Origin of the sequence: Streptomyces sp. NPDC101237 (genome assembly GCF_044767465.1) — a bacterium.
GTDB lineage: Bacteria > Actinomycetota > Actinomycetes > Streptomycetales > Streptomycetaceae > Streptomyces > Streptomyces gramineus.
Genome location: NZ_JBIWNY010000005.1, coordinates 282,933 through 340,466 on the forward strand (window position 1 = coordinate 282,933; position 57,534 = coordinate 340,466).

Here is a 57,534-nt window from a genome sequence, read left to right on the forward strand (position 1 = left end):
ATCTCGGACGTTCGCCTGGGTCAACAGCGCCTTCCACTCAGCCCAATCCCTGCGATGGGACGGGCTACGGCCGTACTCATCCGGGAAGACCAGGCCCTTGTCCTGCCAGCGTTTCCCTGCGCTCGTTCGTTCCGCTCCCTGCGCCTTGAGGTGCGCACGGAGTAGGTCAACGAGCTGATCGGGGAGACCGACCGCACGACGGCCGGCGCGCGACTTGGTGGTGGACAACTCGGGGTTCGTTCGTCGCCTCTGGGGGCAGTACCCGGCGGCCTTGCGTCCGCAGGGCTCCGCACACCCGTGGGCGTATTGCGGGCGGTGGCGACTACGGCGGACAACGAGGAGTCCGCCCTCAAGGTCCACGTCGTCCCACGTCAACCCCAGTACCTCCCCTTGACGCAGTCCGAGGGCGAGCGCGACGGCCCATCGTGCGGAGTTGCGATGCTGGTCAGCGGCCTTCAACAGTCGCTGTACCTCTTGGACGCTGTAGGGCTCCACCTCGTAATCCCCCGTCTTCGGTGCCTTGGCTAACAGGACGGGGTTCTTGCCGAGATGGCCGCGCCGCACGGCCTCATTAAGAGCGGTGCGCAGGGTTCGGTGCACCTGGTGTGCGGTGGCGGGCTTGCTGCCGTTGGCCTGCATCTTGGCATAGAACGTCTCGATGTGCTCAGGTTTGAGCCGGTCGAGCCGGTGGGCGCCCAAGCCGGGGATGAGGTGCTTACGGACCGCAACGCCGTACCCGACCATCGTGTTGTCGTTGACGGCGAGGGGCGCGACGTTCTCAACCCAGTGCGTCAGCCACGCCTTGACCGTCCACGCCTTGCCGGGCTTCTTCACGGTCTTGGCATCGCGCTGTTTCTCCAGCTCTCGAACAGCGTCAGCTACTTCGGTCTTGGTTTTGCGCTCGACATGGCGACGGTCCGGCGTGCCGTCGTCGCGCACGCCGACGGTGACGCGGCCGTGCCATTTGCCGTCCTTGCCGAAGTAGATCGAGCTGCGGCCGTTGGGCTGGCGGGTGCGCGTCTTGTCTTCCGCCACGGGCGGACTCCTTCGGGGTGGGTGGAAACAGCCGGAGCGCCACCCGTGGTGGGCGGCGCTCCGATGAGGGGAAGGTCAGGCCGCGCGCTGTTCTGCGCGTCGGCGGGCGAGGTAGGCCGCGGGGGCGTCGGCGGGAACGCGCCGGAGCCCACCGACCAACAGGGACTCCAGCTCTCCGGTACGGATGAGACCGAAGCACGTGGTCCGGCCTATGCGGAGGCAGTAGGCGGCCTCTTCGACTGTCAGGAGAACGGGTGCCGGGGCGCCGGCGTCAACGCGCCGGAGGGTGTCCACACTGGCGATGCTCACGCGGGATCTCCTAGGGGCAAGGGGATGTGGGCCGGGGCGTGGTTGCTTCGAGGGGCATCTCAGGAGCCTGCGCCTGTCCGAGGTGGGGATTTCTGCGTCACCTGCGTCACCTGCGTCATGCAAGCTTCTGACCTGCGAGTTTGGGGTGACGCAGAGGCATTGGCTTGCGTCACCGGTGACGCAGGCTCTCCGTCATCGGTGACGCAGGTGACGCAGGTGTGACGCAGGATTCGCCGTCTGCGTCACCGCCGTCCGCGCAGCTCAGGGCGCGTTTTCCGGGGTCGGGTGACGCAGGTGACGCAGACCTTCCCTACTTAGGAAAAAGAGGGGGGTGTCTGTAGTGGTCTGGCGCGGCTCAGAGCGTGAATGACGGGCCGCTGCGCGGCGCGACCTTGGGGCGGCGCGAGCGCCGAACAGCAAGAGGAGCACGCCCGGCCGGGGGTGCTCCTCTTGCTTGAACAGCGACAGCGGTCAGAACGCCTGCTGCTCGTGCGGCGGCACGGCCATTGCGCGGGTCATCTCGATGTACCGGCCCGTATTCGTGCGACCGGAGTCAATGAACACGCCGCGGGCCGCGAGGGTGGGCTGTAGCCGCTTGAGCCGGTCGGAGAGCACCTTTCCCGTGGTCGGCCACCCTTTGGGCAGGGCACGGAAGTCGTCGCTGGTGTAGACGCGGCTGAGGCAGTGCAGCCACTCCGTGGACGTCATCCGCTGCTCCGTCCCCGGTTCGATTTCAGCCGCGTGCTGCAGCACGGTCTGTGCCAACAGGTCGCCCTCAATGACATCGTCATTCAGGTCATCCAGGCTGGCCCGGTACGCGGCGAGTGCCCCGAGACCGGTCGCGGCGTCGAGCTGGGCGCACAGGTGGGCGAAATCCGCCATGCGCAGGTCGGTCGGCGTTTCCGCGTCCACCCCCCTGACCTTCACGGTCAGGTCCAGGAGGGATCCGAGGACCACGGGCAGCACTTCGGCGTACTCGGTCCACAGCTCGTGCTCGGTGCGCCGCACCCGTGGCCGCTCCAGCCTGAGCGGCAGCAGCCGCTCCGCCAGGTCGGGCCGGATCACGCCGACGTCGATGCCGGTGAGGAGCAGGGGGCGGCGGTAGCCGAGACGGAAGACGTCCCCGTCAGTGAACAGCGCACGCTTGACGCTCTCGGCTCCGGTGACGATGCAGCACATCGCGTCCGAGAGTTCCGGGGTCATGTGGGAGAGGTTGTCGAGCGCGGTCACCCAGCCAGCCGCCACGGCGGTGATCAGGTTCTCTTCATCCTTGGGTGCGCGGCGCAGGTCACCGGTCATGCCTTCGATGATCCGCACGAGCATCCGCCCGCCGGTCGACTTCCCCGCGCCCTGCGGGCCGGTGAGGAACGGCGCCGGCGCCGGCACGGACGGACCGAGGCAGCCGACCAGCCACGCGATGGCCAGGCACTCGGTCTCGGCGGTGGCGAAGTTGCACAGCCTCAGCAGCAGGTCGATGCCCTTGCCGTCGGTGTTCTTGGCCGGCATCGGGAGTTCGCCGGTGAGCTGGGTGCGCCGCCAGCACACCTCGCGCGGGTCCGGGACGGCAATGTCCCAGCCGTTGGCGTGGATGCGCACGGACTGTCCATCGGCCCGCCCCAGGTCCAACCAGGTGGCTCCGTCGAAACCGGGCGCGACGCGGATGTGCACGGCCTTAGTCTCCTCGGTCAGCGCGAGGGCTTCGATCAGGTCCAACGCCTCCTTCATAGCGGTCCCGTTGAAGATGCCGACCCCGTCCCTGAACAGCCCGACCATGAGTTCCTGGCGGTGACTGCCGGTCGTTCCCTGGGAGCGGATCGGCCGGGCGACGGGGTGGCCGTTGCGCTGCGCGTACACGGTGCCGTCCACGGTGCGGAAGTACCGGAAGTGCGCCTGCGCGTAGTCGGTGATGACCTTGCGGGCGGGTGTCTGCTCGTCGTCGGACATGGCTACATCCCCAGTGCGGTGCGGGCGTTGGTCCACGCGTCGGTGCAGTGCCGGGCGGTTTCGCCTTTGGCCTGCGCCGCGGTGAACAGCGCGACCGACGTGGGTGTCGGTGAGGCAGCCGCACCGGCCGTGCGTCGACAGCACCGCGAGGAACGTCCGGTACACCGTCGCGTGCACGGCGCTGCGGGCCTCGCTGATCCGCTGCACAGCCATCGAGACACCACGGTCCAAGTAGGTCGGCGTACGGTGCGGGCACACGCCCCCACAGCCTCCCAGGGGCCCTGTGAGACTCTGTGGCGCCCTGCGGGGTGCGGGCGGTTCCTTTGCTGCCAGGGCGCGCACGGAGTCCGGCAGAGGCGTCGTGGCGCCCGGGCCCTCTGTGAGCCAACGGGCATATGCAGCAAGGGACTTGATGTCGACGCCGGGCCGTACGGCGTTGGCGGACGGCATGGTGCCCCGGTAGATCCAGTGCTCGCCGCGCGTCGTCGTGACGGTGCGGGTGGCGGGCAGCGTTGTGCGGGCCCACTCGATGGCCGTTGCGTCGTCCAGGTCGACCACGGTGAGGCCGGCGCCGCCGGGGTGGTATGCGACCGCCGCCGCCTGCCGCCACGCCGGCGCCCACGCGGGCGAGGCGATGACGGCGGGGTCGGTGGTCGCGGCGGCCCACGCGTGGCACGGCGCCGGGCACCCGCAGATGCCTGCCGCCTTCATGTTCGGCCGGCCGCCGCACGCGTTCCGGGCGCAGGCTGGGCAGTTCCCGAACGGCAGCTTCCCCCGGCGCAGCGGCCCAAGACGGTTCACCCAATCTTGGCGACAAGGCGCCGGCGTCATACTCAATACGGCATCCTTGAAGAAAAAACCTAAGAAGACGCACCGGGGTCGTAATCTGGTTCGTCCATCAAGTCTTCGACATCTACTTCATCAATCAACGCCCACGCTTTACGCAACGCAGCATGAAGGCTGGAATCGACACGGAATCCGTCTACCCAACCAAATCCGGCTTTCATCTCTGCATACACGGGATCGAGCAGATCGCGATCAAACCGACTCAGATCCCGATCCGCCGCAACCTCCAGCGATATCCGCGTTACGGGGCGCGTGAAGCCTTTCAGCATTCTTTCCGGTCCGTAGCCACCAATCTCATAAATCTCCTCGCGGCTCACATAACCGCCGTTCTCAACAGCGCGAGCGATAGTGGCTTCCTGTACCGGTGCTTGCAAACGAAGCTTCCGAAGAACCGGCATGAGGGACGCATAACTCCAACTCCCAACCGACTCATCAGGGGAGGTGGATTGAGCATCAACCAATTCGACGTTCTGAACAGAGTCCTCACTGACCGAAACCTTGAGGAAATCACGAGCAAGAACCAGCAAGCGATCCGGCTTCAGCATGTAAAGATGCACGCCCGCTTCACGCAAGAGTTCTTCAGACAACTCATTGCGGGGCCCCAAGGTCATACGGTTTCGGAGGCGCCACCAATCTTCCTTAGTGTCTCCAGTGACGAGGAGGACATCAGTGGACCGATTCTTAGCCTCTTGCATCACCTGAAACCACACAAGGTAATCTCCTACTTCGGAGTCGTCCCCGCGCGCCTCTTTCTTTTTATCCTTATACCCAGGAGGCACTTGCTCGTCAAGTCGACGCTTACCATCAGCTACGCATTTCGAATGAATCCCAGGATCAAGTGGCGCCCCTACCTTGCCATCAAGCAACACCGTCAGCGCAGATAGAACCTTATCCTTAGTGGTGTCGTGCTCCATTCCAAGCCCACTGCTATCAACAACACGCTCCATGGAGCCAATTACTTCATCGAAAGCATTGTCGAGGGTTCCCTCAAGCTGCAAAGCAGCCGACCGATCCAGGGACACTCGGTTGATCCAACTACGCAGATCGGCGGTAGCCTTCTCCAAATCGGACCGCAGTGCGGAAATGGATTGCTGCAACTGCCTCTCTGGATCTTCAAGTGCGTTTTCACGATTGCGCCAGAATTCGACCATCACCTGGTTCGGCACCCACAGGCGCACGCCGAGCTTTTCCAGAGCATCGAGGAGAGATGCACGAGCATCCTGGTTGTACCGATAAAGATTCAGCAGTACGTTCGTATCCACAACGACCATGCCGTTGCTCAACACGTTCTGCCAGTCTTCCATGGTGGGTGTCACGTACCCAGAGAATCCGTCGAAGATCCCCCGGGTCTCGGACCGCTCAGTCGCTGGCGTGCCAGGTACGTCTGCATGCGTCACCGGGCCAGCATATCGGTGTGATCAATGGCGCGGCCCCGTCTCGCCTAACTCACTTTGCGTGGTGATCCATTGGTCGCCGGCCCGACCGCCCTCGCGCCACCCCCGCCGAGCCCACCATGGGGCACCAACTCCGTGTGGGCATCCCCGTCTCAGTTTCCGTCTCGTTCATCGCTGTGCACCGTCGTCCAGAGCCGTTCACTCAGCCTTGGCGAGTGCGGTGTCAGTACAGGAGTGAACGCCGCTGAACGTACCCGGACCGCCCCCTGACCAGCACCGACAAACCTGCAAAGCGAGTTACGTGGGTTCGAATCCCGCCATGGCCTCCGGTTGCGTGACCTGGCAAGAGGAAAGGGCGGCATCCCCGCGGGGGTGCCGTCCTTTTTTGCGCTCGCGTGGACGGCGGCCGCCCACGCCACCACTCCCCCGGCGCGTTGTCCCCCGTGCGAGCTACGTGCGGGTGTCCACCCCGAGGTGACGATTCCGGCGGGGTGGATCCGTAGCGTTCGGGCCAGTTCCGCGGTGGTCGGTCCGCGGGTTCTGGGAGGAGTCGTCATGAGGCTGGTCTGGCAGTTGGTGGCGGTGGGCGCGGTCGCCTTCGTGGGCGGGCAGGCGGTCGCCGCGGTCGAGGGGAACTGGTTCCTCACGCTGGTGCTGGGGCTGCTGACGTCCGTCGCCGCGGTGGCCGTCTACGGGTGGGTGGTGCGGCGGACCGAGCACCGGCCGAGCACCGAGGTGGGGCGGGACGGCGCCCGGGCCGCGTTCGGGCGGGGTGCGCTGATCGGTGTGGCGACGTTCGCGTGTGTGATCGCGAACATCGCCCTCCTCGGCGACTACACGGTGCACGGCGCGGGTTCGGTGACGGGCGCGGTGGGGCTGGTGGGCTTCATGGCCGCCGCGGCCGCGACCGAGGAACTGCTCTTCCGCGGTGTCCTGTTCCGGATCGTCGAGGAACGCACCGGGACCTGGATCGCGCTCACGTCGACCGGTGTGGTGTTCGGGATGATGCATCTGCTCAACAAGGACGCGACGCTGTGGGGCGCCCTCGCCATCGCGATCGAGGCCGGCGGCATGCTCGGCGCCGCCTACGCCGCCACCCGCACGCTCTGGCTGCCGATCGGACTGCACTTCGGCTGGAACTGGGCCGAGTCGGCGCTCTTCGGCACCGAGGTCTCCGGCAGCGGCGCGCAGCGGGGCCTGCTGGACGCCTCCACCTCCGGGTCGCAGCTGATCACCGGCGGGGAGTTCGGGCCGGAGGCGAGCCTCTACTCGGTCCTGCTCGGCATCCTGGTGACGCTCGCTTTCCTGCGGCTGGCCCGCCGGCGGGGGCACTTGGTGCCGCGCCGGGGCCGGGGCACGGCGGCCGGCTCCGTCGCTACACTGCCCCGGTGATCGGTCCTCGGCGGCTGTCCGGCTGGTGGCACCGGCTCGACGTGACGGTCCGGGATCTGCCGCTCGGGCTGCTGATCCTGGCCGGTTCCTTCCTGCCGGCGCTGCACGGCAACGGAACCCGGGTCGGTGACCTGCCCACCCGCCCCTTCGACGCGCTGACCGCGCTGGCGCTCGGCCTGGAGTGCCTGCCGCTGGCCCTGCGCCGACGGTGGCCGGCGCTCTGCCTCGCCCTCGTGTCGCTCGGTTTCGCCGTCGACCAGGTCCGCGCCTACCACTCGGTCGCGGGGGTCGCGCTGCCGCTGGCCCTGCTGAGCACCGGCGCCCATCTGGGCCGGCACCGGCGGGCCGCCGCGCTCCTGTTCTCCGCGGCCTACGTGCCGTTGGCGGTCGTCCTGCACCGGCTGGGGTCGGGAGGCGAGACGGCGAGCGAGTTCGTGACGTTCTACCTGGCGCTGGTGCTGGCGTGGGGTGCCGGGGCGTGGCTGCGGTCCACCCGGGCCGCGGAGGCCGAGCACCGGCGGCGGGTCGCCGAGGACACCCGGACCGCCGAACGCGCCCGGATCGCCCGGGAGTTGCACGACGTGGTGACCCACCACGTGACGGCGATGGTCGTGCAGGCCGAGGCGGCCCGGTATCTGACCGCCGCGCCGGACCGGCTCGACCAGACCCTGACGGCCGTCACGGACACCGGCAGGCTGGCCATCGCAGACCTCCGCCATCTGCTCGACCTGCTCAACCCCGACCACGGCACCGGCACCGGCACCGACGGCGGTGTCAGGGCGCCGTCCGCCGGGCGGCTGCTCACGCTGGTGGAGCAGACGCGGCGGGCCGGGCAGCCGGTGGAGTTCGCCGAGGAGGGCATGCCTGCGCGATCATCGGGCAGCGCCGACCTGGTGGCCTACCGGGTGGTGCAGGAGGCCCTGACGAACGCCCTCAAGTACGCCCACGGCAGCCGCACCTCGGTCCGCGTGCGGCACGGCGCGAAGGAGATCACCGTGGAGGTCGGCACGGACGGGTCCGGCTCGGCCGCCGTGCCGGTCGGCGGGAGCGGACGGGGCCTGGCCGGGCTCAGGGAGCGCGTGGACGTGCTGGGCGGCGAGTTCAGCGCGGAGCACGCGCCCGGCGGCGGCTTCGTCGTACGCGCCCGGATACCCGCCGGGAACCCGTCGTGACCGCCGCGGGCGAGGCGGCGCCGATCCGGGTCCTGGTCTGCGACGACCAGGTCCTGATCCGCACCGGGCTGGCGACGATCATCGACGCGCAGCCCGATCTGGCGGTGGCCGGTGAGTGCGGGGACGGACGGGCGGCGGTCGACCTGGCCGGCCGGCTGCGCCCGGACGTGGTCGTCATGGACGTACGGATGCCGGTGCTCGACGGCATCGAGGCCACCCGGCTGCTGGCCGGGGCCGGGGTGGCGCACCCCGTGAAGGTGCTCGTGGTGACCACGTTCAACCTGGACGAGTACGTGTACGAGGCGCTGCGGGCGGGAGCGAGCGGCTTCCTGCTGAAGGACGCGCCGCCGGACCGGCTGCTGCACGGCATCCGGACCGTGGCCACCGGCGCGGCCCTGCTGGACCCCGACGTGACGCGCCGGCTGGTGGGCCGGTACGCCGCCCGGATCCGCCCGGCCGACGGCGGCACCCCCGACGACATCCCGCTGACACCGCGCGAACTGGAGGTCCTGCGGCTGATCGCGGACGGCCTCTCCAACGGCGAGATCGCCGCGACCCTCCAGATCAGCCCGGAGACCGTGAAGACCTTCGTCTCCCGCATCCTCACCAAACTCGACCTGCGCGACCGGGTCCAGGCGGTCGTCTACGCCTACCGGCGGGGCCTGGTGGTCTGACCGGGCGGTCGGCTCAGAGCACCCCGCCCGCCTCGTCCTGGAACAGCTCCGTCCAGTAGTGCCATTCGGCGTCCATGGTGGTGGGCGTCGGGTCGATCGTCGCGAGCGTGTGGAGCATGGTCGCGGCGAGCTGGTCGTAGGCCTCCGTGGTGAGTTCGTGGCCCAGGTGCTCGTCGATGGTGCGCTCGTGGTGCAGGAGCCAGAGGGTGAAGGCGAGCGTGGAGATGTCGGTGTTGAGCGGGTAGAGGGTGGCCTCGGGTTCGGAGAAGTTGAGGATCGCGCCCGTGGTGCCGTCCACGACCAGGCTGTTCTCCTCGACCAGGTAGCCCAGGCGTATGAGCCGGTCGGCGTGGGCCGGCAGCGCCTCCGGCGGGAAGTCGCCGGTGTGGAGGTCCGTGTAGTACTCCCGCAGGGTGGGGAGCGGGGCGTCCGGGTCGAGGTGGAAGAGGACCGCGTCCTCCGGGAGTCCGGTCTCGCGCAGGAAGCGGCGGGTCGGCTCGTGGGTGAGCGTGGGCGGGAAGTCGACCTCCTCGAAGCGGGCCACCCGGCCCTGCCCGAACTCCTGGTCCAGCAGCCGGACCGGCAGGTCGACGGCGAGCCCGGAGTCGGTGCCGGGGCCCGCGACGAGGCTGAGGGGACGGATCAGCGCCGTCGCCTTCCAGTACGGCGGCACCTGTCCCGCCGTGCCCTCCTCGAAGAGCTCCAGCAGCGTGCGGGAGGCCTCGGTGGCCGCCTTGGTCCCGTGGGTGCCGGCGAGGGAGGCGAAACGGCCGCGCAGACCGGTCAGTTCCTCGGTGACCGAGGCGAAGCGCAGCAGCGTCTCCAGCGAGGGTGCCAGCGGGCGCGGGTCGGCCGGGTCGACGAGGTAGGCGGTGCTGATCTCGCCGGTGCCGCCGTCGAGGAGGATCGACTCCGTGTCCAGGCCCGCCGGGGCCAGCAGTTCGCCGATCACCAGCCGGTCCCGGAGTTCCTCCGCGAGCCGGGAAGGACCGGATGCGGCGTCGGTGACGTCGGCGAGCCTGCGCAGGCCGGCGGTGCGCAGCGGTTCGAAGGTCAGCAGGCCGCCGGTGTCGGGGAGTCCGGGTCCGGTGAGCCACATGCGGGTCGGTTCGTGCGTGATGTATCGGTCCAGTTCCGCCTCGGTCAGCGTGATCGCCGCCGCACCGCTGCCGGTCGTGCTGGTCGTGCTCATCGCTGCCCCCGCGATCAAAGAGTTCAGACATGCAAGTGGGTCGGAGTGGTGTGCCGCAGGCCGTCCTGAGCAGGGCATGGCCCACCGTCCGGGCTTCCCCTCCGAAACGGCCGTCCCCCACTGCCAGAACACTACGCCGCACCACTGACAACGCCCCGTGGAGAACAGACGCAGGGCGGCGCCGGAACGTTCCGTCCCGGAGCACGTCACCGCCACCGCCCGTCCCACGGCCGCGGACGGGACCCCAGGGCCGCGGCGGGAGCGGAGTCAGCGGCGAGCGGGCGAGCGGCGGGACCGGCGGCGGAGGCCGGTCGGCCGGCTCACTGGCCGGTGACCACCGCCGCCTGCGGGCGGATCGGGAGGCGGTTGACCGGGCGGCCGGTGGCCGCGCGGACGGCGGAGGCGATGGCCGCCGGGGACGTCACGACCGGGACCGCGCTGACCGACTTGGCGCCGAAGGGCGCGACCACGTCCCGTTCCTCGACGAGCTTGACGATCCGGATGTCCGGCGCGTCCAGCGCGGTCGGCAGGGCGTAGCCGGTGAGGTCGGGGTGGCGGATCAGCCCGCGCGGGGTGCGCAGGTTCTCGGTGAGCGCGATGCCGAGGCCCTGGGTGACACCGGCCTCGATCCGCGCGTTGAGCTGCGCCGGGTTGAGGACCCGGCCCACGTCCTGGGCGACGGCCAGCTCCACGACCCGCACCGAACCCAGTTCGATGTCGACGTCGACGACCGCGCGGATCGCGCAGAAGGCGAGGCCCACGAAGGCGTCGCCCTGGCCTTCCGCGTTCAGCGGCTCGGTGGGGTGCGGACGGCACTGCGCCGTGGCCCACAGCTCCTTGCCGTCCATCGCCTCGGTGACGGTGGTCGACAGGACGCCGTCGTACGACGTGATCTTGCCGTCGGTGATCTGGAGCAGTTCGGTGGACATGCCGAACTTGTGGGCGAGGGGCTGCAGGAGCTGGGTGCGGACCATCTTGGCGGCGCGTTCGACGGCGCCGCCGGACACCCAGGTGTGACGGCCCCGGCAGCCGGCGCCGGCCGGCGGCTGGTCGGTGTCGACCGGGGCCACGTGGACCTCGTCGATGCCGAGGGTCTCCTGGACGATCTGGCGGGCCAGGGTGGTGAAGCCCTGGCCGGTCTCCACGGCCGCGCAGAGCACGGTCGCGATGCCGTCGTGGACCTTGACGGTGGCCGTCGAGACCTCGTCGGCGCCCTCGATGCCGAGCATGTGGACCATGCCGAGTCCGTAGCCGACGCCCCGGCGCACCGCGCCCGGCTCGCCCGCGCCCTCGGGGCCGCCGGGCAGCAGCCATTCGTCCTCGGGGGTGTCCTTGGGCAGCGTGGGCAGCGGGAAGTCCCGTACCGCCTGGAGCAGTTCGGCGACGGGGGCCGGGCAGGTCACCGTCTGGCCGATGGGCAGCACGTCGCCGGTGGCGAGCGCGTTGCGCAGGCGGATCTCGGCCGGGTCGAGGCCGAGCTTCTTCGCCAGCTTGTCCATCTGCGCCTCGTAGGCGGCGCACACCTGCATGGCGCCCTCGCCGCGGACGTGGCCGGAGGGCGGGTTGTTGGTGCGCACGGCCCAGCCCTCGATGAAGGCGTTCGGGACGACGTAGGGGCCGCAGGCGAAGGAGACCGCGGCGGCCAGGGACTCGGCGGAGGTGTCGGCGTAGGCGCCCGCGTCGAGCAGGATCTGTGCCTCGACCTTGACGAGCTTGCCCTCGGCGTCGGCGTGATGCCGGTAACGGAGCAGGGTGGGGTGGCGGTGGGCGTGGCCGAGGAAGGACTCCTCGCGCGTGGCCGTGAGCTTGACCGGGCAGCCGGTCTTCAGGGCGAGCAGGCCGAGCGGCAGTTGGAAGCCCTGGTCCTCGCGGTCGGCGGTGGCGCCCGGCACGCCGGTGACGACGATCTTCACTTGTTCCAGCGACAGGCCGAAGCAGGCGGCCGCCGTGTTGCGGTCGGTGTGCGGGTCGGTGGAGGCCAGGTACAGCTCGACCCCGCCGTCGGGGCGGGGCACGGCGAGTCCGGCCTCGGCGCCGATCGGGGCCGGGTCGGCGCGGCCGATGCGGTACTGGCCCTCGACGACGATCTCGCCGGCCGCTTCCGGGTCGCCGTGGTGCAGCGGGATGTGCCGGATCAGGTTGCCGTCGGGGTGCAGCGGTTCGGCCTCGAAGGCCTGCTCGGGGTCGATGACCGGGTCGAGCACCTCGTACTCGACGATGACGGCGGCGGCGGCCATCCGGGCGGTGTCGGGGTGGTCGGCGGCGACGGCGGCGATGGGCTCGCCGTGGTGCCGTACGACCTCGGCGGCGAACACCGGGCGGTCGGGGGTGCCGCGGCCGTGCAGCGGGGTGCCGGGCACGTCCTCGTGGGTGACGACGGCCCGTACGCCGGGCATCTCGCGCGCGTGGGTGGTGTCGATCGACACGATGCGCGCGTGCGGGTGCGGGGAGCGCAGGACGGCCGCCCACAGCAGGCCCTCGGCCCACAGGTCGGCCGCGTACGGGAAGGTGCCCTCGGTCTTGGCCCGCGCGTCGGCGGGCGGCAGCGACACGCCGAGGCCGTGCGGGGGCGGCTCGGGGCCGGGGTCGGCGCTGTCCGCGGCGGTGGTCGTGGTGACGGTCTCGTTGGTCACGCCTGGCCTCCGTCCGAGCCGTAGGGCTGGTCGCCGTAGCTCTGGCTCTGGTCGCCGAACGTCCGGTCCCCGCCGAACGTCTGGTCGCCGAACGTCCGGTCCCCGGCGAACGTCTGGTCGCCGCCGAACGTCTGGTCCCCGGCGAACGTCTGGTCGTACGACTGCTCGTGCCGGGCGTCGTAGGACGACTGCTCGCGCTGGGCGGGCGTCGCGAAGGTGCCCGGGGAGTCGAAGGCCGACGCGTTGACGCCACCGGCGCCCGGTCCCGCCTGGTGCGGGATGCGGGCCTCGTCGCCGTCCGTCTCTGCGTCGGCGGCGGCGTGCGCCTCGCGTTCGGCGACGACCTCCTGGACCGCGTCCAGCACGCCCCGGTAGCCCGAGCAGCGGCAGAGGTTGCCGCACAGCGCCTGGCGGGTCTCCATCTCGGTCGGGGCCGGGTTGCCTTCGAGCAGGTCGTGGACGGTCATCGCCATGCCGGGGACGCAGAAGCCGCACTGGACGGCGCCGCGCAGGGCGAGCGCGCGCTGGACGTCGGAGGGCCGGCCGTCCTGGGCGAGGCCCTCGACCGTGCGGACCTCGCTGCCGGCCGCGGTGACGGCCGGCACCAGGCAGGAGGCGACGAGGCGGCCGTCGACCTGGACGTTGCAGGCGCCGCACTCGCCCTGGGAGCAGCCGTCCTTGGCGCCGGCCAGGCCGAGGCGTTCGCGGAGCACGTAGAGGAGCGACTCGCCGATCCAGGCGTCGGTGACGGGGCGGTCGGTGCTGTTGACGCGCAGGACGTAGGAGGCGAGGGGGTGCTCGTCGATCGCCTCGGGTGCGGGCTCGGCGGATTCCGCCGCGGCCTCGGCGGGCGCGGGAGCCTCGCCGTCCGGCGCGGGCGGGGGCGTGTCGCCGTCGGCGGCCGGCGGGCCGGGGTGGCGGGCGGGCGTGGCGTGGGGATCGTCCGCCTCGCCGGTTGCGGCCGGGGCGCCGTCCTGGTGCTCGGCCGCCGCGCCGGGCGTGTCACGGGCGGGCGGGGCGGTCGGCTCGCCGAGCCCGTGGAATTCGCCCGTATCGCCCTGCTCGTCGCGTTCGTCGCGTTCGTTCGCCGCGGTCACGCCGGGCGCAGGCGCCGCGTCGGCGGCCTCGGGCGGGGCGTCCGGGGTCCGTGTGCCCCCGTGGTCCATCGGGGCGCCTGAGGGGCCCCCAGGGGCCTCCGCGGGGTGTTCCCAGGCCGGGAGCTCGGACGCCCACGGTGCGGCGGCGCCGCCGGGCAGGGTCGCCGGGGGTGTGCCGCCCCACTGCTCCATGAGCGCGGATGTGGTGAACTCGCCCGATTCGTCCGGAACATCGCCGCTCGCGACCGGGATCGACCACTGTCCGGTCACGTCGTGGCCCGGCGCGGGCGGCGGCTCCTCGTAGGTCCACTGCTGGGTCGCGGCGGGCTGGTAGGTGAACCGGTCGTCGACGGGCCGCTCCTGCGGGACCGTGTTCGGGTCCGGCCACTGCGCGCCGTCGCCCTGCCCGCCCCAGGTCTCGGTGCCGGGTGCCACCGTTATCTGCGGCGGCACGTACCCGTGCCCGGGTGCGGCCAGGGGGCTGTGGCCGGACAGCAGGGCCTCGATGCCGCCCTCGGGGAGCTTCACGAAGGCTGTCGCGCCGTCGTCGTAGTCGCCCTGCGGCAGCGGGTCCCAGCGGCCGCCGCCCGAGGGCGCGCCCTCTTCGTGCTGGTCGTCGGTCATGACAGCGCCCTCCCCAGTGCTCGTCGGGCCAGCGCGGCGACGGTGCGCCGCAGGTGCAGTACGGCAGGCGGAAGCGGCGGCACCGAGCCGTCCGGCTCGGGCGCCGGGTCGGGGATGCAGGCGGCGGCGACGTACTCGCCGAAGGCGTGCAGCGCCTCCGGGACGAGCGCGCGGTCGTTGTCCCAGTCGATCAGCCGCGCCACCCACTGCTCGGCCTCCAGCGGCCGCAGCGGCATCGGCGCTATGGCTCCGACGGCACATCTGACCCCGCGCCGCGCGGGGTCGAGGACGAGCGCCACGGAGGCCACCGAGCGGCCGGGCCCGGTACGGCCGGTGGCCTTCAGGAAGACCTGCGGGGCGTGCAGCAGCGGCACCCGGACGAAGGCGATCAACTCGCCCGCGCGCAGCATCTCGACGCCGGCCAGCAGGTGCGAGACCGGGATCTCCCGGCGGGACCCGCCCGGCCCGGCGATGATCAGCGTCGCCTCCAGGGCGGCGAGCACCGGGAGCGCGTCGCCGGTGGGCGCGGCCGTGGCGATGTTGCCGCCCAGGGTGCCCGCGTTGCGGATGTGCGGCGGACCGGCGGACCGTGCGGCCGCGGCGAGCGCCGGGATCAGAGCGGCGAAGTCGGGGCGGCCCATGCGCGCGTGCGTGAGTCCGGCGCCGAGCAGCGCGTTGCCGTCCTGGTACTGCCAGCCGCGGATCTCGCTGATCCGGCCGAGACCGACCAGGGCGGCGGGCCGCAGCTGGCCGGAGTTCACGGCGGCCATCAGGTCGGTGCCACCGGCCACGGGAACGGCGGCGGGCATCGCGGTGAGGGCCGCCACGGCCTCGTTCAGTGTCGTGGGCAGCGTGACGGACTGCCCCGCCTGCGGTGCGTGCGTGGTCAAAACCGGCTGCCCCTTCCCGCTGCCCCCACCTGGTCCCACCTGTGTGGCCGTACGGTACGTGCTCACAGGGCGGACGTGGCAACTCTGGCACATCTTCGCAAGCCTCGAACGCACGGGTCCGCTAGGAGGCATTCGCCCACCTCACCGGCTGCTTGGCCCGATTTCGTACGCCATCGCCGATGGATGCCGATTGACACTCTTCGGTGACCCTTGAGGTCTTTTTCCATGACGCGTTCGGGACGGGAAGGTGTCGCGGAGGCGGCTACCGGATCGGCGGCGGGCCGTCGATCGGGCGGCCGGGCACGCCGGGGCGGCGCTGCCAGGGCAGCGGGCCGGCCGGTGGGCGGTAGCCGACTCCCAGGGCGTCGAGCCGCCGGTAATGGGCCGCCATCCGGCGTTCGAAGGCGGCGAAGTCCCGTTCCGCCGGGGCCGGCAGGGCGCTCCAGGCGACCTCGGCGAAGGCGGCGAGCCGGGGAAAGGCCTGGTAGTCGACGCGCGCGGGGTCCTCCATCACCTCGGTCCAGAGGTTGGCCTGGGTCCCCAGGACCCGGTGCGTCAGGGATGCGTCGAGTCCCGGTGGAACGGGCTCGAACCGGTACACGTCCTCAAGGGTGCGCACATATCCGATCGGTACGGGCTCGTCCGCGCCGTCCGCCTGCCGGTGGTCCAGGTACACGTGCTGCTCGGGGCACATGACGACGTCGTGACCGGCCCGCGCGGCCGCGATCCCGCCGCCGAACCCGCGCCAGGACGCCACGGCCGCGCCCTCGGCGATGCCGCCCTCCAGGATCTCGTCCCAGCCGATCAGCCGGCGGCCGCGCGCGGAGAGCCACGTCGCGAAGTGGCCGACGAACCACGCCTGCAACGCGTCCTCGTCGGCCAGCCCGAGTTCCTTGATGCGGGCCTGCGCGGCGGGGGACGCGCGCCACTGGTCCTTGAGGCATTCGTCACCGCCGACGTGAATGAACTCCGAGGGAAAGAGTTCGAGCACTTCCTCGAACACCTCCTCGTAGAAGCGCAGGGTGTTGTCGGTGGGGGCGAGTACGTTCGGGGAGATCCCCCAGGAGTCCCAGACGGTCAGCGAGGCGGTGTCGACGACATCGGTGTTGCCGAGTTCCGGATACGCGGTGATGGCGGCCTGCGAGTGGCCGGGGACATCGATTTCGGGGACGACGGTGATATGCCGCTCGGCCGCGTAGGCGACGATCTCCCGGATGTCGTCCTGCGTGTAGAAGCCGCCGTGCGGCTTCTCCTCCCACAGCGGTGAGGCCCGGTGGCCGAATTTCGTGCGGGTGCGCCAGGAGCCGACGTCGGTGAGCCGGGGGTGGCGTTCGATCCGGATGCGCCAGCCCTGGTCGTCCGTCAGATGGAAGTGGAAGACGTTGAGTTTGTGCGCCGCCATGAGATCCAGGTAGCGCAGGACGCCGTCCTTGGGCATGAAGTGCCGGGCGACGTCGAGCATGAGGCCGCGCCAGCGGAATCGCGGTGAGTCCTGGATGCGGCACAGCGGCAGCCGCCAGGCGCGGCCGGGCAACGGGGCGCGCCGGAAGGCGTCCGGCCCGAGCAGCTGGCGCAGCGTCTGGGCGCCCCAGAAGAGTCCGGCGGGGCCGCCGCCCGCGAGGTGCGCACCGGCGGGCGTGACCGCGAGGCGGTAGCCCTCGGCACCGAGGTCCTCGGTGACCGCCGGGTCGAGGGACAGCCGTACGGCGTTGTCGCCGGTGTCCGGCCGCGACGGCAGCGGCAGGCCGCAGGCGGCCCCCAGGGTGTCGCGCAGCCAGCGGGCGGTCCGCTCCGTGCCCACCTGCGCCACCAGCGCGGTGTCCGCGTCCGGTTCGAAGAATCCGTCCCCGTGGGAGGCCATGCTCCGGGGCTCGGGAATCACGTCCGCCATGTCAGTCCTTAACCGCTCCGCCCGGTCCGGAGACCAGCCGTCGCTGAACGAGTACGAAGAACACCAGCACCGGAATCGTCATCACCGTGGAGGCCGCCATGCCCCCGCCCCAGTCCGGGTCGTCGGGCTCGAAGAACGCCGGCAGCGCCATCGGCAGGGTCGACCGCGAAGTGTCGCTGATGATGCAGGACTTGGCGAAGAGGAAGTCGTTCCGGGCGGAGATGAAGGAAAACACGCTCGTGCCACCAGGCCCGGCGGCACGAGCGGGAAAAGGGTCTGCCGGAGATAGCGCGACCGGCTCGCCCCGTCGATGTGGGCGGCCTCCTCCAGCGCCCGCGGCGCCCCTTTCGCGCCCCCGCAGCATCCAGCTCGCGAAGGGCGGTGAGAAGGCGATGTGCGGCAGGATCAGCGAGCCCAGCGTGTTCAGCGGACCGAAGTCCCGCAGTGGGAAGAACAGGGGAACGGCGAGGGCCTCCACGGGCACCGTCCGGGCCACCGGAAACATGGTCAGCGGGGTGGTCCGGAAGCGGAACCGGAATCGTGTCACGGCGGTCGCGGCGGGAAAGGCGATCGGCCCCGAGACGACGACCACCGTGCCCGCGGCGACGAGACTGTTGACGAAGTGGCGGCCGAATTCCCGCTGTCCGAAGACCCGCCGGAAGGAGTCCGCCGACGGCGCGAGCGTCCACGGCCGGGGCCGTTCCGACTCGGTCTTGGTGACGTCGAGCAGTCCGCCGTCCCGTACGTGACCGGCGGTGTCGGTGTTGCCGTACTCCATGACGGGAACGGGGAGCTTCATGGAGTGACCCTCCGGGGCGCGCTGAAGCGTACGTGTTCGAGGCAGCCGCACACACTCCACTCGTTGCACCATCCGCAACGGCGGTTTCGCTCTGCACAACACCACGGAGGGTAGGGACAACCCGAACCTGCCGACAAGAGGTCTCGACCACTCTGTGACCGGCTGCCGCACTCCGTACGACGCGCGGACACGACAAAGGCCCCGCAGCGCGCCTTGGCGCGCCCGGGGCCTGTGGGGATCCCGCGGTGCTACTTGTCCTTGCCGCCCTCGCCGTCGCCGCCGCTGCCCATGGAGTCGTAGATCTCCTTGCACATGGGGCAGACGGGGTACTTCTTCGGGTCGCGGCCCGGCACCCACACCTTGCCGCACAGCGCCACGACGGGCGTGCCGTCGAGGGCGCTCGCCATGATCTTGTCCTTCTGGACGTAGTGGGCGAAGCGCTCGTGGTCGCCGTCGCCGTGGGACACCTGCGGCGTCGGCTCTACGAGGGTCCCCGTACCAGTCCCGCGCTCGGGCTCAAGAGTGCTCATAAGTGCCAAGGGTACTGAAGCCCCGGGACTACGGTCCGGAGAAGGTGCGCCCTCAGTTGAGCGAGGCGTCGTCCGGGTAGGTGGCGACCATCGCCAGCTCGTTGCGCTGGCGGCGCAGCACCTCGCGCCAGAGTCTCTCCGGCGCCGGCGAGGAGACGTCGCCGGGTTCCGACTCGACGACGTACCAGGCGCCCTCGACCAGTTCGTCCTCCAGCTGGCCCGGGCCCCAGCCGGCGTACCCGGCGAAGATCCGCAGCGAACCGAGGGCCGAGGCGAGCAGTTCCGGCGGGGCCTCCAGGTCGACCAGGCCGATCGCGCCGTGCACCCGGCGCCAGCCGAGCGGGGCGCGGTCGCCGTTGCCGCCGCCCGGGATGACCGCGACGCCGAGCGCCGAGTCCAGCGACACCGGGCCGCCCTGGAAGACCACGCCCGGCTCGCCGGCGAGCGCGGCCCAGCCCTCCAGGATGTCCCGGACGTCCACCGGGGTGGGGCGGTTGAGGACGACACCGAGGGAGCCCTCCTCGTCGTGGTCGAGGAGAAGCACCACCGCGCGGTCGAAGTTCGGGTCCGCCAGGGCGGGCGTGGCCACGAGCAGCCGCCCTGTGAGCGAGGACACCTCGGTCATGCCTGACATGATCCCGCATCTTCCGCCCGCATGGGGAGCCAATGCGGGTGTGCGAGTGAATGCGGCCACGCCGGGGAGGGGTCTCCTGGTGGGGCGTCGTACGAGGGTGGCGGGGGTGGACGGGAGTGCGGCGGAAGGCGGTCCGGGCGCCCGGTGACGGACGGTGACCCCGTGTGGCCGGTGGGGAACCGTTCGTGTTGTGACACAGCTATGACGTAGCCGGGTGGTCGTTGGGCTTACGGCAGGGGGCCGATGGGCGATTACTCTGTGACTCCGGCCCTGCCCCACTCCACGGAACGCGAGATTCATGACCGTCAACGGCTCTGACGACGTACTGCTTGTCCACGGCGGCACCCCGCTGGAGGGCGAGATCCGGGTCCGCGGTGCGAAGAACCTCGTACCGAAGGCCATGGTGGCCGCGCTGCTGGGCAGTGCGCCAAGTCGGCTGCGCAACGTTCCGGACATCCGTGACGTGCGCGTCGTACGCGGCCTGCTCCAACTGCACGGGGTGACGGTCCGTCCGGGTGAGGAGCCCGGTGAACTGGTGCTGGATCCGACGTACGTGGAGAGCGCCAACGTCGCCGACATCGATGCCCACGCGGGCTCCAGCCGCATCCCGATCCTGTTCTGCGGCCCGTTGCTGCACCGGCTCGGCCATGCCTTCATCCCGGGCCTGGGCGGCTGCGACATCGGCGGCCGGCCCATCGACTTCCACTTCGACGTGCTGCGGCAGTTCGGCGCGACCATCGAGAAGCGCGCGGACGGCCAGTACCTGGAGGCCCCCAAGGGGCTGCGCGGCACCAAGATCCGGCTGCCCTACCCGTCCGTCGGCGCGACCGAGCAGGTGCTACTGACGGCCGTACTCGCCGAGGGCGTCACGGAGTTGTCCAACGCGGCCGTCGAGCCGGAGATCGAGGACCTCATCTGCGTGCTGCAGAAGATGGGCGCGATCATCGCGATGGACACCGACCGGACGATCCGCATCACCGGTGTGGACAAGCTCGGCGGCTACACCCACCGCGCCCTGTCGGACCGTCTGGAGGCCGCCTCCTGGGCGTCGGCGGCGCTGGCGACCGAGGGCAACATCTACGTCCGGGGCGCCCAGCAGCGTTCGATGATGACGTTCCTGAACACCTACCGCAAGGTGGGCGGCGCCTTCGAGATCGACGACGAGGGCATCCGCTTCTGGCACCCCGGCGGCCAGCTGAAGTCGATCGCGCTGGAGACCGACGTGCACCCCGGCTTCCAGACCGACTGGCAGCAGCCGCTGGTGGTGGCCCTGACCCAGGCGACGGGCCTGTCGATCGTGCACGAGACGGTGTACGAGTCGCGGCTCGGCTTCACCTCCGCGCTGAACCAGATGGGTGCGCACATCCAGCTCTACCGCGAGTGCCTGGGCGGCTCGGCCTGCCGGTTCGGCCAGCGCAACTTCCTGCACTCGGCGGTCGTCTCGGGCCCCACCAAGCTCCAGGGCGCCGACCTCGTCATCCCCGACCTGCGCGGCGGCTTCTCGTACCTGATCGCGGCCCTGGCCGCCCAGGGCACGTCCCGCGTGCACGGCATCGACCTCATCAACCGCGGCTACGAGAACTTCATGGAGAAGCTCATGGAGCTGGGCGCGAAGGTGGAGCTGCCGGGCAAGGCGCTCGGATAGGTCCGCGTACGACGATGGGGCGGCCCCTGGTGGAGGGGCCGCCCCATCGTCGTGTCACACGCCGTACGCCGTCGTCCCAAGGCCTACGGACGGCAAGGTCACTTGCCCTTGGCGGATTCCTTCAGCTTCGAGCCCGCGGAGACCTTCACGCTGAAACCGGCGGGGATGTTGATCGGCTCGCCGGTCTGCGGGTTGCGCGCGGTGCGAGCGGCACGGTGGGTGCGCTCGAAGGTCAGGAAGCCGGGGATGGTGACCTTCTCGTCGCCCTTGGAGACGATGTCGCCGACGACGTCGGCGAACGCGGCCAGCACGGCGTCGGCGTCCTTGCGAGTCACCTCGGCACGGTCGGCCAGCGCGGCCACCAGCTCACTGCGGTTCATGTTGTTACTCCCGTGTTCTTCTTGCCATTGAGGCGTGCCACGCGGCTGAGCCGCATGTTGGGCCGGGACGCATCCTGCCCCCACCTGCGGCGGGAACGCCAATCCGTTGCCGCCCATACCCTACGGGGGGCCCGAAGGGGTGGTTTCACGACGCGCCGATTGGATGGCGTGGCAAGTTTCACAGACGTTTACTGGGGTCGCCGGTCCCGGACCACCGCGAAGTCGGGCGCGTCGTCTTCCGTGCGCCGGCCCGGCGGGGGTCGCTCGCGCGCCCCCCGCGTCCCTGCGCACGGTCCGGGACGGGGCGCTGTCAGGCGCCCTTCGCGGCCTCGCGGACCGCTCCCGCGACCGCTCCGGCGACCTTCTCGTTGAAGACGCTCGGGACGATGTAGTTCGGGTTCAGCTCGTCCTGGCTGACCACGCCGGCGAGGGCCTTCGCGGCAGCGAGCATCATCTCGGTGTTCACGGTGCGGGACTGGGCGTCCAGGAGGCCGCGGAAGACGCCCGGGAAGACCAGCACGTTGTTGATCTGGTTGGGGAAGTCGGAGCGGCCGGTGGCCACGACGGCGGCCGTCTGGCGGGCGATCGCCGGGTCGACCTCCGGATCCGGATTCGCGAGTGCGAACACGATCGCGTCCTCGGCCATGGCGGCCACGTCGTCGCCGTCGAGGACGTTCGGGGCCGAGACGCCGATGAAGACGTCCGCGCCGCGCACGGCCTCCTTCAGCGTGCCGGTGAGGCTCTCGGGGTTGGTGTTGTCGGCGATCCAGCGCAGCGGCGAGTCGGCCGGGGCCGCCACCAGGTCCTCGCGGGCGGAGTGCACGACACCGAGGATGTCGGCGACGACGGCGTTCTTCACGCCGGCCGCCAGGAGCAGCTTGAGGATGGCCGTACCGGCGGCGCCGGCGCCGGACATGACGACCCGGATGTTCTCGATCGCCTTGCCGGTGCAGCGAAGGGCGTTGGTCAGGGCGGCGAGGACGACGATCGCGGTGCCGTGCTGGTCGTCGTGGAAGACGGGGATGTCCAGGGCCTCGCGCAGGCGGGCCTCGATCTCGAAGCAGCGCGGCGCGGAGATGTCCTCCAGGTTGATGCCGGCGAAGCCCGGGGCGATCGCCTTGACGATCTCGACGATCGCGTCGGTGTCCTGGGTGTCCAGGCACAGCGGCCAGGCGTCGATGCCCGCGAACCGCTTGAAGAGGGCGGCCTTGCCCTCCATGACCGGCAGGGCGGCCTTCGGGCCGATGTTGCCGAGGCCCAGCACCGCGGAGCCGTCCGTCACGACCGCAACGGAGTTGCGCTTGATGGTGAGGCGGCGCGCGTCCTCGGGGTTCTCCGCGATCGCCATGCACACGCGGGCCACGCCCGGGGTGTAGATCATGGAGAGGTCGTCACGGTTGCGGATGGGGTGCTTGGACTGCATCTCGATCTTGCCGCCGAGGTGCATGAGGAACGTACGGTCGGAGACCTTGCCGAGGACGACGCCCTCGATGGTGCGCAGCTGCTGGACGATCTGGTCGGCGTGGGCGGTCGAGCTGGCCGCGATGGTGACGTCGATACGGAGCTTCTCGTGGCCCGACGCGGTGACGTCGAGGCCGGTCACCGAGCCTCCGGAGGACTCCACGGCGGTGGTGAGCTGCGAGACGGCGGTTCCGCTCGCGGGCACCTCCAGCCGGATGGTCATCGAGTAGGAGACGCTGGGCGCCGTTGCCATGGCCGACTTCCTTCGTTTCACCGTGTCGCGTGTAGTGCGGTCCGATCGTCGCACCTACCCTCGGGTAGGCGTTAGCCGGGCCTGGTTTCGTACGTATTGGTCGCGCAAAAAAGAGGCCCACATCACAGGGTGATGTGGGCCTCTCCTTCGTTCACGACACCGGCCCGCCATGCTCGCCTCGCGGCAAGTGGTCGCTCGTGGCGACGAAGGTTGGGCCCGGGGGCTTGGATCGAGCCGGTGTCACGACAAGGCTAACAAACAGATCCCGCACAGCCATTCCCGTCGGCGGACTTCACAGGAAACCTCCAGCCGAACGGCCCCGTGCTCACTCCCTGAGCAGGTCCGGAATCCCGGCCGCGTCGGGCTCGTCGCGTTCTCCGGAGATCACCGTCAGCTGTTGGGTCGCCCGGGTGAGGGCCACGTAGAGCACGCGCAACCCGGCCGGGGACTCGTCGGCGATCTCCGCGGGCGACACGACGACCGTCGCGTCGTACTCCAGGCCCTTGGCCTCCAGGCTGCCGAGCGCCACCACCCGGTCGCCGAGCCCGGCGAGCCAGCGGGCGGCCTCGGCGCGCCGGTCCATGGCGACGACCACGCCGACCGTGCCGTCGACCAGGCCGAGCAGGCGCTCGGCCTCCGCCCGCACGGTCTTCGCCGGCGAGTCCCGGACCACCGAGAAGCGCGGTTCGATGCCGGTGGAGCGGACCGCCGAGGGCGACTTGGAGCCGGGCATGGCCAGGGCCAGCACCTTGGCCGCCAGCTCGGCGATCTCTGCCGGGTTGCGGTAGTTCACGGTGAGCTCGAAGCGGCGGCGCGGGCGGCTGCCGAGCGCCTCGTCACGGGCCTCGGCCGCCTCGTCCGGGTCGGACCAGGAGGACTGGGCGGGGTCGCCCACGACCGTCCAGGTGGCGTGCCGGCCGCGGCGGCCCACCATCCGCCACTGCATGGGCGTGAGGTCCTGCGCCTCGTCGACGATGACGTGGGCGTACTCGACGCGTTCCTGGGCGAGCCGTTCGGCGCGCTCGCGCTGGGACTCCTCGCGCGTCGGCATCAGCTCCTCCAGCCCGGTGAGCTGGTCCAGCGGGTCCAGTTCGCGCTTCTTGCGGGGGCGGACCGGGGCGCCGAGGATCGCCTGGAGTTCGTCGAGCAGGGCGGTGTCGTGCACCGAGCGGCCGTCCCGGCGCAGCGAGCGGGCGACCCTGCGGACCTCGCCCGGGTTGAGGATCCGGCGCGCCCAGCGGCCCAGGCGGCGCTCGTCGGCCATCGCGGCGAGGACGGCCGGCGGGGTCAGCTCGGGCCACCAGGCGTCGAGGAACTCGATGAAGGAGTCCTCCGTGAGGATGTCCTCGTCGAAGGAGGAACGCAGTTCGGCGGCGAGTTCCGGGTCGCTGTGCCGGCCGGCCGCTCCGGAGCGGGCCCACAGGGCGTCCAGCAGGAGCTTGCGGGCGCGGGGCCGCAGCAGGTTGACGGGGGCCGTGCCGCCGAGCGCGTTGTGTCTGACGCGGTCGAGTTCCTCGGCCTCCAGTTCCAGACGGCGGCCGAAGGCGACGACCCGGAGCCGGTTCGGCGCGTCGTGGCGCTCCAGGGCGCCGCGGGCCGCCTTGCGCAGCACCCGCAGCATCCGGGAGGAGCCCTTGGCGCGGGCGGTGCCCGGCGTGTCGTAGAGGGTGGCCTCGGCGCCGTCGACGAGGGAGCCGATGGCGCGGATGGCGACCTGGCCCTCCTCACCGAGGGACGGCAGGACGCCCTCGGTGTAGGCGACCAGCAGCGGGGTCGGCGAGACGATCAGGATGCCGCCCGCGTACCGGCGGCGGTCCTGGTAGAGCAGGTAGGCGGCGCGGTGCAGCGCCACGGCCGTCTTCCCGGTCCCGGGGCCGCCCTCGACGTAGGTGACGGAGGCGGCGGGGGCGCGGATGACCAGGTCCTGCTCGGCCTGGATGGAGGCGACGATGTCCCGCATGGAGTGGGTGCGGGCCTGGCCGAGGGCGGCCATCAGGGCGCCGTCGCCGATGACGGGCAGCGTGTCGCCGTCCAGGAAGGCGGTCAGCTCCGGGCGCATCAGGTCGTCCTCGACCCCGAGGACCCGGCGGCCCTTGGAGCGGATCACCCGGCGTCGTACGACACGCCCGGGATCCACCGGAGTGGACCTGTAGAACGGCGCGGCGGCCGGTGCGCGCCAGTCGATGACCAGCGGCGCGTAGTCCCGGTCGAGGACGCCGATCCGGCCGATGTGCAGGGTCTCGGCGATGTCCGCCGTGTGGTCCGCGCGGACCGCGCCCTCGGCGGGCTCCACGGCGGTGTAGGCGCCGTCCGGGCCCTTCTTGCCGTCCTTGCCGAGGAGCAGGTCGATGCGGCCGAAGAGGAAGTCCTCGAACTCGTTGTTGAGCCGGTTGAGGTGGACCCCCGCGCGGAACACCTGCGCGTCCCGCTCGGCGAGCGCGCCGGGCGTGCCCACCTGGCCGCGCTGGGCCGCGTCGTTCATGAGGAATTCCGCTTCGTGGATCTTCTCCTCGAGGCGCTGGTACACCCGGTCGAGGTGTTCCTGTTCGACGCTGATCTCACGGTCCCGAACGGAGTCCTGACCGGAATCCTGTGCGGAGCCGTGAGAGCCGACCGCGGATGGTTGAGCCTGAGCGGCCACCGGGCCCCCTTCTGACGTGCTGGGCAGCCGTCAACCGTACGCGAAGGGGGCCCGCTGAAGCTACGCGCTGACCGAGACGAGCTTCTTGCCGTCGAACGTCATGACTTCGAAGTGGTCGATCTCGTTGGGGGTGAAGGCGGCGCCGCCGTGCACGTAGAGAGGCTCCTTGGCCTTCTCCGACTTGGCGTCCGCGATGCCGTATCCCCAGGTCGGGACGGACCAGGAGGTGACCGTCTCGCGCTCGCCGTTCTTCCCCACGGCGATCAGCGAGCACTTCTTCGGGCCGGCGACGTTCTTGAGCTGGAGGACCGCGTGGGTGCCCCAGTCCTTCTTCTCCAGGGCGACGGTCGCGGTGACGTGGGTCGCCGGGTCCGTGGCCGATTTCTTGTCGGAGATCGTCTGGAAGGCCGCCTGGGCGGGTCCCGCGGCCATGTCGGTGCCGCCGCCGCTGTCCGAGCCGCTCAGCGCCACGCCGGCCGCCGTGCCGCCCGCGATCAGCACGATCGAGGCCGCCAGACCGAAGAGGCTGCGCCGGGTGCGGACCTTCCGCTTGTCGGCGACCTCCACGACCAGCTTCTCGACCATCCGAGGGCTGGGCTTGGCGGACAGCGACTCGCCGATGGACGGCGTGGATCCGGAACCCGGGAGATCGGCCAGGGCCGCCAGCATGGGTTCCATTCCGGCCAGCTCGTCGAGCTGCTGGGCGCACCATTCGCACCCGGCCAGATGGGCTTCAAAAGCGGTTGCCTCGGCGTCGTCGAGAATCCCCAGCGCATACGCGCCGACCGTCTCGTGCTCGTTGGGAACCGGAGATTCCTGCATAGCCCCAGACATACCCGAACCACCTGTGCCGAACCCGCCGTGTCCCCCGTACACACTCATCACGCCGTCACCCCCCGCTCCTCCAGTGCCAGCTTCATCGACCGCAGGGCATAGAAAACCCGTGAGCGCACGGTGCCGCTGGGTATACCGAGCGTCTCGGCCGCCTCATTGACGGTACGCCCCTTGAAGTACGTCTCGACGAGGACCTCCCGGTGGGCCGGGGTCAGGTCGTCGAGCGCGTCGGACAGCGTCATCAGCCACAGCGCCTTGTCGATCTCGTCCTCCGCGGGGATGACCTCCAGCGGCGACGGGTCGACCTCCTGCGGCCGGGCCTGCCGGCTGCGGTGACCGTCGATGACGATGCGTCGGGCGACCGTCACCAGCCAGGGGCGTACCGATCCGGTCGCACGGTTGAGCTGACCGGCGTTCTTCCAGGCACGGATGAGTGTCTCTTGCACGACGTCCTCGGCGCGCTGCCGGTCACCGGCGACCAGCCGAAGGACATACGCAAGGAGAGGTCCGGCGTGCTCTCGGTAGAGCGCACGCATCAGCTCCTCATCAGGCTCCGAGGGCTGGGACATGCGATGTCGGGCCCTCGATCCACGTTCATTGGCCACGGCCGCATCCTTGCGCACGCCCACCTCCGGTGTCCGGGGGTTCCCCCAGTCGGTCGCTCCCTCACCGGTACGGAAGTGACTCACGGCGTGTTCAACAAGAGCCCACATTTTTCCGCGAGGAGACCTGACGAGCGGGACATGACCCCACATTCCCCCCGCGTGTTCTTTACATTTCCGACACAACGTCGAACGCCGGTGCGCTGCCCGGAGGTTGCCACGGACAAACTGAATGTTGTCGAAATCACGTGCGGAGAGCGCCGGGCGGGATCCGGCGAATGCCGCACATCGGACGGCGGTTGGGGAGGCGGGCCCGCGGGTGCCTGGCCGCCGACGGACCTGGATGCCGGATTCGTCCGGACGGGAGGTGCTGGGCGGGAGGTGTTCGGGGGGTGGGGTGTTCGGGGGGTGGGGTGGGCGCGTGGGCCTGGCGCTCGGGCTCGGGACTCTGGCTCGGTGTTCAGGCTCGGGACTCTGGCTCGGGACTCTGGCTCGAGACTCGGCTCGGTGTTCAGGCTCGGGCGAGAGCCGCTCGGCGGCGGTGGCGGGCGACGCGTTCGCGGTTGCCGCAGATCTCGCTGGAGCACCAGCGGCGTCGGCGGCCGCGGGAGGTGTCCAGGTAGACGATGGGGCAGTTGTCGCCCTCGCACTCCCGCACGGCAGCACGTGCGACGGGGTCGGTGAGCAGTTCCACGGCGTCCCGGGCGACGGCCGCGAGCAGCGCGGCGCACTCGGGCGGCCCGGCCAACTCCCGTACCAGGGAACCGTCCACGCCGGGCACGGCGCACGGGGCGGGCGGCGCCGCGGCGCGGGCGAGGCCGTTGACGCCGGCGAGCGCGAGGTCGTACGACCCGGTCCTCGCGGAGTTCCGGCCGCCGCGCACCAACTGGCCCACGTGACCTCTCAGTTCGCGGAACGCGACCAGCCAGCCGGCGTCGGCGTGGGCCAGTGGGGTGCCCGGCGGGACGAGGCCTGAGCCTCTGATCCAGGCCCGCAACGGTTCGAGCGCGTCGAGCCGTTCGCCGGGATGCGTGGTCGCCAGCAGATCCAGGCAGATCCGCCCGGCGTCGAAGCGCAGCTCGTACGGGGCCGTCTCCGAACCCAGTGCCATGTGCCCGCCACCGCCTAGGACAGGGAACCGTGTCCTCTCACAGTGCCCGGCCCGGCGCGCGGCCGGAACCCCTCGTGCCCGTGTTCCGTCCCGTCTTCCGCCAGGCCCCCGCCCGCCCGGCGCACTCCACGGCCGGAGGGTCACGCGTCCGCGTACTTGGTGTCGGCCGCGGGGTCCAGGGCGAGGCGGTAACCGCGTTTGACGACCGTCTGGATCAGCTTCGGTGTGCCCAGGGCCGTGCGCAGGCGGGCCATGGCCGTCTCCACCGCGTGTTCGTCGCGGCCCGCGCCCGGCAGGGCCCGCAGGAGTTCGGCGCGGGCCACCACCCAGCCCGGCCGGCGGGCGAGCGCCCGCAGCAGGGACATCCCGGCCGGCGGCACCGGCTTCAGCGCGCCGTCGACGAGGACCGCGTGCCCGCGGATCTCCACCCGGCGGCCGGCGACCGGCAACGCCCGCGCCCGGGACGGCAGTTCCTGGCAGAGCAGCTGGACGAGGGGGCCGAGCCTGAAGCGTTCCGGCTGGACGGTGCCGACACCGAGGGCCTGGAGCGGGAGCGCGGTGACCGGGCCGACGCAGGCCGGGACGACGTCGTGGTGGAGGGCGGCGATCAGGTCGGCCTGGAGTCCGCGCGTTCCGGCGCGGGAGAGCAGGGAGGCCGCGGCGGGGGCGCTCGTGAAGGTGACCGCGTCGACCGAGCGGGAGACGACGGCGTCCAGCAGCCGGTCCACCGGCCCGAGGTCCTCCGGCGGCATCCACCGGTACACCGGCACCGGCAGCACCTCCGCGCCGGCAGCCCGCAACGACTCCACGAAGCCGGGCAGCGGCTCCCCGTGCAGCTGGACGGCGATCCGGCGGCCCTCGACGCCCTCCTCCAGGAGCCGGTCCAGCACCTCGGCCATCGACTCGGAGGACGGCGACCACTGTTCGGTGAGCCCGGCGGCCCGGACCGCGCCCTTGACCTTGGGTCCGCGCGCCAGCAGCTCCACCCGCCGCAGTCTCTCCAGCAGCCGCTCACCGACGCCCCAGCCGTCCGCGGCCTCGATCCAGCCGCGGAACCCGATCGCGGTGGTGCCCACGACCACGTCCGGCGCCCGGTCGATGATCCCCTCCGTGGCGGCGAGCAGTTCCCCGTCGTCGGCGAGCGGCACGATCCGCAGGGCGGGCGCGTGCAGCACGGCGGCGCCGCGCCGCCGCAGCAGCGCCCCGAGCTCGTCGGCCCGGCGCGCGGCCGTCACCCCCACCGTGAAACCCGCGAGCGGGCCCGGCGGTTCGGGTTCCGGCCGCTGCTGTTCCTCGTCCATGGCTGCTCTCCTAGCTGACCCGCATGCCGAACGAGCCTGTCAACGGCGCGTGACAGGCTCGGTTCGGGTCCATGTCACCAGTGTTACGTCACACCTCGGCGTAGCTGAGCTGCGGCTCTGGCCCGGTGGCGGTGGCCGCACGCCCCAGCGCGGCGGGCCCGCGAAGGTATACGGCCCAGGTGACGGCGAAGCAGAGGCCGTAGAAGCAGAGGCCGTAGAAGACGAGGAAGGCGACGAAGGCGCCGGTGCCGGAACCCGAGGTCAGGAAGGACTGCCGGAAGGCGAGGTTGATGCCGGCGCCGCCGAGCGCTCCGACCGCCCCGATCAGCCCCATGGCGGCGCCGGACAGCCGCCGTCCGCGGGCCATGGCCCGCTCGCCGGTGAGCCCGTGGGCGAGGGCCCTGGCCTGGAAGATGCCCGGGATCATCTTGTACGTCGACCCGTTGCCGAGCCCGCTGAGCACGAACAGCACGACGAAGACGGTGACGAAGACGGGGAGCGACCCGCCGATGCCGGCGCCGACGAGGAGCGCGATGGCCGCGGCCATGCCGACGTAGTTCCACAGCGTGATCCTGGCCCCGCCGTACCGGTCGGCGAGCCGGCCGCCGACGGGCCGGACGAGCGAGCCGAGCAGCGGGCCGATGAAGGTGAGGTAGGCGGCCTGCAGCGGCGTACGCCCGAACCGGACCTGAAGCACCTGCCCGAACGCGAAGGCGTAGCCGATGAACGACCCGAACGTGCCGACGTAACTGCGTGAGGCAGGGGCCGGGGCTGTCATGACGCCTCCACGGTGCTCCGCGTGCTCGGTCCGCCGACTTCGGACGGGTGGCTGAGCCCGAAGGTAGGGAGGCGGAGTTTCCGCACTGTGGCTGCGGGTGACCGGAAGGGAACGTTGCTCTCACCCTGCCGGGGGCGCGGATGAGAGATCGGCGCGGGGGACGCCTCGGCGGGAGGGGACGGGTCGCCCGGCTCGACGAGTACGCCCCGCCCACCCCGCGCCCCACCGACCACCGACCGGGCGACGGGGCCCGGACACGACGGTACCCGGGCCCCGTTCGTCAGCGGTTGACGGACTGGATCTCCTGCACGGTGACGTCCTGGGACCGGCCGAAGACGCCGTCGGGCAGGTCGTGGGCGCCGCCGCCGTCGCTGCCGGTCCAGCTGATCTGCCAGGTGACCGTCGCCTTCAGCTGGTACGAGCCGTTGCCGGACGACCGCAGGTACCGCACCCCGCAGGGCGGCGTCCTGTCGGCGTCACCCGTGGCGTACTTCTCCCCCACCGTGCCGTTGCCGTCGATCTGGCAGACACCGGACGCCGGATACGTGACCGCGTCGGAGGTACCCGGCTCGATCTTGAGGGCGACGGGCTTGGCGGTGGTCGTCGCCCACATGCCCAGCGCGTCGATGCGCGCGGTGACCGACACCGGCTTGAACGTCGCTCCGTCCAGCCAGGCCCAGGTCGGCAGGTTGACCTTGGTCGTGTCCGCGGGCGCCAGACTCACGTCCTTGGAGGGCACGCGGATCTCGTTGTACGCCAGCTTGGCGAGGATCTCGGGCGTCACGGTGTTCGGGATGTCCGCCGGCGGGTCGTCACCGGTGGCCACCCAGAAGTAGGGCTCGTTGCACTTGTCCCAGCCGGGCGGGAAGGACTTGTTGACGTACGAGTCCCACCAGTAGCCCTTGCCGGCCTCGTCCTTGTTGAAGTCCTTGTAGGGGTGCCCGTCGACGTACCGGTCCCGCTGCGTCGCATCCCACGCGTCACCGGTCGAACCGGCCTCCCAGATCGGCTCCAGGTACGCCTGCAGGGCCGCGGGCGAGTACTTCGGCGCGTACCAGCACGCGGGCGGGGTCCAGGAGGTGAGAGGAGTGACGGGACCGGCGGACGGGCCCGAGCCGTTCTTGGAACGGTCGTAGACGATCACACCCGCACTGATCGAGTTCCCGTCGGCATCGCCCGTCGTCTTCCCGCCCGGCTTGGGAGGTGTCTTCGTGCCTCCGCCCACATGGGTGTCGGCCACAGCAGTCTGAGCGCCTGCGAGGATCGAGGTGGCCAGAAACAGAGTGATCAGTGTTCTCGAGCCCGGCCTCATGGCTGGCACTTGGAACTCCCCCTTACAGACATGAGCTTCTCGACGGCCCAGGCACCCTTGTCGTTCTTGTGCAACTGAGAGCTGTACAGCACGTAGCTGTTTTTGGTGACGGCCGTCTTGTCGACCTTCTTCGTCTTCAAGTAGAGGTCGTAGGCCTTGCTCTGGTCTTCGCAGTACACCAGAGAGGCCTGATCCGAGCCACTGACATTCACCACCGGGTCGTAGTACCGGAAGTGACCTGTCGTCCGCGCCTTGGCCTTGACGTACGCCTGCACGTAGGTCTGGATCTGAGCGGCGGCTTCACCCTCGTAGTAGTAACGGTAGGCCTTGTCCAGGGGGTCCTGATTGGCGATGGCGAGGTCGACCGACTTGATGTTCTGCTCGCTGTCGGCCAAGACGGCGTCCTTGACACCGTCTCCCGTCTTGGGCCACTCGAAGGTGTAGGAAAGGTCGGAGGGCAGCGAGATCTTCGGCCGCTCGGGATCCGCCGCCGTAGCCGAAGCACTCGGCGAAGCCGAAGCCGACGCTCCCGTGTCCGCGCCCGCGATCTTGCCGTTCGAGTCGGACTTGTCTCCGTCGCCTCCGCCGCAGCCGGAAAGCAGCAGTGCGGTCGTCACACCGACGGTGGCTGTCGTGAGCAGGCGGCGGGAACGGCGGGTCACAGTGGGCTCCTGGTGGGGCGATTGAGGATAGTGGTCCCTGCAATGGAACACGGCCGGGGTCACGTGACTCAAGGCCGGGCGGTCCTGACGCGGGGTGATGCGGGTCATTTCCAGTGCAGCGAACGGGCGATCGCGTCGAACAGATCGACCGTGGCGCCGGCGAACGGGTCCAGTGATTCGGGTCGGAGTCGAGCCCGACCGGTGACCAGTCCTTCGGTCGGGACATCATCCCCCTTGTCTCCGCGGTTGCTTCTCCTGCTTGCGGACCGCGTTGGCGAGTTCGGTGTCCATCTGGTCGTACGCCTGGGCAGCCGCCTTGGTGATGGCCGCGAGCCTGGCCAGCTCCCCTTCGAGCTTTCCGCGCTTGTAGTCCCAGTTGTCGGCGAAGTCGTCGAGCCGGTCGGTGAGTTCCTCGTGACCCACGATCTCCCGGCTCCAGCCGTAGGCGCCCTTGTCGTCGAGCCCCTGCAACTCTCCGACGATCTTCTCGATACCCGTGGCGACGCTCTTGAGCACGTCGAGATCGTCGATCCTGGTCCTGTCACCCACGACGCCTCACCTGTTGACGGACTGGATCTCCTGCACGACGACATCCTGGGTGGCGCCGAAGGTGCCGTCGTCCAGCGGTCCGCCGGCCGCTCCCGTTCCCGTCCAGTGGATCTTCCAGGTGATCGTCGCCTTCAACGGGTACGAGCCGTCGCCCGACGAGCGCAGATACTTCACCCCACAGGGTGGCGCTTCGTTGGCCCTCCCCTTGGCATAGGCCTCACCGATGCTGCCGTTCCTGAACTCGCAGACACCCGAGGCGGGGTATGTCACCGCGTCCGAAGTACCTGGGTCGATCTTGAGGGAGTACGGGGTGGCGGTGGTCGTGGCGCTGATGCCCAGCACAGGTACGGACGCCGTGACGGAGACGGGCTTGAATTCGGCACCGTCCAGCCACGCCCAGGTGGGGAGGTTGACCTTCGTCTTGTCCGCCGGGGCCAAGGTCACCTTCGTGCCGGGGACGCGGAGCTCGTTGTAGGCGAGCTGCGCGAGGATCTGCGGGGTGACCGCCTGCGGTACGTCGGCCGGTGGGGCGTCACCTGTGTCCACCCAGAAGATGGGCTTCGTGCAGTCGAGCACGCCAGGATCTCCCTCACGGCCCTTCGTGACGTACGAGTCCCACCAATAGCCCTTGTCGGCCTTGTCCTTGTTGAAGTCCTTGTAGGGCTTCCCGTTGACGTAGCGGTCGCGCTGCTGGGCGTCCCACTCGTAGCCCGTCGAATCGACCGCCCAGATCGGCTTCAGGTAGGCCTCGAGCGCATCAGGTGAATACTTGGGAGCGTAGTAGCAGGCCGGCGGGGTCCACGTCGTGGCCGGTGTCACCGCGCCGGCGGTCGTCCCGGAGCCGTTCTTGGACAGGTCGTAGACAACGGCACCGGCGGTGGCGGAGATGTTGCCCTTGCCGTCACTTTCACCGGACGTGTGCGTCCCGGGGTCGCCGTTCGTGCTGCCACCGTGCCCGTAGCCCGCGAACGCCTGGGCGGGACAGGCCAGGAGGGCGACCGCGACGACTACGACAACTGCCGGGTTCCGGAATTTCATGGCTGGCATACGGAGCTCCCCCGCTGCGACGTCAGCTTCTCTGTGATCCACACACCCTGCTTGTTTAGGCGCAGCAGGCTGTCGTAGAGGACGTAATCGTCCTTCGAGGCCTTGGTGACCTGTGTCTTTCCGGTCTTCAGGTTCTTGTTGTACGCCTTGGTCTGGTCTTCGCAGTAGACGAGTCCCGCGGTCCCGTCGTCGTTGATCTGAACCTTGGCGTCGGAGTAGCGCTTGGTTCCGGTGATTCGGTCCTTGTAGTCCACAAATTCCTGGATGAACTTCTGGCTACCGGCAGCGGCAAGACCCTCGGAGTAGAACCGGTAGGCCTTGTCGAGCGGAGCCTGCTTCGCGATCGCCAAGTCCACGGCCTTGATGAACTGTTCGGTATCACCGAGGACCGCGTCCTTCTTCGCGTCACCCGTCTTCGCCCACTCGAATGAGTAGGTCAGGTCCGAGGGGAGCGTGATCTCCGGGCGGCCGCCGACCGCCGCCGAAGCCGAAGCACTCGACGAAGCCGAAGCCGACGCTCCCGTGTCCGCGCCCGCGATCTTGCCGTTCGAGTCGGACTTGTCTCCGCCGCCTCCGCCGCAGCCGGAAAGCAGCAGCGCGGTCGTCACACCGACGGTGGCTGTCGTGAGCAGGCGGCGGGAACGGCGGGTCACAGTGGGCTCCTGGTGGGGCGATTGAGGATGGTGGCCCCTGCAATGGAACACGGCCGGGGTCACGTGACTCAAGGCCGGGCGGTCCCGACGCGGGGTGATGCGGGTCATTTCCAGTGCAGCGAACGGGCGATCGCGTCGAACAGATCGACCATGGCGCCGGCGAACGGGTCCAGTGAGGTCGAGAACGTGAGCAGCAGGACGGCCGTGGTGTTCGGCACCCCGACCGCGTAGTCCACCACGGTCACGGGCAGTTGGTTGCCGGTCGGATCCCCGGCGTCCGGGACCCTGCGGGTCCGGCGCATCGTCGCGGGACCGGCGAAGGGGAGGTCGACCTCGGTGACCTGCTGGGACCGGCCCTTCGCATCGAGACGGACATCCGCCTCCGCCGGGACCAGCGTGACGAGGAGCGAGGCCGACAGCGGCACCGGGCCGACGGACGTCGTCGAGATGTAGAGCTCGACGCCGCCGTTCTCGTAGCCCTCTTCCGCTCGCGCCCCGACGGCTCTGGTGAATTCGCGCTTGAGGAGCACGGCGTCGTCCTGGCCTTCGAAGACCCGCTCGGCCAGCGCACGAACCGGGGCTTTCCAGCCGTCGGGTTCGAGCGGAATCCTGAACCAGCCGTCCGGAACGAGCAGGCCGTAGTCGCTCGGTGGAAGAGCGTCACTCTCCCGGCGGCCGTCGGCCACGGCGTCCGGCATTCCTCAGCCTTCCTTCGTCTCGGTGAGCTCCAGCGACTCCGCCAGCGTCTGCGCCAGTTCCAGGAGGGCGTCACTGAAGACCAGATTCGTCCACGACATCCGGAGGACGAGGATGTTGTCGACCTCCGGCGGAAGCACCGCGTAGGTGACCGTTTCCATCATCGTCTTCTTCTTGAAGAGCGAGCCGGTCTCGACCGAGAGGAGTTCCTGGACGCGTACACCGGGCCCGGCCGGCAAGTTCACCTCGGTCACGCCGCGACGCTCGGGTGACGTCGGCAGCACGGCTTCCAGGAGGTCCGGGAGTCTCTCCGTGGAGCGGTATCCGTCTCCGTCGTAGTCATGTACCTCATAGACGGCCGTCAGCGCCTTGGCCGCGTCGATCACATAGGCGTAGGCGAAGGTGGGATCGCCCAGATCGGCCGTCGCGCCGACCCGGGCAAGGACCGAGGAGAGTTCCCGGAGCTCGCCGCGGGGAGCGTCCGCGCCGAGGTGTTCCCTGGCCGCCTGCTTGGCCCACTTCTCGAATTCCACGTCCTGCCCCACCGGGAGCCTGATGCTGCCCTCGGGTTCGGAGATCAGGCACTGCCACGTCACGTCATCACTCATGGCGTGTTCCTTCCGGCCGTCATGAGCCCGCCGTCCAAGCGGTCTTCCACCGGTTGTAGGGGTTGTCCCACTCGGTGAGCCCGTGGAGTTTGTCGTTTCCGTCGATGGCGGTCGCCGCGGCGGTGTAGGCCAGCCACCTCTGCCCGGCGGACCGTACATAGTCAGTGAATTTCACGCCGCCCATGCTTTCGAACTTGCCGAGAACCGGCACCTCGGTGAGTGCCTTGCTGGACTCGACCCACTCCGGGTTACCGAAGGGCCGCACGCCCCGCCAGGTCTCCCTGCCAAGAAGTTTCCCGACGTCCTTGAAGTCCTTGAGGCCTTTCACGGCCTCTGCCGTGTCCCGGTAGATCACCTGGGGATTCAGGACGTGCTTGAACTCGCCGAGCTTCCCGAATGCACCCGGCAAGTCCGCGGCGAGTCTCCGTGACGCGTCTTCGGCGGCCTGGTTGGCCAGCTTGGTCGCCTTGCCCTTCAGGGTGTTCGCGGCTTTCGCCGACCGGCCGGTCAGCGAGTTGGCGGCGAGGAAGTCCGCGCGCGCCGAGCGGCTCGCCGTCTGCACGCCCCGCACGCCCGCCGCGGCCGCCTTGCCGGCGCTCAGCGCGGCACGGCCCAGTCCCAGCGTGAGCAGGGCCACGCCGTCCAGCACCAGGTCGGCGATGCTCGCGTCTCCCGAGAAGACGAGCACCAGATGGCAGGCCAGGGACACCATGGTGGCGAGCAGGGCGATCGCGTCCAGCACGCCCGCCAGCGCCCAGCCGATCACCGGGATCCAGCCCACCAGCAGGGAGGCGAGGGCGCAGGCCGTCGCGACCCAGCCGGCGATGTCCGCGACGGTCTTGAGCGCTCCCTTGACGTTCTCCCAGGTGGAGTCCTTCAGGCGGTCGTGGTCGATGAGCGCCTCCAGAGCGCGGGCCGCTCTCTCCCCGGCCCGGTCACGGGCGTTCTTGGCGGCGTGCACCCGCTTGGCGGCGTCGCCGACCCGGCCGTCGACCTCGTCACGCTTGCTGGTCAGGTCGCGCTTCCGCTGCTCGTAGTCGCTCGCGGACGTGTCGAGGGCGTCGAGTGACCTGTCGAGGCGGTCACGTTCCTCGCAGTCGCGCTCGGCGTCGTTACGGGCCTTGTCCGCCGCCTGCTGGGAAGACGCCAGGACGGAGGCGTACTTCTCGTCCGGTTGCTCCGTCTGCTCACCGAGGAGGTCGGCCGCGGTCTCGAACCGGTCGAGGACGCTCTTCAGCCGCCCGACGGTCCCCTCGGCCGTCCTGCGGAACTCGTTCGCGGCATCACTCTGCCAGCCGTCCACACCGCAGAGGGCCTCGATGTTGCCCGTCTGTCTTCTGATGGCATCGGCGACCGAGCGGAAGCGCCGGCCCAGCCTCGCCACGGCCTCGGGGTCTCCGGACACCGGGTCGGAGTCGAGCCCGACCGGTGACCAGTCCTTCGGTCGGGACATCATCCCCCTTGTCTCCGCGGTTGCTTCTCCTGCTTGCGGACCGCGTTGGCGAGTTCGGTGTCGATCTGGGCGTACGCCTGGGCAGCCGCCTTGGTGATGGCCGCGAGCCTGGCCAACTCCCCTTCGAGCTTTCCGCGCTTGTAGTCCCAGTTGTCGGCGAAGTCGTCGAGCCGGTCGGTGAGTTCCTCGTGACCCACGATCTCCCGGCTCCAGCCGTAGGCGCCCTTGTCGTCGAGCCCCTGCAACTCTCCGACGATCTTCTCGATACCCGTGGCGACACTCTTGAGCACGTCGAGATCGTCGATCCTGGTCCTGTCACCCACGACGCCTCACCTGTTGACGGACTGGATCTCCTGCACGACGACATCCTGGGTGGCGCCGAAGGTGCCGTCCGGCAGGTCCTTGCGGGGAGTTCCGGTACCGGTCCAGTGGATCTTCCAGGTGATCGTGGCCTTGAGCGGGTACGAGCCCGAGCCGGAGGACCGCAGATACTTCACCCCACAGGGTGGTGTCTCGTCGGCCTTCCCCTTGGCGTAGGCCTCCCCGATACCGCCGTTCGTGAACTCACAGACACCCGAGGCCGGATACGTCACGGCATCCGAGGTGCCGGGTTCGATCTTGAGCGAGTAGGGCTCGGCGGTGGTCGTGGCGGTGATGCCGAGAGCGGGAACGGAGGCGGTGACGGAGACCGGCTTGAACTCGGCGCCGTCCAGCCACGCCCAGGTGGGGAGGTTGACCTTCGTCCTGTCTGCCGGAGCCAGCGTCACCTTCGTGCTCGGGACGCGGATCTCGTTGTAGGCGAGTTGGGCGAGGATCTCCGGAGTGATCGCCTGGGGAATGTCGGCCGGCGGGGCGTCACCGGTGTCCACCCAGAAAATCTCCTTGGTGCAGTCGAGGGCGCCGGGATCACCCGCGCGCCCCGGTGTGACATACGAGTCCCACCAGTAGCCTTTGCCGGCCTTGTCCTTGTTGAAGTCCTTGTAGGGCTTCCCGTTGACGTAGCGGTCGCGCTGCGTCGCGTCCCATTCGTAGCCCGTCGAGTCGACCCCCCAGATCGGGGTCAGGTAGGCCTCGAGCTCGTCGGGACTGTACTTGGGCGCGTAGTAACAGGCCGGTGGGGTCCACGTCGTCGTCGACGTCACCGGGCCGACGGATGCCCCGGAACCGTTTTTGGACAGGTCGTAGACGACGGCGCCGGCGGTCGCGGAGACCTTGCCGCCCTTCTGGTCACCACTGGCCTGGGTATTGGTGCCCGATCCGCCTCCGGGAGTGATCGTGGCCCAGGCAGCCGGCCCGGAGGACCACAACACGATGCCGAGGACGAAAGCGCATGTGGTTCCTCTGGCTACGGCTGACACTGAGCTGCCCCCCTGATGGAAATAATCTGCGATGTCTGCCAGACGCCGTCGGAGTTCTTGTCGAGCCTGGTGTTGTACGAGACGTAGCTGTCCTTGTTGACGGACGTTTTGTTGATCTTGTGGGTCTTCTTGTTCCTGCTGAAGCCCTTGCTCTCGTCACCGCAGAAAGTGAGGATGGCCGACGTCTTGCTCCTGAGCGTCACCTTGCGGTCGTAGTACCGGACAACGCCGGTGATCGTGACGTCCGCCTTCTTGAACTGGGCGACCCAGGAAAGTGTGGCCTCAAGAGCCTTACCGGTGTTGTAGTAGGCGAGGCCCTCACCCTTGGGATCCGTGCCGGTGATGGCCGCGTCCTCCGCCCGCGCCCTCTCCGCACCGTCCGCAAGCACCGCGTCCTTGACCGGGTCCCCCGTCTGACCACCCTCGAAGGTCAGCGTCATGTCCGACGGCAACGTGATCTTCGGGCGCCCCGCGTCCTCCGTCGCCGAAGCCGAAGCGCTCGGGGAAGCCGAAGCCGACGCTCCCGGGTCCGCGCCCGCGATCTTGCCGTTCGAGTCGGACTTGTCTCCGTCGCCTCCGCCGCAGCCGGAAAGCAGCAGTGCGGTCGTCACACCGACGGTGGCTGTCGTGAGCAGGCGGCGGGAACGGCGGGTCACGGTGGGCTCCTGGTGGGGCGATTGGGGTCTGCGAAGCAGCGAATACGGTATCGGGGGCCATCCGGAACGCACCAGAGCGATTTGCTGCGACGCACGGGAACGAAAGGCGCGCGCCTGATCATAGGCGGGCAACTCCACAGCATCATCACGCCTTTGGTGCCGTCCCGTGACATCCCCACGACCCTCGGTTGCCCCTAGCAAAGGTCCGCAGGCCGAACCGGTTCGCCGCGAGGCGGGGTGATCCACGCAGTTGCTCCCGCCTCGAACAAAGGGTTCCTGTAAGTTCGCGTGTGCACAGGCGGGTTGACGGGGCGTACGCGACGGGGGTTGCGGGTTATGACGGGGTACCGGCCGGCGGACTGGCAGCCACTCGATCTGGACCGGGATCCGACGCCCGGCGACCCGCAGCGTGTGCGCACGCTCGCCTCCCAATTGCATGCTTTCGCCGATGACGTGTCGGACGCGTTGCGTCTGGTGAAGGGCATGGCGGGTGAGGACACCCTGCTGCAGTGGGCGGGGAAGTCGGCGGAGGTGTTCAAGGAGCAGTTCAAGGACGTTCCGAAGAACCTGAAGAAGCTGAAGAAGTCCTACGAGCTGTGCGGGGACGCGCTCGCGGACTACTGGCCGAAGCTGGAGCGGGCGCAGGCCCTGGCGGACCGGGCGCTGGCGAAGGCGAAGGAGGCCCGGTCCGATCTCTCCTCCGCCAAGTCGCGTCTGTCCTCGGCTGATTCGTGGGTGACGCGGGCCGGGAGGGAAGCGGACAAGTACAAGGACGACCCCACCGGCAGCAAGAGCGTCGAGAAGCCGGACGAGGCGAAGGTGCGGGCCGCGGCCCGGGACGTGCGGAACGCGAAGTCCGCGCACACCGCGGCCCAGTCGGACGTCACGACCGCGCAGAACGCCCTCGATGCGGCGAAGAAGATGGCCGAGGACGCGCGGAAGATGCGCGACGACGCGGCGGGCGAGGCGAAGCGGAGGATCGACGAGGCGTCGGACGCGGGGATCCCGAACCGGCACTGGTGGCAGGACGTGGGTCACTGGTTCGAGGACAACTGGGACACCATCGTCACGGTCTGCAAGGTCGTCGTCGCGGTCGTCGGGATCATCGCGATGATCATCGGCGGCCCGATCCTCGCCGCGATCGTCCTGGTCGCGGCCCTCGTCGTCCTCGCGGACACGCTCTACAAATACTCCAAGGGGCAGGCGTCCCTGTGGGACGTGGCATTCGCCGCGTTGGACTGCATACCCGGCGGCAAGGGCATCACGTCACTGGGCAAGCTCGCCAAGGGCGTGAAGGAGCTGAAGAACCTCCGCGGCGGCATGAAGGCCATGAGTCTCGCCGTCCGCGGGCTGGGCAAGAACGCGCGGGGGATGCTGGCCGAAGGCGCGGAGGGCGCGTTCAGCCGGCTGAAGAGCGTGGTGCGGTCCAAGGGCAGCGACCCGATCGACATGGCCACCGGCGCGATGTACCTCCAACAGGCCGACGTGGAGCTCCCCGGCCTGCTGCCGCTGGCATTCACCCGCCGGGTCGCCTCCGACTACCGCTGCGGCTGGTGGTTCGGTCCGAGCTGGGCCTCGACGCTCGACGAGCGTCTGGAGATCGACGCGCACGGCGTCGTCCACGTCACCGAGGACGGCCTGCTCCTCGCCTATCCCCATCCTGTGGCCCCCGGGGTCCCCGTGCTGCCCGAAACCGGTCCGCGCCGGCCGCTGACCCGGCAGGACGACGGCCGCTACCGGGTCACCGATCCGGTGACCGGGCACAGCAGGCTGTTCACGGCCCCGCGGGACGGCGTCGGCCTGCTCACCCGGATCACGGACCGCAACCACCACCACATCGACATCGACCACGACACGGACGGCACACCGCTGGCCGTCCGGCATTCCGGCGGCTACCACCTCAAACTGACCGTGGAGGAGGGACGGATCACCGTCCTCGCCCTCGCCGACGCGGGCACCGACGGCTCGGATATCGTCGTCAAGCGGTACGGCTACACCGACGGCAACCTCACCTCGGTGATCAACTCCTCCGGGCTCCCCCTCACGTTCACCTACGACGAGCGTCTGCGCGTCATCACGTGGGAGGACACCAACCACCGCCGCTACCACTACACCTACGACGACCGGGACCGCTGCCTCGGCGAGGGCGGCGAGGCCGGTCACCTCGCGATCACGCTCTCCTACGACGGCACCGACCCCGCCCGCCCCGACTGCCGCGTCACCACCCTCACCACGGCCGCCGGGGCCGTGTCCCGTTTCCTCGTCGACCGGCGGTCCCTGGTGGTGGCCGAGACCGACCCGATGGGCGGCACGGTCACCACCGCCTACGACGCGCACCAGTACGTGACCTCGACGACGGATCCGCTCGGCCACCGTACGGTCTTCGTGAACAACGAGGCGGGACAGCCGGTCGAGATGACCCGGGCCGACGGCTCCGTCGTCCGCGTCACCTACGACGAACAGCAGTCACCCACGGCGCTGACCCTGCCGGACGGCTCCTCCTGGCTGTACGACAACGACGAGCGCGGCAACGTCGTCGCCGTCACGGATCCCGCCGGCGGGGTCACGCGCCTGCGCCGGGCGGTGGACGGCAGCCCCGTCGAGGTCACGGACGCGACCGGCCGCACCGTCGCCTACACGCACAACGCGGCTGGTCTGCCGTTGACGGCGACGGACGGCCTCGGCAACACCACTCGCTACAGCTACGACGCTTTCGGCCTGACCACGATGGTGACCGACGCGCTCGGCCACGCGACCCGCCTGGAACGCAACGTCGAGGGACTCCCGGTGCGACGCACCGACCCGGACGGGTCCCACGAGAGCTGGGAGTACGACGGCGAGGGAAACTGTATCCGCCATGTCGACGCCGTCGGCCAGGTGACCACCTTCGAGCACACGCACTTCGACCGGCTCAGCAGCCGTACCGGGCCGAGCGGCGAGCACCACGCTTTCACGCACGACGCCGGCCTCCGCCTCGCCCGGGTGACCAACCCGCAGGGACTGTCATGGAACTACTCGTACGACGCGGCCGGGCAGCTCCTCCAGGAGACGGACTTCGACGGCCGCACCACGCGTTACACGTACGACGCGGCCGGGCGGATGGCCACGCGGACCAACGCGCTCGGGCAGACGGTCCGCTACCACCGGGACGCCCTGGGACAGATCACCGCCAAGGACGTCGACGGCACGACCACCGTGTACGCGTACGCGGCGAACGGCTCGTTGACCGAGGCCGTCGGTCCGCACAGCAGCCTGCGCGTCGAACTCGACGCGAACGGCCGCCGGGTCAGGGAAACCGTCGACGGCAGGACCATGACCTTCGGCTACGACGCGGCCGGCAACCGGACACTGCGCACCACTCCCTCGGGCGCGCGCAGCGACTGGACCTACGACGTCGCCGGCCGCACGGTCCGCCTCGCCACCCGGGGGCACGCCCTCGACTTCGTGCGCGACGCGGCCGACCGCGAGATCACCCGCCTGGTCGACGGCGCGTTCACCCTTGACCGCGGATACGACAGCCTCGACCGGCTGGTGACCCAGCGCGCCACCGCTCCGGACGGCCGAGAGATCACAGAACGCTCCTACGCCTACCGTCCCGACAGCTACCTCACCGGCGTCCAGGACGCGCACGCGGGCGACCGAAGCTTCGACCTCGACGCCCGGGGTCAGGTCATCGCGGTCCACGCGGCCGGCTGGAGCGAGCGGTACGCCTACGACCCGGCGGGCAACCAGACCGAGGCATCGTGGCCGCAGGGACACCCGGGACACGAGGCGACCGGGCCGCGCGAGTACTCCGGAACCCGGCTGACCCGGGCCGGCGGTGTCCACTACGAGTACGACACCGCGGGACGGGTGACCGTCCGCCGCAGGACCCGGCTGTCCCGCAAGCCCGATGTCTGGCAGTACGAATGGGACGCCGAGGACCGGCTCACCACCGCCACCACACCCGACGGCAGCCGCTGGCGCTACACCTACGACCCCCTGGGCAGGAGAACCGCGAAACTCCTCATGGGGGCCGACGGGGAGACGGTCCTGGAGCGCACCGTCTTCACCTGGGACGGCAACACGCTCTGCGAACAGACCGTCGAGCGCTACGACACCGATGTGCACACCACACTGACCTGGGACCACGACGGACTCGCCCCGCTGAGCCAGACCGAAAGGATCTGGGCGGCAACGGCACCCCAGGACACCATCGACGAGCGCTTCTTCGCCATCGTCACCGACCTGGTGGGGGCCCCCACCGAGCTGGTTTCCCCGGACGGCGAGATCGCCTGGCGGACGCGGTCCACGGTATGGGGAAACACCGTCTGGAACCGTGACGCGAGCGCCTACACCCCACTGCGCTTCCCCGGGCAGTACCACGACCCGGAGACCGGTCTCCACTACAACCATCACCGGCATTACGACCCCGAGACCGCCCGCTACACCAGCCCCGACCCGCTGGGCCTGCGTCCGGCGCCGAACCCCGTCGCCTACGTCCACAACCCGCACACCTGGTCCGACCCGCTCGGTCTCGCGCCCCTGTGCCATCTGCACGGCGGTGACACCGGCAGCCCGGGGGGCCTCGGCATCCTTCCGGGTCCCGCGCCGCAGAAGGCCGCGGACATGCTGGACAAGGTCAATGCCCGGCCGGGCGGCATCGGCAAGGTCGACGGCTACCATGGCAACGCCAACTGGGGTAACAACCTCAACGCCCTGCCCGGCGGCAAGTACAAGGAATGGGACGTCAACGCCAAGGCCGACCTCCCCGGATGCAGCGCGCCGGGCTGCGGGAAGGAGATCAGGGGCCCCGAGCGGCTGCTGACTCCGAAGGACGGGCCAGGACCGGCGTACTACACGCCCGACCACTACGGAACCTTCTACTACGTCGGCGAATTCACGGGATGATCCAGGAATGACGAGTTTTGATCTCGCAGGCACCTCGCAGCCCTGGGTCGTGTTCGTCCCCCAGGGGTCGTCCGAGGTCCGGGAGCAACTGGCGGAGCTGTCGGCGAAGGGCGGCCGGGTGCACCACTTCGACGCCCGGGACCTGATGACGGTGCCGGGCACGTACCGCGCCCTCGCGCGGACCCTGCAGTTCCCGGGCTACTTCGGCGAGAACTGGGACGCCGTGGTGGACTGCCTGGACGACCTGTGCGACGCGGTCACCGGCGGAGTCGGCATCGCCGGCGTCGTCCATGACGCCGATCCGCTGCTGGAGACCGAGCACTTCCCGCTGTTCGTGTCGGTCCTGTGCCAGGGGGCCGACCGCGCGAACTCGGCGGTCGACCTCGACGGCGACCCCCTGGACCGGCCGGCCGTCATCGAGCACTTCGTCCTGGAGTTCCGCGCGTTCGATCCGGAGGGGATCGCCCGGCGGATCGCCCAGAAGGACCTCGTCGTCACCGTCGGGGACGGATTCGTCGGGGCCGCGCTCAACCCCGAGGAATGGCACTGAGACGCGGGACCCCCGACGGTACGGTGATCGACCGTTCACCCGCGGCGCGGCTCGCGAGCGCGGTGCGCGAGGGAGCCGAGCGCTTCGCGGCGCCCCGGCTTCCGCTCCTGCCCGAGGACGACGCGGGACGGGAGAATCTGGAGAAGTCCCTGGCCGAGATCGACGCCCTCGCGACACGGCTGCCTCCCGCGAACGCCACTGGATGACAGGTGTCAGCCTGCTCCCCGGAGCACCGGAACGCGGAACCCTCAGCGCCCTCGACGGCGGCTGTGGAGCCCCCGGTCAACGCCCCTGCCCGGAAGCGCGCCCGCCTCTGTACGTCCGCGGGGCCCGCTGCGGCTCGGGGCCGGTCCGTCGCCGGCGAGGACTTTCCCTCCCCCGCCCGTCCGGCCACACCCGTGCCCGTCGTCCCGCCGCCACGTCCTCCATCCACCCGCACGCCACCACCGCCGCCACGATCAGCGGCCACACCGCGAGGAAGGTCCAGACGCCGTACGTCGAGTCCAGGAGTCCGGACGCCCGGTCGGAGTCCATGAAGGGCAGGTTGTACGCCTGGTCGACGATCGGGAACGTCGCCATGATCAGCATGTTGTGCCACAGGTAGATCGTCACCGCGCGGTTGTTGGAGAGGGTGATCGCTCTGTCCCAGCGGCGGAGGCGGCGGGGCAGTTCGCGCCAGGACGGGGCGTACTGGAGGAGCAGGACCACCGCTCCGAAGGACCAGCAGGCCTGCGCGAACGGGATGTCGTTCAGGTCGCCGCCCCCGGGGCCCGGATGGCCCGAGGCCCACCACAGGCCCACCGCCATCACCACGCAGGACAGCGAGACCGCCGCGTAGCGCGGGACCCGTGCCAGGACCCCGTCCTGGTGGGCGAAGCCGAGGATCCAGCAGCCGCCGTACACCGCGAAGTCGGTCACCGCGTTGCCCGCCTCGCCCGGGATCGTCACGAGTCCCGTGCCCATGACGGCCGTAAGGGCAAGGGGAACCAGGGCCGTCGGCAGGGGCCATCTGCGGAACGCCCTCAGCAGCAGGGGCGACAGCAGGACGAACCAGAGGTACGCGCGCAGGTACCAGAGCGGGCCCGCCGCCTGTTCCGCCCAGGTGTCGTCCAGCAACCCCGAGGCGGAGCCCAGGTGTTCGGGGTACGGCGGGGCGCCGAGCGGCAGGACGTAGGTGCTCAGCCTGGCCCAGCCGGTCCAACCGCCGCCGACGTCCGGGTCGTTCAGCGGGTGCCAGCCGGCCGTCAGCAGGAGGGTCAGCAGGACCGCGCCGAACAGCCACAGCGGCGGCAGGAGGCGGCGGAGCCTGCCCCGGATCACGTGCGCCGCCGGCCGGCTCAGGCTGCGTGCCATCAGCGAGCCCGCCAGCGCGAACATCACGCCCATGGAGGGGAACAGGACGGTCAGCCAGGGCCAGCCGAACAGGTGGTAGACCACCACGCGGAGCAGGGCCAGGAAGCGGAGCAGGTCCAGGTAGCGGTCCCGGACGGGTCCGCCGGCGGCCGTGCGGGCCGGAGCGGTGTCGGCCTGGGTCATGCCGGCAGCCTGCCCTTCGTCCGGTCCGGGTCGCCACCCGGCGCCCCCACCACGCCCGTGCGCCGCAGTTTCTGCCACCGCAGCCGGCCGCCGGTGAGGGCCGTGATCCAGGACTGGAGGAGTACGACGTACATCAGCTGGCGGTAGAGGATCTGCTGCAGGGGGAGCGAGACGAGGTGGGTCATGCGTTCGCGGTCCAGGCGGAAGGCGTAGGCCGCGCAGACCGCCTGCACGGCGAGGACGCCGAGCCAGGCGCCGATCGTCCTGCGCGTCGGGCCGAAGACGATGCCGTAGAGGAGGAACGCGTCGATCAGCGGGGCCAGGAGCGGGGCCACGACCATGAAGAGGGAGACCAGGGGCAGGCCCACGCGGCCGAAGCGCCCGGACGGGCCCCGGTCCAGGAGTGCCCCGCGGTGTTTCCAGATCGCCTGCATGGTGCCGTACGACCAGCGGTAGCGCTGGGACCAGAGCTGGGAGACGGACTCCGGGACCTCGGTCCAGGCGCGGGCCCGTTCGGCGTACACCACCCGCCAGCCGTCGCGGTGGATGGCCATCGTGATGTCGGTGTCCTCGGCGAGGGTGTCGTCGCTCATGCCGCCGACCCGTTCCAGGGCGGTACGGCGGAACGCGCCGACCGCGCCGGGGATGGTCGGCATGCAGCGCAGGACGTCGTACATCCGGCGGTCCAGGTTGAAGCCCATCACGTACTCGATGTGCTGCCAGGCGCCGATCAGGGAGTCCCGGTTGCCGACCTTCGCGTTGCCGGCGACGGCGCCGACCCGCGGATCGCCGAAGGGCTGCACCAGTTCGCGTACGGTGGCCGGTTCGAAGACCGTGTCGCCGTCCATCATCACGACGATGTCGTGCCGGGCGCCGGCCAGGCCGGTGTTGAGGGCGGCGGGCTTGCCCGCGTTGACCTGGCGGATCACCCGGACGTCCGGCAGGCCCAGGTCCTCCACGATGTCCGCCGTGCCGTCCGTCGAGCCGTCGTCGACGACGAGGATCTCGAGGGGATGCTCGCTCGCGGTCAGGGAACGGACCGTGTTCTCGATGCACTTGGCCTCGTTGTAGGCGGGGACCAGGACGGAGACGGGCTCCGTCACCGGCGGGCCCCAGCGGAAGTTCCTGCGGCGGACCCTGCGGGCGTGCGCGAAGGAGAGCCAGAGCATCAGCGCGAACCTGGCCAGCACGGCCGCGCCGACCACCGCGAGCCCGGCCACCAGCACGCCGGTGACGCCGTCCGCCGCCTGGACCAGGAAGATCCAGGCCCTGCCCTGCCAGCGGTCCGGGCCGCCGACCTGAGTGTGGGCGCTCGGCGCGTTCAGGGCCTCGGTGAGGTTGCCGAAGGTGTAACCGCGGTGCTGGAGCAGCGGGATGAAACGGTCCAGGGCGGCGACCGTCTGGTGGCGGTCGCCGCCCGAGTCGTGCATCAGGACGACGGCGCCCTTGCCGTCGTGCGGGGTCGCGTTGCGGACGATGGCGTCGACGCCCGGCTTGCGCCAGTCCTCGCTGTCCGTGTCGTTGACGACCGTGATGTAGCCGCGGCTGCCGATGTACCGCGTCACCGGCCAGGACCGATCGTCCATCGCGTCGGCGAAGGAGGAGTACGGCGGCCGGAACAGGGACGTCCGGATGCCGGCCGCGCCGGTGATCGCCAGCTGGGTCTGGGACAGCTCCCAGTCGATGCGCTTCGTCGACTGGTACGACAGGTCGGGGTGGCTGAAGGTGTGCACGCCGACCTCGTGGCCCTCGGCCACCATGCGCCGGACCAGGTGCGGATGGCGCGAGGTCATGGTGCCGGTGACGAAGAAGACGGCGTGCGCGTGGTGCCTCTTCAGGACGTCCAGGACCTGCGGGGTCCAGGTCGGGTCGGGTCCGTCGTCGAAGGTGAGGACCAGGTGGCGGTCGGGGACGCGCAGGGACGTCGTACGGCCGCCGCGGGTGTCGATGACCGGGCCGCCGTCCAGGATCCGCTCCGGGACCTGGCCGGAGGCGGCCTCGGGCCGGATCCGGTGGTCGGCGAGGATCTCGCTGTGCACGTAGCCGCGCAGCACCAGCATGGCCATCACGGCGGCCAGGACCAGGACGGGCAGCGTCAGGCGCATGGGCAGGCGGCGGCGCCGGGCACCGCCAGGGGGTGCCGCCGGTGCGGAGCCGCGCCGGCGGCCGCGGCCCCGGGTACCGGTGCCGGTGCCGGTGCCGGTGCCGGTGCCGGTGCGGGAGCGTGCGGGCGCTCCGGAGCGGACGGCGGTAGCGGAGCGGGTACGGCCTCGGGTGCGGGACGCCATCACAGAACGGGAGCGCGGGAGGTGCCGGTACGGGGAGCGGCGCCCTCCGCGACCGGGCCGCCGGTCGGGGCGGCCGTTTCGCTGGGCGAGGCCGGGGGCGACGAGGCGGGTGGGTCCGGAGTGTCGGACGTGGGCGCCGACGCGGACGGGGAGGGTGCCACGGACGACGATCCGGGGTGCGGCGAGACGCCCGCGGTGCCGGACGGCGTCGGCCGCGCGGGCGTCGAAGCGCTCGGCGGTCCGGCTTGCTTCCTGTCCGCCCCAGGTGTCCGGGAGGAGACGCGGGCCGCCGCCGGGGTCGTTCCGTCACCGCTCGCGGCAGGACCGGCCACCGAGGTGTCGTCGCCCGAGGACGGGGCGGACCGCGCGGGCCGCGGCGAGTCGTCGACCTTCCCGGCCGGCCGGTCGTGGTTCTGTCCTGGCACCGGCAGCCAGGGCGCGTCGGAACTGCCGGACAGCAGGGTGACGACGATGACCACCGCGTAGACCCCGCAGGCGAGGCCGACGGCGGTGCCGATCCTGCGGAACCTGCGGCTGCGGCGCCCCGACGCGTCGACGAAGACCGGTGCGTCGGAGACCTCCGGCGCACCGGTCGGCCGTATCCGCACCGACCCGGCGTCGTCCGCGACGCGTGTCCGGCCGGGGCCCTGGACGGCGAACGGGTCCTGGGCCGAGAACGGGTCCTGGGCCGTGAACAGGTCGGCGCCGACCGGGAGCCGGCGCGTCCCGTCACCGAGGACCGCGCCCCACGGATTCCGCTGCGCGGCGACCGGGAGCACCTCGGTGGCGCCGGTCGTGTCCGCTCCCCCGCCCACTTCGAGGGCCCCGCCCGCTCCGGTGGCCCCGCTCCGGCCGGCCGTCCCGGAGCCGTCCGGGCCCCGGTCCGCCGTCGGCGGGTCTCCTCCCGCGAGCGGCACGTCCCTGGCGTCCAGCGCCGCCTGAGGTATTTCGGGTTGGGTCTCTTCTCGCCAATTCTTCACGCGCACGTTTCCCCCCACGGGACTGTTCCGGGCGCGCTGACGACCCCGAGCACACGTCATCGGATCCGGGCCCCCACCCGTTTCCGAACGCCCCCTTCTAGCTCTCCGCGCTCGGGGCCATGAAGCTAGCGCACGGCGGGATGCCGTGTTTCCGATGTGTCATTTGTGGGCGTCCATCACTTCTTGATCAGTGGCCGGAATCCAACCGTCGGACGGCTGCTGAAGCCAGCCCTCCGCCCGCGCGATCTCCGCGGCCGCCCGCCGCAGCGCGTCCACCCCCGGATGGACCAGCCCCTTTCGCCACACGAGGGACACCGGCGACAAAGGGACGGGATCGACGAGGGGCCGCGCGACCGTCCCAGGTATGGCCGGAAATCCCACTACCCCGAGAATCGGATTCCGGTTCTTGGCCATGATGCGCTCGAACTCCTCCTCGCCGACGGCCAGCGGCAGCGGCGGCGCGACGGCCACCGAGCGCCCCTCGAACAGGCAGAAGGCCAGGTCAGTCCATTCCAGAGTGCGCTCGTTGCCCGCGCCTGCGTAGACCGTCTCGCCCGCCAGCGCGGCCAGCGGCACCTCCGCCAGGTCCGCCAGCCGGTGATCCGAGGGAAGAATTACGGCCATGCGTTCGAACCGGACGGGCTGTTGTTCGAGACCGGAGCGGAGCGCCGGATCCAGTCCCGCGAACCGTCCGAAGGACGCGTCGAGCCGCCCGGCGAGGAGGTCGGCCGCCGCTCCGGTGAGCCCGCTCTCGTAGCGGGCCATCAGCTCGCCGTCGGGGGCGAGTTCGCGGGCGCGGTGCAGCACCCGGCGCCCGGTCTCCAGGCCCGGCGAGTTGAGGTCCACCAGCAGCGGCCGGGCCTGTCCGAACGCGGCGAGCAGCGCGTCCTGGGCGGCCAGCACCCGGCGGGCGTACGGCAGCAGGCGGGCGCCGTCGGCGGTCAGGGCGACCTGCCGGGTGGTGCGCAGGAACAGCTCGGCGCCCAACTCCCGCTCCAGCCGCCGCACATCGCGGCTGAGGGCCTGCTGGGCGACGTACAGCCGGGTGGCGGCGCGGGTGAAGTGCAGTTCCTCGGCGACGGTCACGAAGACCCGCAGCAGCCGGGGATCGATGGGGGCGGGCGCTGGCATCACGCGAACCTACAACACAGGTGCGTGAATCGGCGCGCAGCAGGTGTTGGACCCCTTGATCGGCGCTGCGCGACGGTGAAGGACATGCCGCACCCGACCGCACCGACTCCGCCGGGCGCCCGCCCCGACGCCCGCCCCGCCCCTCTGTACACCGTCACCGCCGACGCCGTCGTCGCCGTCGACTTCGGCCCCCGCACCCGCCACCGCCCCGGCTCCCGCCCGCCCGGCCCCTACCGCCGCCTCTTCGCCCTGCCCGGCACCCGGGCCTTCACCGCCGGGAACCTGCTGGCCCGGCTGCCCATGGGCATGTTCAGCGTCAGCGCGGTCGTGATGATCGCCGGGACCCGCGGCTCGTACGCGCTCGCCGGCGCCGTCACCGCGACCGGCCTGGCGGCGACCGGGGTGGCCGGGCCGTGGGTGGCACGGCTGGTCGACCGGTACGGCCAGGCGCGGGTCGCCGTGCCGGCCACCGTCGTCGCGGTCCTCGGCAGCCTGGCCCTGCTGCTCTGCGTCCGCTTCGGCGCCCCCGACTGGACGCTGTTCGCCGCCTACGCGGCCACCGCCACCACCCCCAACCTCGGCGGCATGTCCCGCGCCCGCTGGGCCCACCTGCTGCGCGCGGACCCGGCCGCCCTGCACACCGCGAACTCCTTCGAACAGGCCGCGGACGAGCTGTGCTTCATGCTCGGCCCGGTGCTCGCGGCCTTCCTGACCGGCACCTTCTTCCCGGAGGCGGGCACGCTGGTCGGCGCGGTGCTGCTGCTGGCGGGCTCGCTGCTGTTCGCCGCCCAGCGGGCCACCGAGCCGCCGCCGCGGACCGGACGCACCCCCACCGGCCGGGTGCTCATCCCGTCCCTGCTCGCCTGCTTCCTCGCGACCGGCGCGGTCTTCGGTTCGATGGAGGTGGTGACGATCGCCTACGCCGACGCCCAGGGTCACCGTGCGGCGGCCGGTGCCGTGCTCGCCCTGCAGGCAGCGGGGTCGTGCGCGGCGGGACTGGTGTACGGGGCGCTCCGGCCGTCCGGTCCGGCCGAACGGCGGCTGTCGGCCTGCCTGGTGGCGATGGCGGCCCTGATGTTCCTGCCCCTGCTCGCGACCCGGACCGCCGGCGGTCTCTGGGCACTGGCGGCCGCCCTGCTCGTGGCCGGCATGGCGACCGCGCCGACCATGGTGACCGCGATGACCCTGGTCCAGGAGCGCACCCCGCGGGACCGTCTCAACGAGGGGATGAGCCTGACCGTGACCGCCCTGCTGACCGGCATCGCGGCCGGTTCCGCGGTCGGCGGCTGGGCGGCGGAACACGTCTCGCCCACGGCCGCGTTCGCCGCCCCGGCCACGGCGGCCGTCACGGCCTTCGTGATCCACCTGTCCGCTCGCCTGTCGCGCAGGGTCAGCCGGACCGCTTCCCTCACTTCTGGCCGTACCCCTTGACGGTGTCCGGCCCACGCCTGGGACGGGTTCAGGAGGCGTACGCCGTCCTGACCTGGTGCACGATCGCCGCGCTGAAGGTGTTCGGCGAGAGCACCGGCCCAGGGGTACAGATCGGCGACGGGGCCGTCGGACAGGGGGCGGCCGCGGCGGCGGGACTCACTTCGCCGTCCAGTGCCGCTCGCCCCGGTGGCGCGCCGTCCACGACGGTCCGAGCCGTCCGTGCGGTGTCCCGCGCGCACGACGAGGGCCCGGTGGTCTGTGACCGCCGGGCCCTCGTGTACATGGAGACTGTGGAGATGGCGGGAATCGAACCCGCGTCCAACGGTGCAAAACCAGGGCTTCTCCGTGTGCAGTTCGCTGTGATTTTCTCGGCCCCGGCAATCTCGCGAACAAGTCGCCGACGGGCCCAGTCACTGTTTGATTTCCCAGTCGGCCCCGTGACCGGGCCGGCTGGTTTAGTTCCCTAGATTATGCCAGGATCCGGGTCGGGAACACCCCCGGGCTGACACCCATTAAGGGTCCTTCACTCACTGCTTATTAGGCAGCGAGGGCGAAGGACTGGGAATCGCTCTTGGAATTGGCGATTATTGGTTGCGACATATGGTTTACGAGATCATTGCCGCTTCCTCGACACGCTTCCCCTGGTTCAACATCCGCTGTCGAAACCGATCATCCCCATGTTGTTTTTTCAATCCCTCCGAGGAGGGGTCACGCACCCTCTGTGAGGCGCAGTGCCATTGTACGTGATCAACAGGTACGCGTGCCAGTGCATTCCCGCGCGCTACGCGCCCCGCTGCCGCCGCTTCGCCGACGCGATCGCCCGGTCCGACTCCCGCCGGTCCTGCTGCTCGCGCAGGGTCTGCCGCTTGTCGTACTCCTTCTTGCCCCGGGCGAGCGCGATCTCCGCCTTGGCCCGGCCGTCCTTGAAGTAGATGGCGAGCGGCACGATCGTGTGGCCTGTCTCCTGGGACTTGGCCTCCAGCTTGTCGATCTCCTCGCGGTGCAGCAGCAGCTTGCGCTTGCGGCGCACCGAGTGGTTGGTCCAGGTGCCCTGGCTGTACTCGGGGATGTGGGCGTTGTGCAGCCACGCCTCGTTCCCGTCGATCTGCACGAAGCCGTCGGTCAGCGAGGTCCGGCCCTGACGCAGCGACTTCACCTCGGTGCCGGACAGCACGATGCCGGCCTCGTAGGTGTCGATGATCGCGTAGTCGTGCCGCGCCTTCTTGTTCTGCGCGACGATCTTGCGCTTGCCGCCCTTCTCGCCGTCCCTGGCTTTGGCGGCCGTCCCCTGCTGCTTCTGCTGGGACTCTTTCGGTACGTACATTCCCTTGGCCATAGTGCTCTCCATTTTCGCACTACACAGGGGGTGCGAGGGAAGCGGATTGCGCTACGAGGGGTCGCCGAGCCCGCTGAGGACCGTCTCGGCCCGCTTCAGGGCCTCGGTGCCGACCTCCAGGTCGGGGGTGATGCCCCGGCCGTCGACGGTGTGGCCCGAGGGGGTCCGGTAGTGGCCGACGGTGAGTTCCGCGACCGAGCCGTCGGGCAGCCGGGTCGGCATCTGGACGGAGCCCTTGCCGAAGGTGCGGGAGCCGAGGACGACCGCGCGGCCGCGGTCCTGGAGGGCGCCGGTGAGCATCTCGGCGGCGCTCATCGTGCCGCCGTCGACGAGCGCGACCAGAGGCCTGGCGGTGTCGCCGCCGGGGTCGGCGTGCAGGGCGCGCTGGACGCCGTCCACGTCGTAGGTGGCGACCAGGCCGCCGTCCAGGAACGCGGAGGCGGCGGTGACGGCCTCGCTGACCAGGCCGCCGGAGTTGCCCCGCAGGTCCAGGACGATCCCGGCGTCCGCGGAGGCCCGCCGTACGGCGTCGCGGACGAGTTCCCCGGAGCCGCGGGTGAAGGCGGAGACCTTGATGACGGTGATGCCGGCGGGCAGCTTGCGCACGGTCACCGAGTCGGTGGACAGCAGCGCCCTGCGCAGGGTCTCGGTCCACGCGCGCGTGCCGCGTCCCAGGCCGAGTGTGACGGTCGTACCGGCGCGGGCGTCGGTGGCGTCACCGCGCAGTAAGGAGACGACGTCCGTGACGGGGCGGCCCTCGACGTCCGAGCCGTCGACGCTGCGCAGCCGGTCGCCCTTGTGGATGCCGGCGACGGCGGCGGGCGACCCGGCCTGCACCTTGGACACCTCGATCCGGCCGTCCCGCTCCCGCCGGGCCCACAGCCCGACGCCGGTGTACTGACCGTCGAGCGCTTCCTCGAACTCCTGGTACTCGCCCTCGGAGTAGACCGCGGCCCAGCGGTCCCCGCTGCGGCTCACGGCCCGTTCCGCCGCCTCCATGGGCGACTTGCCGTCGGCCATCGCCTCGGCGGCGGCCCGGGTGACGTCCTCGTGGCCGGCGTCCGGACGGGCGGCTCCGCCCGTCGTCCTCCGGTCGCTCCGCGCGGGATCGGGGAACGCGCCGGTGGCCGCGCCGGTCACCAACAGCCCTGCGAACACCAACGTCAGAGCCGCCCCCCGGCGAACCCGGCGGGGCTGACAGAACAGCTCTCGGCCTGACATGCCGGTGAGTCTAGGACAAGCCGAGAGGGCCGCACGGACGCTTGCCCGTACGACCCTCTTGGCATGCGTCACACCTTCAGGTACTTGCGCAACGCGAAGAACGCCGCAAGAGCGGGCATCAGAAGGCTGGTTGCGAGGATCAGCGGGAGCTTGGTCAACACCGCGTCCCAGCCGATGAAGTTGATCAGATTCAGCTTCTGGGAGAGCGCGAGGCCGTGGTCGATGATGAAGTACCGGGCGATCACCAGGAATCCGCAGGCGACCGTGCCGCCGATCAGACCGGCGACGGCGGCCTCCGCGATGAACGGGGCCTGGATGTAGAAGCCGGAGGCGCCGACCAGGCGCATGATGCCGGTCTCGCGGCGACGGCTGAACGCCGAGACGCGCACCGTGTTGACGATCAGCATCAGGGCGACGACCAGCATCAGGGCCATGACCATGCGGGCCGCCCAGTTCATGCCGTTGAGCAGACCGAACAGGTTGTCCAGGATGCCCTTCTGGTCCTGCACGGACTGGACACCGTCACGGCCGTCGAACGCCGTCGCGACCACCTGGTACTTCTGCGGGTCCTTCAGCTTGATCCGGTACGACTCCTGCATCTGGTCCGGCGTGAGGGAGTCGGCCAGCGGGGAGTCGCCGAACTGCTCCTTGTAGTGCTTGTACGCCTGGTCCTGCGACTCGTAGACGACCTTCTCGACGATCGAGGTCATCTTGCCGAGGTCGGACTGGATCTGCTTCTTCTGGTCCTCGGTGACCGCGCCCTTGGCGCAGTGCGGGTCGGACTCGGCATCGCTCTTGTTGCAGAGGAAGATCGAGACGTTGACCTTGTCGTACCAGTAGCCCTTCATGGTGTTGACCTGGTCGCTCATCAGGAGCGAGCCACCGAAGAGCGCCAGGGACAGGGCGACCGAGACGACGACGGCGAAGGTCATCGTCAGATTGCGTCGGAGACCGACTCCGATCTCCGACAGTACGAACTGGGCGCGCATGGCCTCGGGTTATGCCTTTCCCTCAGTGCTGATAGCCGTAGACGCCGCGGGCCTGGTCGCGGACGAGCAGACCCTTCTCCAGCTCGATGACGCGCTTGCGCATCTGGTCCACGATGTTCTGGTCGTGGGTGGCCATCACCACGGTGGTGCCGGTGCGGTTGATGCGGTCGAGCAGCTTCATGATGCCGACCGAGGTCTGGGGGTCGAGGTTACCGGTGGGCTCGTCCGCGATCAGCAGCTTGGGCCGGTTCACGAAGGCGCGCGCGATGGCCACGCGCTGCTGCTCACCGCCGGACAGCTCGCCGGGCATCCGGTCCTCCTTGCCGCCGAGCCCGACGAGGTCGAGCACCTGGGGCACGGACTTGCGGATCTCGCCCTTGGACTTGCCGATGACCTCTTGGGCGAAGGCCACGTTCTCGGCGACCGTCTTGTTGGGCAGCAGCCGGAAGTCCTGGAAGACCGTCCCGAGCTGGCGGCGCATCTGCGGCACCTTCCAGTTGGAGAGACGGGCGAGATCCTTGCCCAGGACGTGCACCTGGCCATGGCTGCACCGCTCCTCGCGGAGGACCAGCCGCAGGAAGGTCGACTTTCCGGAGCCGGAGGATCCCACGAGGAACACGAACTCGCCCTTCTCCACTTCCAGGGACACTTCCCTGAGTGCGGGGCGGGTCTGCTTGGGGTAGACCTTGGAGACATTGTCGAATCGGATCACGGATGCACCACGGGTCGCCGGGGGTAGATGAGCGTGACCATACGCGAGTCGGGTGAGGAAGCGCAGGCGCCGGTCACGGTTGGGTGAGGCTTGTGCGGTTTTGTTCCGGGGAGGTCTTTCCGGAACGCCGGAGCGGGGTCCGCGGACGGCCGCGCCCTTTCCGGGGGAACCTGGCACAGTGGAGGGGGAACGTTCTCGTTCCACTGCGCGTTGTGTAGGTGATGGTCCGGTGCAAGGAGGGCGAGCGCATGACGTACGACCGGTTGGTGTGCGCGAACTGCGCGGCGCCCGTGAGCGAAGGCCGGTGCCCCGTGTGCCGCGCCAACCGCCAGCGTCTGCAGCAGGAGAGCTTCCTGGGCGGACTGAACCCGATGGCGCTGATCGGGCTGCTGGCGGTGCTGATCGCCGCCGTGGCCCTGCTCGCGCATCAGACCGCGTAGCGAGCGTCACACAGCCGCGCGGCCGCCCGCCGCAGGCAGGCGCACAGAGCGACCGAAGGGCCCGGAGCCGCTGCTCCGGGCCCTTCGTCGCACGTGACGCGTACGCTGTGTGAGCACTCGCCTACCGCTGGTCGGCGGTCAGGCCGCGGCGCCGCCGCGGCCGCCCATGAGGCGCGGCAGGACGCGGAAGCCGATACCGCCCGCGATCATGGTGGCGGCACCGACGATGAGGAAGCCGGTCTGCGCGGCGCCGGTCTCGGCGAGCTGGTCGCCGCCGCCCTGGGTCTGGGTGTTGGAGCCGGTGTCGGTGAGGGCCGAGGAGCCCTCCTCCTGCGCGGAGGTGCCGGCGTTGCCGTCGGTGCCGGTGTTGTTGCCGCCACCGGTGCTGCCGCCGTTGCCGCCCGTGCCGCTGCCGTCGGTCGGGTTGTCGGTCGGCTCCTCCGTGGGCTCGGTGGGCTCGTCGGTCGGCTGGGTGGGCTCGTCCGAGGGCTCCGAGGACTCGGAGGGCGCCTGGCTGGTGGGCGGCTCGCTGGTCGGCGGCTCGCTGGTGGGCGGCTCGCTGGTGGCCGGGCCGGTCGGGATCTCGGTGGGGTCGTCGCTCGGGTCGTCACCGGTGTTGACGGTGGCGGTCAGACCGCCCTCGTTGGCCTCGACGCCGATGGAGAGGGCGGAGGCGGCGCCGGCGGCGGTCAGCGAGGCGCCCGCGGCGATCACGGCGCAGGCGGCTATCCGCGCGACCCGGATCCGTGTCTTCTTGGTCATCTGGTTGCTACCCCCAGTAGCTGAATGTCAGGTGGGCGGCGCTGGGGCGGTGCTCACGGAGGTAGCTACGGATGCGCAAGCCCCCCGGTTCTCATGCGCCCCAGAGATACGCATGCCACGCTTCACCCTTCCCATTTTTCAAAGCAACGTCAAGGCCGTTGCGGGCGCGATGTCCAGTTGCGCGCCGAATGGGGGGAGTTGAAGCCTGTGAG

Annotated in this window: 47 protein-coding genes, 1 other RNA gene and 3 pseudogenes (1 of these 51 cut by a window edge); 9 read left to right on the forward strand and 42 right to left on the reverse strand. The window is 70.4% G+C overall.

The features are described 5' to 3' along the window. The 5 genes and pseudogenes from ACIRQ9_RS10695 to ACIRQ9_RS10715 form a co-directional block, all read right to left on the reverse strand. Positions 1–1,035, reverse strand: the 5' portion of a protein-coding gene (locus ACIRQ9_RS10695) for a tyrosine-type recombinase/integrase (protein ID WP_404169664.1). 207 nt of this gene lie to the left of the window's left edge; the window shows 1,035 of its 1,242 coding nt (coding positions 1–1,035); it begins with the start codon at positions 1,033–1,035; the stop codon falls past the left edge of the window. Between the two features lie 75 nt (positions 1,036–1,110). Next, positions 1,111–1,344 (reverse strand): excisionase family DNA-binding protein, encoded by a 234-nt coding sequence (locus ACIRQ9_RS10700; protein ID WP_404169667.1) that lies wholly within the window; start codon positions 1,342–1,344, stop codon positions 1,111–1,113. 471 nt (positions 1,345–1,815) lie between these two features. After that, the gene (locus ACIRQ9_RS10705) at positions 1,816–3,288 is read right to left on the reverse strand and encodes an ATP-binding protein (protein ID WP_404169670.1); all 1,473 of its coding nucleotides are present in this window, start codon (positions 3,286–3,288) and stop codon (positions 1,816–1,818) included. A gap of 2 nt (positions 3,289–3,290) precedes the next feature. Continuing rightward, positions 3,291–4,119 (reverse strand): annotated as a pseudogene (locus tag ACIRQ9_RS10710) (DNA primase). Between the two features lie 29 nt (positions 4,120–4,148). Further along, positions 4,149–5,531, reverse strand: a complete 1,383-nt coding sequence (locus tag ACIRQ9_RS10715) for a PIN-like domain-containing protein (protein WP_404169673.1) — start codon at positions 5,529–5,531, stop codon at positions 4,149–4,151. Between the two features lie 552 nt (positions 5,532–6,083). On the opposite strand from ACIRQ9_RS10715, the gene ACIRQ9_RS10720 reads away from it, so the two are divergent. Genes ACIRQ9_RS10720 through ACIRQ9_RS10730 form a run of 3 tightly spaced genes read left to right on the forward strand, consistent with a single transcriptional unit; the run spans position 6,084 to position 8,766 of the window. After that, positions 6,084–6,920, forward strand: a complete 837-nt coding sequence (locus ACIRQ9_RS10720) for a lysostaphin resistance A-like protein (RefSeq protein ID WP_404169676.1) — start codon at positions 6,084–6,086, stop codon at positions 6,918–6,920. After that, positions 6,917–8,092 (forward strand): sensor histidine kinase, encoded by a 1,176-nt coding sequence (locus tag ACIRQ9_RS10725; RefSeq protein ID WP_404169678.1) that lies wholly within the window; start codon positions 6,917–6,919, stop codon positions 8,090–8,092. The genes ACIRQ9_RS10720 and ACIRQ9_RS10725 overlap by 4 nt, the downstream gene beginning before the upstream one ends. Next, entirely contained in the window at positions 8,089–8,766 is a 678-nt protein-coding gene (locus ACIRQ9_RS10730) for a response regulator (RefSeq protein ID WP_404169681.1), read from the forward strand. Before ACIRQ9_RS10725 ends, ACIRQ9_RS10730 begins: the two co-directional genes overlap by 4 nt. Positions 8,767–8,779: 13 nt before the next feature. Here ACIRQ9_RS10730 and ACIRQ9_RS10735 read toward each other — a convergent pair whose 3' ends face one another. The 8 genes and pseudogenes from ACIRQ9_RS10735 to ACIRQ9_RS10770 form a co-directional block, all read right to left on the reverse strand. After that, the gene (locus ACIRQ9_RS10735; RefSeq protein ID WP_404169684.1) at positions 8,780–9,958 is read right to left on the reverse strand and encodes an SUKH-4 family immunity protein; all 1,179 of its coding nucleotides are present in this window, start codon (positions 9,956–9,958) and stop codon (positions 8,780–8,782) included. A gap of 320 nt (positions 9,959–10,278) precedes the next feature. Further along, the gene (locus tag ACIRQ9_RS10740; RefSeq protein ID WP_404169687.1) at positions 10,279–12,591 is read right to left on the reverse strand and encodes a xanthine dehydrogenase family protein molybdopterin-binding subunit; all 2,313 of its coding nucleotides are present in this window, start codon (positions 12,589–12,591) and stop codon (positions 10,279–10,281) included. Beyond that, complete coding sequence (locus ACIRQ9_RS10745; RefSeq protein ID WP_404169689.1) at positions 12,588–14,312, reverse strand: 2Fe-2S iron-sulfur cluster-binding protein; 1,725 nt, start codon at positions 14,310–14,312, stop codon at positions 12,588–12,590. The genes ACIRQ9_RS10740 and ACIRQ9_RS10745 overlap by 4 nt, the downstream gene beginning before the upstream one ends. Further along, a complete protein-coding gene (locus ACIRQ9_RS10750; protein WP_351322925.1) occupies positions 14,309–15,202 on the reverse strand; it encodes an FAD binding domain-containing protein in 894 nt (297 codons plus the stop codon). Before ACIRQ9_RS10750 ends, ACIRQ9_RS10745 begins: the two co-directional genes overlap by 4 nt. A gap of 262 nt (positions 15,203–15,464) precedes the next feature. Continuing rightward, a complete protein-coding gene (locus tag ACIRQ9_RS10755) occupies positions 15,465–17,093 on the reverse strand; it encodes a beta-N-acetylhexosaminidase (protein WP_404169693.1) in 1,629 nt (542 codons plus the stop codon). Position 17,094: 1 nt separating this feature from the next. Next, a pseudogene (locus tag ACIRQ9_RS10760) lies at positions 17,095–17,802 on the reverse strand (carbohydrate ABC transporter permease); the annotation flags it as partial. 338 nt (positions 17,803–18,140) lie between these two features. Next, positions 18,141–18,422 (reverse strand): DUF3039 domain-containing protein, encoded by a 282-nt coding sequence (locus ACIRQ9_RS10765; protein WP_351701319.1) that lies wholly within the window; start codon positions 18,420–18,422, stop codon positions 18,141–18,143. Between the two features lie 52 nt (positions 18,423–18,474). Then, positions 18,475–19,047, reverse strand: a complete 573-nt coding sequence (locus ACIRQ9_RS10770) for a YqgE/AlgH family protein (RefSeq protein WP_365803216.1) — start codon at positions 19,045–19,047, stop codon at positions 18,475–18,477. 307 nt (positions 19,048–19,354) lie between these two features. Here ACIRQ9_RS10770 and murA point away from each other — a divergent pair, with 307 nt between their 5' ends. Then, entirely contained in the window at positions 19,355–20,701 is a 1,347-nt protein-coding gene (gene murA, locus ACIRQ9_RS10775; RefSeq protein ID WP_404169697.1) for a UDP-N-acetylglucosamine 1-carboxyvinyltransferase, read from the forward strand. A gap of 98 nt (positions 20,702–20,799) precedes the next feature. On the opposite strand, the gene ACIRQ9_RS10780 is transcribed toward murA, so the two are convergent. The 19 genes and pseudogenes from ACIRQ9_RS10780 to ACIRQ9_RS10870 form a co-directional block, all read right to left on the reverse strand. Then, positions 20,800–21,081 carry an HU family DNA-binding protein gene (locus ACIRQ9_RS10780; RefSeq protein ID WP_189268239.1) on the reverse strand — a complete coding sequence of 94 codons (282 nt, stop codon included), beginning with the start codon at positions 21,079–21,081 and terminating at the stop codon, positions 20,800–20,802. Between the two features lie 310 nt (positions 21,082–21,391). Continuing rightward, complete coding sequence (locus ACIRQ9_RS10785; RefSeq protein WP_404169700.1) at positions 21,392–22,795, reverse strand: NAD-dependent malic enzyme; 1,404 nt, start codon at positions 22,793–22,795, stop codon at positions 21,392–21,394. 325 nt (positions 22,796–23,120) lie between these two features. Continuing rightward, a complete protein-coding gene (locus tag ACIRQ9_RS10790) occupies positions 23,121–25,436 on the reverse strand; it encodes a HelD family protein (RefSeq protein WP_404169703.1) in 2,316 nt (771 codons plus the stop codon). A 60-nt stretch (positions 25,437–25,496) separates the two neighbouring features. After that, positions 25,497–26,258: an anti-sigma factor family protein gene (locus tag ACIRQ9_RS10795; RefSeq protein ID WP_404169706.1), complete on the reverse strand. Its 762-nt coding sequence runs from the start codon at positions 26,256–26,258 to the stop codon at positions 25,497–25,499. A gap of 59 nt (positions 26,259–26,317) precedes the next feature. Next, positions 26,318–26,839: a sigma-70 family RNA polymerase sigma factor gene (locus ACIRQ9_RS10800; RefSeq protein ID WP_010039908.1), complete on the reverse strand. Its 522-nt coding sequence runs from the start codon at positions 26,837–26,839 to the stop codon at positions 26,318–26,320. Between the two features lie 544 nt (positions 26,840–27,383). After that, positions 27,384–27,983 carry a CGNR zinc finger domain-containing protein gene (locus tag ACIRQ9_RS10805; protein WP_404169709.1) on the reverse strand — a complete coding sequence of 200 codons (600 nt, stop codon included), beginning with the start codon at positions 27,981–27,983 and terminating at the stop codon, positions 27,384–27,386. A gap of 140 nt (positions 27,984–28,123) precedes the next feature. Continuing rightward, positions 28,124–29,284, reverse strand: a complete 1,161-nt coding sequence (locus tag ACIRQ9_RS10810; RefSeq protein WP_404169711.1) for a uroporphyrinogen-III synthase — start codon at positions 29,282–29,284, stop codon at positions 28,124–28,126. A gap of 88 nt (positions 29,285–29,372) precedes the next feature. After that, positions 29,373–30,032 (reverse strand): annotated as a pseudogene (locus tag ACIRQ9_RS10815) (MFS transporter); the annotation flags it as partial. Between the two features lie 310 nt (positions 30,033–30,342). Continuing rightward, the gene (locus tag ACIRQ9_RS10820) at positions 30,343–31,374 is read right to left on the reverse strand and encodes a hypothetical protein (protein WP_404169912.1); all 1,032 of its coding nucleotides are present in this window, start codon (positions 31,372–31,374) and stop codon (positions 30,343–30,345) included. Beyond that, on the reverse strand, positions 31,371–32,036 hold the full coding sequence (locus tag ACIRQ9_RS10825; protein ID WP_404169714.1) for a hypothetical protein: 666 nt from the start codon (positions 32,034–32,036) through the stop codon (positions 31,371–31,373). The genes ACIRQ9_RS10820 and ACIRQ9_RS10825 overlap by 4 nt, the downstream gene beginning before the upstream one ends. Positions 32,037–32,261: 225 nt before the next feature. Continuing rightward, entirely contained in the window at positions 32,262–32,585 is a 324-nt protein-coding gene (locus tag ACIRQ9_RS10830) for a hypothetical protein (RefSeq protein ID WP_404169717.1), read from the reverse strand. 6 nt (positions 32,586–32,591) lie between these two features. Next, positions 32,592–33,632, reverse strand: a complete 1,041-nt coding sequence (locus ACIRQ9_RS10835) for a hypothetical protein (protein ID WP_404169720.1) — start codon at positions 33,630–33,632, stop codon at positions 32,592–32,594. Beyond that, positions 33,620–34,285, reverse strand: a complete 666-nt coding sequence (locus tag ACIRQ9_RS10840; RefSeq protein WP_404169723.1) for a hypothetical protein — start codon at positions 34,283–34,285, stop codon at positions 33,620–33,622. The genes ACIRQ9_RS10835 and ACIRQ9_RS10840 overlap by 13 nt, the downstream gene beginning before the upstream one ends. Positions 34,286–34,389: 104 nt before the next feature. Further along, a complete protein-coding gene (locus ACIRQ9_RS10845) occupies positions 34,390–34,983 on the reverse strand; it encodes a hypothetical protein (RefSeq protein ID WP_404169726.1) in 594 nt (197 codons plus the stop codon). A gap of 3 nt (positions 34,984–34,986) precedes the next feature. After that, complete coding sequence (locus ACIRQ9_RS10850) at positions 34,987–35,589, reverse strand: hypothetical protein (RefSeq protein ID WP_404169729.1); 603 nt, start codon at positions 35,587–35,589, stop codon at positions 34,987–34,989. A gap of 19 nt (positions 35,590–35,608) precedes the next feature. Beyond that, positions 35,609–37,045: a hypothetical protein gene (locus tag ACIRQ9_RS10855; RefSeq protein ID WP_404169732.1), complete on the reverse strand. Its 1,437-nt coding sequence runs from the start codon at positions 37,043–37,045 to the stop codon at positions 35,609–35,611. Further along, positions 37,042–37,365 carry a hypothetical protein gene (locus ACIRQ9_RS10860; protein WP_404169735.1) on the reverse strand — a complete coding sequence of 108 codons (324 nt, stop codon included), beginning with the start codon at positions 37,363–37,365 and terminating at the stop codon, positions 37,042–37,044. Before ACIRQ9_RS10860 ends, ACIRQ9_RS10855 begins: the two co-directional genes overlap by 4 nt. Before the next feature lie 6 nt (positions 37,366–37,371). Then, positions 37,372–38,352 carry a hypothetical protein gene (locus ACIRQ9_RS10865; protein ID WP_404169738.1) on the reverse strand — a complete coding sequence of 327 codons (981 nt, stop codon included), beginning with the start codon at positions 38,350–38,352 and terminating at the stop codon, positions 37,372–37,374. A gap of 35 nt (positions 38,353–38,387) precedes the next feature. Continuing rightward, a complete protein-coding gene (locus ACIRQ9_RS10870; RefSeq protein WP_404169740.1) occupies positions 38,388–39,056 on the reverse strand; it encodes a hypothetical protein in 669 nt (222 codons plus the stop codon). A 336-nt stretch (positions 39,057–39,392) separates the two neighbouring features. Between ACIRQ9_RS10870 and ACIRQ9_RS10875 the strand changes: the two genes are divergently transcribed. From ACIRQ9_RS10875 to ACIRQ9_RS10885, 3 genes are read left to right on the forward strand one after another with little or no spacing between them, the layout of a single operon-like run. Further along, complete coding sequence (locus ACIRQ9_RS10875; RefSeq protein WP_404169742.1) at positions 39,393–43,946, forward strand: RHS repeat-associated core domain-containing protein; 4,554 nt, start codon at positions 39,393–39,395, stop codon at positions 43,944–43,946. 7 nt (positions 43,947–43,953) lie between these two features. Continuing rightward, a complete protein-coding gene (locus tag ACIRQ9_RS10880) occupies positions 43,954–44,496 on the forward strand; it encodes a barstar family protein (protein ID WP_404169745.1) in 543 nt (180 codons plus the stop codon). Further along, entirely contained in the window at positions 44,487–44,702 is a 216-nt protein-coding gene (locus tag ACIRQ9_RS10885) for a hypothetical protein (RefSeq protein ID WP_404169748.1), read from the forward strand. The genes ACIRQ9_RS10880 and ACIRQ9_RS10885 overlap by 10 nt, the downstream gene beginning before the upstream one ends. 76 nt (positions 44,703–44,778) lie before the next feature. Here ACIRQ9_RS10885 and ACIRQ9_RS10890 read toward each other — a convergent pair whose 3' ends face one another. The 4 genes from ACIRQ9_RS10890 to ACIRQ9_RS10905 form a co-directional block, all read right to left on the reverse strand. Next, positions 44,779–46,032, reverse strand: a complete 1,254-nt coding sequence (locus ACIRQ9_RS10890; protein ID WP_404169751.1) for an acyltransferase — start codon at positions 46,030–46,032, stop codon at positions 44,779–44,781. Then, complete coding sequence (locus ACIRQ9_RS10895) at positions 46,029–48,137, reverse strand: glycosyltransferase (RefSeq protein ID WP_404169915.1); 2,109 nt, start codon at positions 48,135–48,137, stop codon at positions 46,029–46,031. The genes ACIRQ9_RS10890 and ACIRQ9_RS10895 overlap by 4 nt, the downstream gene beginning before the upstream one ends. Positions 48,138–48,319: 182 nt before the next feature. Beyond that, on the reverse strand, positions 48,320–49,300 hold the full coding sequence (locus tag ACIRQ9_RS10900) for a hypothetical protein (RefSeq protein ID WP_404169754.1): 981 nt from the start codon (positions 49,298–49,300) through the stop codon (positions 48,320–48,322). A 159-nt stretch (positions 49,301–49,459) separates the two neighbouring features. After that, on the reverse strand, positions 49,460–50,431 hold the full coding sequence (locus ACIRQ9_RS10905) for a LysR family transcriptional regulator (protein ID WP_404169757.1): 972 nt from the start codon (positions 50,429–50,431) through the stop codon (positions 49,460–49,462). A gap of 84 nt (positions 50,432–50,515) precedes the next feature. Between ACIRQ9_RS10905 and ACIRQ9_RS10910 the strand changes: the two genes are divergently transcribed. Further along, a complete protein-coding gene (locus ACIRQ9_RS10910; RefSeq protein WP_404169760.1) occupies positions 50,516–51,862 on the forward strand; it encodes an MFS transporter in 1,347 nt (448 codons plus the stop codon). 288 nt (positions 51,863–52,150) lie between these two features. On the opposite strand, the gene ssrA is transcribed toward ACIRQ9_RS10910, so the two are convergent. The 5 genes from ssrA to ftsE form a co-directional block, all read right to left on the reverse strand. Next, positions 52,151–52,539, reverse strand: a transfer-messenger RNA (tmRNA) gene (gene ssrA / locus ACIRQ9_RS10915). A gap of 104 nt (positions 52,540–52,643) precedes the next feature. Then, positions 52,644–53,186: an SsrA-binding protein SmpB gene (gene smpB, locus ACIRQ9_RS10920; RefSeq protein WP_316779008.1), complete on the reverse strand. Its 543-nt coding sequence runs from the start codon at positions 53,184–53,186 to the stop codon at positions 52,644–52,646. A gap of 63 nt (positions 53,187–53,249) precedes the next feature. After that, complete coding sequence (locus ACIRQ9_RS10925) at positions 53,250–54,419, reverse strand: S41 family peptidase (RefSeq protein WP_404169764.1); 1,170 nt, start codon at positions 54,417–54,419, stop codon at positions 53,250–53,252. A gap of 68 nt (positions 54,420–54,487) precedes the next feature. After that, complete coding sequence (gene ftsX / locus ACIRQ9_RS10930) at positions 54,488–55,408, reverse strand: permease-like cell division protein FtsX (RefSeq protein WP_404169767.1); 921 nt, start codon at positions 55,406–55,408, stop codon at positions 54,488–54,490. Between the two features lie 22 nt (positions 55,409–55,430). After that, the gene (ftsE, locus tag ACIRQ9_RS10935; protein WP_404169770.1) at positions 55,431–56,120 is read right to left on the reverse strand and encodes a cell division ATP-binding protein FtsE; all 690 of its coding nucleotides are present in this window, start codon (positions 56,118–56,120) and stop codon (positions 55,431–55,433) included. A 248-nt stretch (positions 56,121–56,368) separates the two neighbouring features. On the opposite strand from ftsE, the gene ACIRQ9_RS10940 reads away from it, so the two are divergent. Further along, a complete protein-coding gene (locus tag ACIRQ9_RS10940; protein WP_351322896.1) occupies positions 56,369–56,560 on the forward strand; it encodes a hypothetical protein in 192 nt (63 codons plus the stop codon). A 138-nt stretch (positions 56,561–56,698) separates the two neighbouring features. Here ACIRQ9_RS10940 and ACIRQ9_RS10945 read toward each other — a convergent pair whose 3' ends face one another. Next, complete coding sequence (locus ACIRQ9_RS10945) at positions 56,699–57,322, reverse strand: hypothetical protein (RefSeq protein WP_404169773.1); 624 nt, start codon at positions 57,320–57,322, stop codon at positions 56,699–56,701. Positions 57,323–57,534 lie beyond the last annotated feature (212 nt).

Excerpts from the sequence above, each read along its gene's own strand:
- ACIRQ9_RS10735 (WP_404169684.1), bottom strand. The coding sequence starts at position 9,958 with ATGAGCACGACCAGCACGACCGGCAGCGGTGCGGCGGCGATCACGCTG.
- ACIRQ9_RS10890 (WP_404169751.1), bottom strand. The coding sequence starts at position 46,032 with ATGACCCAGGCCGACACCGCTCCGGCCCGCACGGCCGCCGGCGGACCC.
- ftsX (WP_404169767.1), bottom strand. The coding sequence starts at position 55,408 with ATGCGCGCCCAGTTCGTACTGTCGGAGATCGGAGTCGGTCTCCGACGC.
- ACIRQ9_RS10875 (WP_404169742.1), top strand. The coding sequence starts at position 39,393 with ATGACGGGGTACCGGCCGGCGGACTGGCAGCCACTCGATCTGGACCGG.
- ACIRQ9_RS10795 (WP_404169706.1), bottom strand. The coding sequence starts at position 26,258 with ATGCAGGAATCTCCGGTTCCCAACGAGCACGAGACGGTCGGCGCGTAT.
- ACIRQ9_RS10885 (WP_404169748.1), top strand. The coding sequence starts at position 44,487 with ATGGCACTGAGACGCGGGACCCCCGACGGTACGGTGATCGACCGTTCA.
- ACIRQ9_RS10845 (WP_404169726.1), bottom strand. The coding sequence starts at position 34,983 with ATGCCGGACGCCGTGGCCGACGGCCGCCGGGAGAGTGACGCTCTTCCA.
- ACIRQ9_RS10765 (WP_351701319.1), bottom strand. The coding sequence starts at position 18,422 with ATGAGCACTCTTGAGCCCGAGCGCGGGACTGGTACGGGGACCCTCGTA.
- ACIRQ9_RS10945 (WP_404169773.1), bottom strand. The coding sequence starts at position 57,322 with ATGACCAAGAAGACACGGATCCGGGTCGCGCGGATAGCCGCCTGCGCC.
- ACIRQ9_RS10805 (WP_404169709.1), bottom strand. The coding sequence starts at position 27,983 with ATGGCACTGGGTTCGGAGACGGCCCCGTACGAGCTGCGCTTCGACGCC.
- ACIRQ9_RS10835 (WP_404169720.1), bottom strand. The coding sequence starts at position 33,632 with ATGCCAGCCATGAAATTCCGGAACCCGGCAGTTGTCGTAGTCGTCGCG.
- ACIRQ9_RS10810 (WP_404169711.1), bottom strand. The coding sequence starts at position 29,284 with ATGGACGAGGAACAGCAGCGGCCGGAACCCGAACCGCCGGGCCCGCTC.
- ACIRQ9_RS10705 (WP_404169670.1), bottom strand. The coding sequence starts at position 3,288 with ATGTCCGACGACGAGCAGACACCCGCCCGCAAGGTCATCACCGACTAC.
- ACIRQ9_RS10880 (WP_404169745.1), top strand. The coding sequence starts at position 43,954 with ATGACGAGTTTTGATCTCGCAGGCACCTCGCAGCCCTGGGTCGTGTTC.
- ACIRQ9_RS10850 (WP_404169729.1), bottom strand. The coding sequence starts at position 35,589 with ATGAGTGATGACGTGACGTGGCAGTGCCTGATCTCCGAACCCGAGGGC.
- murA (WP_404169697.1), top strand. The coding sequence starts at position 19,355 with ATGACCGTCAACGGCTCTGACGACGTACTGCTTGTCCACGGCGGCACC.
- ACIRQ9_RS10780 (WP_189268239.1), bottom strand. The coding sequence starts at position 21,081 with ATGAACCGCAGTGAGCTGGTGGCCGCGCTGGCCGACCGTGCCGAGGTG.
- ACIRQ9_RS10800 (WP_010039908.1), bottom strand. The coding sequence starts at position 26,839 with ATGTCCCAGCCCTCGGAGCCTGATGAGGAGCTGATGCGTGCGCTCTAC.
- ACIRQ9_RS10745 (WP_404169689.1), bottom strand. The coding sequence starts at position 14,312 with ATGACCGACGACCAGCACGAAGAGGGCGCGCCCTCGGGCGGCGGCCGC.
- ACIRQ9_RS10755 (WP_404169693.1), bottom strand. The coding sequence starts at position 17,093 with ATGGCGGACGTGATTCCCGAGCCCCGGAGCATGGCCTCCCACGGGGAC.
- ACIRQ9_RS10910 (WP_404169760.1), top strand. The coding sequence starts at position 50,516 with ATGCCGCACCCGACCGCACCGACTCCGCCGGGCGCCCGCCCCGACGCC.
- ACIRQ9_RS10720 (WP_404169676.1), top strand. The coding sequence starts at position 6,084 with ATGAGGCTGGTCTGGCAGTTGGTGGCGGTGGGCGCGGTCGCCTTCGTG.
- ACIRQ9_RS10785 (WP_404169700.1), bottom strand. The coding sequence starts at position 22,795 with ATGGCAACGGCGCCCAGCGTCTCCTACTCGATGACCATCCGGCTGGAG.
- ACIRQ9_RS10905 (WP_404169757.1), bottom strand. The coding sequence starts at position 50,431 with ATGCCAGCGCCCGCCCCCATCGATCCCCGGCTGCTGCGGGTCTTCGTG.
- ACIRQ9_RS10895 (WP_404169915.1), bottom strand. The coding sequence starts at position 48,137 with ATGCGCCTGACGCTGCCCGTCCTGGTCCTGGCCGCCGTGATGGCCATG.
- ACIRQ9_RS10820 (WP_404169912.1), bottom strand. The coding sequence starts at position 31,374 with ATGAGGCCGGGCTCGAGAACACTGATCACTCTGTTTCTGGCCACCTCG.
- ACIRQ9_RS10925 (WP_404169764.1), bottom strand. The coding sequence starts at position 54,419 with ATGTCAGGCCGAGAGCTGTTCTGTCAGCCCCGCCGGGTTCGCCGGGGG.
- smpB (WP_316779008.1), bottom strand. The coding sequence starts at position 53,186 with ATGTACGTACCGAAAGAGTCCCAGCAGAAGCAGCAGGGGACGGCCGCC.
- ACIRQ9_RS10940 (WP_351322896.1), top strand. The coding sequence starts at position 56,369 with ATGACGTACGACCGGTTGGTGTGCGCGAACTGCGCGGCGCCCGTGAGC.
- ACIRQ9_RS10770 (WP_365803216.1), bottom strand. The coding sequence starts at position 19,047 with ATGACCGAGGTGTCCTCGCTCACAGGGCGGCTGCTCGTGGCCACGCCC.
- ACIRQ9_RS10855 (WP_404169732.1), bottom strand. The coding sequence starts at position 37,045 with ATGATGTCCCGACCGAAGGACTGGTCACCGGTCGGGCTCGACTCCGAC.